Origin of the sequence: Marinobacter sp. (genome assembly GCF_048259445.1) — a bacterium.
GTDB lineage: Bacteria > Pseudomonadota > Gammaproteobacteria > Pseudomonadales > Oleiphilaceae > Marinobacter.
This window is the reverse complement of record NZ_JBLXHQ010000033.1, coordinates 1-45,778: the sequence shown is the minus strand read 5'-3', so window position 1 is coordinate 45,778 and position 45,778 is coordinate 1. Positions and strand designations below refer to the sequence as shown.

Below are 45,778 nucleotides of genomic sequence, written 5' to 3'. Positions count from 1 at the left end.
GATGGACTACTACAACCGGCAGCGCCCTCATACATTCAATGACGGCATGCCACCTGTGGTCGCGGAAGAAAAACTTAAAATACTGTCCGGGATTAGTTGACCACTACAAGGCGTTACTGAGATCGGTTTGTTGACGATGGGTTAGGCAGCTTCGGATGACGCTTCAGATTCAATGAAGGGCTCATCGCTACTCTCTCCAGTACAGGAAGCCAGCCAATACTCGACTTCGGCCTGCAGCCAGCCTACCGAGGCACCTACCAGTGATACCGGAAGCGGAAATGCTCTCTCGTGAATGTATTTGTACACCGTGGCCCGAGCCAGGCCTGTTAGCTCAATAACTTGCTTTATTCGGAGGACCCGAAGGCCCGTTTGGCCTTTGCCTTCCTTTCCAATAGTGACGGCCCATGGCGTAGTGTGCTCTGCATTTCCGGCGACGGAATCACGCTCGCGAATTCGTTCAACAATCCATCGCTCTATTCGATCTGCTGTCCAGCCAACTGACATGCCACCAAGCTTTATGGGGCAGGGGAATAAGCCTTGGCCTGAAAACTTATAAATTGATGAGCGGCCAAGGCCTGTCTTTTGAATAACGTCTCTGAGCCTGAGGATTTGCATGATTGACCTCCCGATCTCTTGGTTCAAAAGATCGGAAGGGCATGTAGAAAATAATCAGATTGTCCGCTACCGAGGTTCGCTGGGCTTGGTTATCTGCAGTGAAAGACACCGCGTTCAAGGCGTGCTCACCAGTGGCATAAACGGTGGTCCGTCTGGTCCGGAATCATTTCTGCGCTCTCGGTATCGTGGAGAGCAAAGGGCAGGTCAGTGGTGGAGTGGCTATGCCCGTCGTTGCCAGTGCGCTGTGTTCTAGCTCATAGATATCGGTAATGCTGTTAGCCGTTACCTTTTCCTTCTTCGGATTGAAACCTAGAGCCAACGCAAACGTATTTGTTTGGGCCAACTGGTTTTGATCCGGCGTCGTAATCTCCAGTGCGAATTGACTGTGTTTGCCTTTGTGAGGGCTTGGGAGGATCTGGAAGTGGTAGTTGTGGATTTGCTCAGGTAGAACTTCCGAGTCCTTAAGAGCTTTTTTTATCCCAATAGCGATGCTACGCACGGTAGTCCTCAAGTTCACTTCGATCAAGTGAAGCAAAGGCAGGTTGGGTTGTTTGCTTAGTACGGCCTTTTTTTGTCCGGGATGCTCGTCGTCATCCACTTCGATGATTGCGCGATAGGCCGACAGCCACTCTCCTCGGATTTTCTTGCTGATGATGGCATCAAGGTCGACGACTGCCAGTTCTGATAGCTCCTTCCAGAGTTCCGATAATGTCCGTGAGGCTAGATCATGGCAAAGCCAGTTCAGGAAAATCCAAGGGGCGGAAGCGTTAAGATTGCCTGCCCGGTTTGCGAGCTTGACAAGCTCGTCACTTTCGCCAATCTGTCCTCTTGAAGCACGCATTAGCTTCGAAAGGTGATTGAGCAATTTCAGGCGTTGGTAGTGAAAAAAGTTAAGGTCTTCTTCTGTAAGCGGCGGAACTGATCGCTGAAAAAAAATCACTATGCCCCTACGTGCACACTGCTGACCGAAGCCAGGATGCCTTAGATTTAGTGCGTGGACGCTGTTATACCGTCCAGTTAGGCCTGTTGCGTTTCCGCCCGGGAGTGAAACCCGAACATAGTGAAACTCCCGGAGCTTCGTCATTTGGTTCTTAACCTGTCGGGTAGCCAACCCAGTCCTTTGAGCAAAATCAGAAAAACCGACATTTCTGATTATTCCCCCCGCGTCGGCCTCCTCAAGTAAGGCAATCATCAGCACCCGCTGCGGTATCGTTAACTGATGAGGCCGTGCACTAATCGAACGTGAACTCCATATCAGTAACTGGTCGATTTTGCGTTTGTGTAGGTGCGGTTGTTTGCTGAGGGTAAGCGAGCATATTTTCGGTTCTTCAATCTTGATCCGATACCGGACCTGAGGGACCTCCGTTGGTTCGGTCTTTAGGACTTCCAGAATGCCTAATGAACGCAGCTCTGTGACGACCGTGTAGAACCTCGACTTCGGTAACTCGATTGCGCGAATGATTTCCATCACCTGGTCTAGCCAAGGCGACTGATCGCCATAACGTGCCGTGAATTTCAGTAGAAAGAACTTCGAAAATGGTGAGCAATCGATGTGTGAAAGGCGTAGCAGCATGACAATTTTAGTATATTGAGTAGGTACGATATAGCATACTCATGCAACATAACGTTTGTACAACGTTTTGATCATGATATGGTCTTATGAGTGACGTTAAATGATAACGAGAGTCATTATCAAATTTTGGGGGTAGCCGCCAAGTGAGGTCAAGAATTGAGAAATGGGCTGATCGAGTTCAGAGAGATGGGCTTGAAGAATTCGCGGTCGGGTACCTTCAGGAACGCAAAGTGGACCTCCCAGTCAATAACCGTTGGAGGTCTGTGGCCGATATGACGCCACGAGCAAAGTTAGCCGAAATGGTTGCAGAAGTCCTGCGTTCGGAGGATGGAGAATTTCGGTTTAGATTGCTGCAGGATGCTGTAAGGCAAAAAAGAGCAGCTTTGGTCCGTGAAAAGGAGAAGCGATCGATCAAACGCCTGGATCTCAGAGACTCTGTGTGCGCCAAATTGGAGTCGCTGTCCAAGGTTAGCAGGCTGCGTCAATCGACACTGGTTGAGAATCTGATAAACGATGAAGCTGAGATCAGAAGGAGTGAGAGTGTTACCCTGAAGCATCAGCGCCAGATAATGAAAGAGCGTTCTCAAATACTGAAGGCGAAAGGTGATGAGCTCGAATTTCGTGAAAAACGGTTATCTCACCAGGAAGGGAGCCTCTCCAAGAGGCTGTCTCGGTTGGAGGCTTATGAAAGACTGGTAAACGCGATATTGGCTTGTGAGGCGAATGACCTCGATGGGGTGATGAATGTCTCCGAGAAAGGCATTGAATATGTGCATGCCTTCACAGCCTCGCGTGACTTGGCTTGTGAGATTCGGGACGTAAAAAATGCTTGGGAAGAGGTTTGTAACAAGCATGGCTCGGGCATCAAAGATGATTGATGCAAGCAGCAATCAGAGTATTAACTGGGTTTTTTAGTTCGATCTAGGTAATCAGCCCATTCCTGCATCATCACCTTCCGATCTTCAAGGCGCGCAGAGCGGTTGTAAGCAGCTGCAACCTGATTGCGTTGCTTGTGGGCCAATTGAAGCTCAATTATTTCCGGTAGCCAGCCCAGTTCATGCAAGAGGGTCGATGCGGTCGCTCGAAACCCATGTCCGACCATTGTGGAACCGTCGTAGCCCATCGACTTGAGTGCTACGTTAATAGTGTTCTCTGACAGTGGGCGGCCCCGTTTGACGGATTCGAACACCAGACTTTGATGGCCGGTAATGGCCTTGAGCTCTTTCAGGATTTCGACGGACTGTGTCGACAGGGGCACAATATGATCCGGCACTTGGCCTGCTCTCTTGGCCTTCTGAGTGCCTTTCATGCGCTTGCCTGGAACGACCCAGATGGCAGTGTCCAGATCGATCTCGCTCCATTCCGCGTTTCGCAGTTCGCCCGGTCTAAGGAACAGCATAGGCGCGAGTTTTAAGGCAGCTCTGGAGGATGCGTGCCCTCCGTAGGCGTCGATTGCTTTGAGCAGCTTGCCTAACTCATCCGGGTTGGTAATCGCGGATCTATGTCTTGTTGGCGTGGTTTTGAGTTGGCCTTTCAGCGTGGCTGTGGGGTCTACCTCAGCACGATCAGCTGCTACTGCAAAGCGAAAGATCTCGCCAATGCGTTGCCGGATTCGATGAGCGGTCTCGAATTTGCCCTGTTCTTCAATGGGTCTCAGAGCTTCCATGACAGTCGCTGGCTTGATTTCCCTGATCGGCACGTGACCTAGTTTAGGGAAGGCCCAGGTTTCAAGCCTTCGCTTCGAGACTTCCAGCGTGCTGTCGGCAAGTTCTCCTTTCTTGAGCTCGAGCCAGTCCTCCGCAACGGCCTTGAACGTGTCCGCTTGCTCCTTTTTGGCAGCTTTCTGCTCTTTTCTCACCTCGTTTGGATCAATGCCGTCGGCAATCTGCTCCCGGGCCTCCTTTCGACGCTCCCGAGCCAGTTTCAGCGAGACATCTGGGTAGACGCCAAGTGCAAGTGTTTTCTCCTTGCCGTCGAATCGGTATTTCATCCTCCAATACTTCCCAGATGGCTGGATGTCCAAGTAAAGTCCGGCGCCATCGGCGAGCTTGGTTCGTTTGCCGAGCTTCTCGAACTTGGCGGATTGGACCTTTTTGTCGGTCAGGAGGTTTATAGGCCTGGACATGGCGGGGCTTGAACTCTTTTTGGGGGTACAAAATCTACTATAGCGGGGTGTATTTCAGTTTGCACCCCAAATGTACCCCCAGAATGCGTAGATTGGGGCGGAATATTGTGGATCGATAAGGATGCGGGTTGTCGGTAAAGTACTTTAAAAACAGTTAGTTGATGCTTGCGATGGATCGGTACGGAAGGGTAAATGGTGCCCTCGGCAGGACTCGAACCTGCTACCTTCCCCTTAGGAGGGGGACGCTCTATCCAGATGAGCTACGAAGGCGCTTCTTTCAGAAGATCGGTATGATAACGGCCTGAAGCTTACGGCTCAAGGTGTTACCGTGTTTTCTGTATGTATGGGAGTGCGTTTTGTCTGACCTTTTTTCGCTAAGCATCGTTGTGCCGGTCTGGATGGAGGCTTCGGCTGTTGAGAAAACGCTCGGCGCTCTGCAACCGTTGCGCGCCGCGGGCCACGAGGTGATTGTTGTGGATGCGGGTAGCACGGACGGCACCGCCAGGCTGGCAGCCCCGCTTGCGGATCGGATGGTTCAGTCACCAAAAGGCAGAGGCGCGCAGATGAATGCGGGTGCTTCTGTTGCCAGAGGCGGGGTGTTGTTATTTCTGCATGCGGATACTCGCCTTCCTTCAAATGCACAGGATTACTTGAGAGCATTTGTTTCAAGCGACAAAGCCTGGGGCCGCTTCGATGTGCGCCTGAGCGGTCAGGGCGCGATGTTCCGGGTGATTGCCTGGTTCATGAATCAACGCTCCCGGTTAACGGGCATGTGCACCGGCGATCAGGCGCTGTTTGTGCGCAGGGAGATTTTCGAAGCTTTGCGCGGGTTTGATACCCTGCCGATCATGGAGGATATAGAGTTCTCTAAACGCTTCCGTCTGGTTTCACGCCCCTTCTGTATTCACAATCCGGTGATCACGGATAGCCGGCGCTGGGAGCAGGGCGGTGTCTGGCGTACGATTTTACTTATGTGGCGTTTACGCTGGCGCTATTGGCGCGGTGAATCACCAGACACGCTTGCTCACTCCTACCGTTCGGACGTTCGTAATGCAAAAAACTGAAGTCTCCCGTGCGCTGTTAATGCAATTTGCCAAGTGGCCGGAAGCCGGACGAGTGAAAACCCGCCTTATTCCGGCGCTGGGGGTCTCCGGGGCGCTGGATGCGCACTTAGCTCTTACGCTTGCGGTGTTGGATAACCTGTGTGGCTCTGGTCTTCCTGTACAGTTCTGGTGGGACAGGGCAGTGGAGGCTGTGCCAGGGGATGCGCAGGAGGTTGTTCGCGCCATCGAGCACCGAGGTCTGGAGCACCGAATACAGCAGGGCGGTAATCTTGGCGATCGTATGCTGGATGCGCTTGGTACTGGTCTGGAGTCGCACCCGTTAGCGATGATTGTCGGTAGCGATTGCCCTTCGGTTGAACCAGGGTACGTGCATCAGGCAGTGGCCAGTCTGCAGGATTATGATGTGGTTCTGGGGCCGTCCGATGACGGTGGCTATGTGCTGATTGGCGTTCGCCGGGTGGTTCCACATATGCTGGATGATATTGAGTGGGGCACTGAAGCTGTTCTTGAGCAAACCTGTGAACGGCTGAAGAAGTTGGGGCTCAGCGTTGTTTTGCTGGAGCCCCGTTGGGATGTGGATGAGCCGGAAGACTGGGCGCGTTTTCAGCGTCTGGCCGTCGATAAGTAGCTTCTGTATTTACTCGGCTGTAACCGGTGGTTGCTGAAGAATAAGATCGCGAGCTTTATTCGCACTCAACCCGTCGCCCCCAGTCACCACGCGCAGCGCCCTGTCCCGGTTTACTACTGAATCCCTGAATGCGGCCTTCAGCTCTTCAAGGCTGACTGCTTTAACGGCTTTCGCGAGCTTCTCTCGAGAATCAAAGCTATTTACGCCGCGATCAATCTCGCGCCAGTAGCGCCCTGAAATATCGCCCAGCTGGCGGTCCCGCTCCAGAAGGCTGCTGATAACTGCCTGCTTTTCACGCTTAAGACGCTCGGCACTCAGATTACTGAGGGTTGTTTCAAAGCCTTCAGTGAATTCCCGAATCGCCTGGTCGATGGCTTCCTGGCTGGAAGTGGGGGATTGAACGACAAAGCCCAGGGCCGGCGTTTCGAGCATTTCGAATGGTGTTGCATACACGATGTATCCGAGCTGGCGGGTGGTACGGATTTCTTCATAAAACGGGCTGCTTATAATCTGCGCCAGCAGGCGGAAGCGGGCGCGCTCTTCAAAGCTGGTATTCTTGCCCTGCATATAGAGTGTGTACCCGGTATCCGGGTGTTCTACGTTCAGAGATACCAGCATTTCCTTTTCGGGTAGCTTACGAACGCGGCTGCGCTCAACCGCTACTACGTCGCTTTTACCCAGAACAATGGCATCAATCTGCTGCGCCAGGTTGAGGGCGTAAGCTTCTGTAATGTTGCCATGAGCGAGCAGAACCGGGTCGACTTCCGAGAGCAGTGCATCAGCGAAAGACATGAGTTCGTCGAGGGTCACTTCTCTGGCGGCCTGCAGTTTATCTTCAGTGCTCCAGGTGTCCTCTAACAGCGCCGCCTGAATGAATTCTGATGTCTGCTCCACCGGCCGGTCCTTGGCTTTGTTCTGCAGGCTGTCGATCATATTTTGGCGGGCGATATCGAATCGTTGCCGGGTGATCTCTGGCTCAGCAACCTGCATGAGAATGCGGTTCATCAGTGTGTGCAGTTTGTCGTTATAGCCGCCAACCCGAACCGTGATACCACGCAAGTGCGGATAAATGCTGTAGTCCAGCCCCGCAAGGCGCGCAGAATACGCCCAGGCGTTCAGGTTGTTGTTGATGCTGTCTACGAGCAGCCTTGTAAGCACGTGGCTGCGCGCCGAAACACGGGCCGCCGGGGTACGCAAGCTGAAGAACACGTTGGCTTTTGGCGTATTGAAGCGGGTGTCCCGTGCAAACCAGATTGCCATGCCATCCTGACTGCCAAGCAGTTCAGGTTTGCTCATGGTTTTGCCAGACACCATGGCCAGATTTTCCGGTACAAACGGGTTGGGCAACGGAAGCCGAAGTGCTTTGGCCAGGTCGTCTGGTGCGTTGGACTGAAGGGTCTCCACATCCAGAGGTTCGATTTGCCAGGGTGTTTCATACCACTGGGTGAAGTTCGGGTCCTTCAATTCGGGCTGCGGGGCCAATAGATAAGCCATTACGTTGCCCGGTGTCAGTCTGGAAAGAATAGCCAGATACTGATCTGGTGCATAACGCTCCATCAGCCAGGGTGCGCTGAGAATGTCTTCTGCCGGGTAGTGCTGGAGTTGGCTCGACAGGCGCATGGCTTCATGTATGGGCTCGCCCTGTTCGCGAAAGCGAAAGTCGATTTGTGTCAGCCGCTGCATTTCTTCAAAACGCTGCTGCTTGATACCTTGCTCGCGAACTATGTCGATGTACCGGAAGACCAGCGGCAGAATTTCTTCATGCCGTATCAGGCCCTCGGGCGTGAGCGCAATACTGATGTCCAAAGTGGCGTTTTCACCTGTGTCCATGCCAATGCCTGCTGACAGGCTGTCTGCCAAGCCGTTCTTTTTGAGCACATCAAAAAGGCTTCCTGGCCCTTCATGGCCCAACAGATTGGCAATGTAGCTCGCCGGCTTTGTGCGGTAGTTTTTTTTCTGAGATGAAATCGGGAACGACAGTGTCAGGCTGCGAACATCCTTGATGGCTTCTGCCCTTACTTTTGCGGGTAAGGTTTCAGGCTCCAAAAGGGCTGCGCTGTGAACCTTCGGTGTCAGGTTGCGATTTTCAATGGCGTCAAAGCGAGACCGCACCATGGCTTCAAGCTTGTCCAGCGGCTGCGGGCCATAAACGGCGAGAGTCATCAGGTTAGAGGAATAATGGGTTTTCCAGAACTCAATCAGATCGGGCCGAAGGGGATTGGTGTCGGTATTTTCCAGCGTGGTCAGGTTGCCGACCGCGAACTGATGGAAAGCGTGCTCAGGGTTACTGGAGGCTTTCTTGACGGAATAGAAGCGGCGGCCGTCTTCTTTTTGTTTCGCACTAAACTCTGAATGAACGGCATTGCGCTCGCGATCAACAAGCTCGGCTGTAAAAAGGGGTGCTGCAAACTGCTGGGCAAAGCGATCCAGCGCCGGCTCCAGATAGTCAGCCTGGATGTCAAAGAAATAGTTGGTATTGCTGAATGCGGTAAAGGCGTTATGGCTGCCGCCGTGGCTTTTGATGAACTGTTGATACTCGCCGGGCTCAGGATATTTTTCCGTACCCAGAAACAGCATGTGCTCCAGGAAATGAGAGATACCTTCCCGCTCTTTCGGATCGTCCCCGCTGCCAACAGCCACGTTCATGGAGGCGGCAGATTTGTCTGCATCCTTGTCGAACACCAGAATGGCCCGCAAGCCGTTATCCAGCTCAATAAAACGATACTCATTGTTATCGTTGGGGCTCTTTTCCGGCGCTTGTGCAGCAGTGGTAAAGGAGCTGACGAACATAAGCAAAAGGAGCGCAAATGCATTTGCCCCCAGCACCTGTATTTTCGCGTTCAAGTGGATACCAATTCGCATAGGGCCTCTGTTATCCGTTAAGGAGCTTCTGAAACGTTCATCTGGATGTACGCTCTGGCGCCGAAATGGAGCGTTCCATTTCAGTGCATCATTGCCTTGCGGGTATTCTCGGGCTGTTGATCCAGAGTTTTGCGAGCCAGTTCTGTGGCTTTTTCACCGTCAAGCTGGCCGGAAGCGATTTTTTCCAGCACGGTTGCCATGATAGCGACGGACTTACGGTAATCGGCAAACTCTGCCTGGAACGCTGTGTCGATTGCCTGGTAAACCGCCTGGATTTTTTGTTCCCGGTCTCCGGAATTTTCTGCCGTGTCGTTGATGGCTTTGAGGCAGGCTCGGGCAATGGCGATGTAGCGTTCAGTGTTCGGATTATCATTCTGCATTGTCTGGCTTCCGGATATTACTTGGTCTGTGGAAAGAGTTGACGCCTGAAAAGGCAACAAGTTCCGGATTATGGCATTGCTGGCAGGCTGTTTCATTGCTTTGCGGTAATTCATCGCCGGGGAGGGCGGGCGCCGATTACTGTGCTAGTCTAAAATTTGTTATGTAGGTAAAAAATACAGGCGTATCCATCGGCTTTTAGAGTAATGGCTCTATTTAAAACAAGGGGTTGCAGAGTAAAAGCTCTAAAATAGTCCGATACATGAATATTGCATTTAAGTACAATGCCGACCGCGCAGAGCTTGTATCAGACTTTAGTCGAACAGATGTGGCGTGGGCAGACAACAACAGAGCAACAGGCAGGGTGGATTATCAATGAATTATTTCCTGACCGGTGGTACCGGGTTTATCGGCCGTTTCCTAGTGGAAAAACTTCTGGCGCGTGGCGGCACAGTGCATTTGCTTGTACGAGAGCAGTCCCGGGGAAAGCTTGACGCACTCAGAGAGCGGTGGGGCGTAGACGAATCCCGTGTTAAAGCCGTAGTTGGCGATCTGACCAGCAAGAACCTGGGCATTGATGCCAAAACCCTTAAGGCTTTGTCAGGAAAGGTTGACCACTTTTTCCACCTGGCGGCGGTCTACGATATGGGCGCTGATGAAGAAGCCCAGCAAGCAACGAATATCGATGGCACCAGGGCCGCCGTAAATGCCGCTGAAGCGATGAAGGCCAAACACTTTCACCACGTTTCATCCATTGCGGCAGCCGGCTTGTTCAAGGGTATTTTCCGTGAGGACATGTTTGAGGAAGCGGAGAAACTGGACCATCCGTATCTGAAGACCAAGCATGAATCTGAAAGGGTCGTCCGTGAAGAGTGCAAGGTACCCTTCCGTATTTATCGCCCGGGTATGGTAATTGGCCACTCGGTTACTGGCGAAATGGACAAGGTCGACGGCCCTTACTATTTCTTCAAAATGATTCAGAAAATTCGTCGCACACTGCCTCAGTGGGTTCCCACCGTTGGTATTGAGGGTGGCCGTCTGAACGTTGTGCCCGTGGACTTTGTTGTGGGTGCGCTTGATCACATCGCACACCTTGAAGGCGAAGATGGCAAGTGTTTCCATCTCGTGGATTCTGATCCCTATAAAGTCGGTGAGATTCTCAATATTTTCTGTGAGGCCGGCCACGCGCCGAAAATGGGCATGCGTATCGATTCTCGCATGTTCGGTTTTGTGCCACCGTTTATTCGCCAGAGCCTGAAAAACCTGCCGCCCGTAAAACGAATCACCAGCGCTGTGCTGGACGATATGGGTATTCCACGTTCAGTGCTGTCTTTTATAAATTATCCCACCCGGTTTGATGCTCGTGAAACCGAGCGGGCGCTCAAAGGTTCGGGAATCGAGGTTCCTCGCCTCGAGAGTTACGCTCCGGTGATATGGGATTTCTGGGAGCGTCACCTCGACCCGGACCTGTTCAGGGACCATACGCTGAAAGGCACTGTCGAAGGCAAGGTGTGTGTGATCACCGGTGCAACGTCCGGTATTGGTTTGGCAACAGCGGAAAAGCTGGCGGAGGCCGGTGCTATTCTGGTGATTGGTGCCCGTACCAAGGAAAAACTGGACGAGGTTACCGAGTCCCTGGAGGCCAAGGGGGGCAATGTGCATGCCTACCAGTGTGACTTCTCCGATATGGAAGATTGCGACCGGTTTGTGAAAACTGTTTTGGATAACCACGGTCACGTCGATGTCCTGGTGAACAATGCCGGGCGTTCCATCCGTCGTTCTCTGTCGTTGTCGTTCGATCGTTTCCACGATTTTGAGCGCACCATGCAGCTGAATTACTTTGGCTCTGTTCGCCTGATCATGGGGTTTGCTCCCTCCATGCTGGAGCGTCATCGCGGGCACGTTGTCAACATTTCTTCCATCGGGGTTCTTACCAACGCACCACGTTTCTCGGCTTATGTTGCGTCCAAGTCGGCGCTGGATGCTTTCAGTCGATGCGCGGCGTCTGAATGGTCCGACCGCAATGTAACCTTTACCACGATCAACATGCCGTTGGTTAAAACGCCAATGATTGCGCCCACCAAGATCTACGACTCGGTTCCGACGCTCTCGCCGGAAGAGGCAGCGGATCTGGTGACGAACGCAATTATTGAGCGCCCCAAGCGTGTTGCTACGCGTCTTGGTATTTTTGCCCAGGTGCTGCATGCACTGGCGCCGAAGATGGGCGAAATAGTAATGAACACAGGGTATCGCATGTTCCCGGATTCATCTCCGGGCGTAGGCGGGAAGTCTGTTGAAAAGGCCAAGGTGTCCACGGAACAGGTTGCATTCGCAGCCGTTATGCGGGGCATTCACTGGTAAGCAGTATTTGTTGCAGTCAGGAATCAAAAAAACCCGCAATTGAAAATGCGGGTTTTTTTGTGGCTGCCATCTGATGCAATCAAGGCTCTGTTATTCGGCTTCATCCGAAATCATTGGCGGCGGGAACCCGCCCAGCTCGAGCCAACGATTGACGATCCCGCAGAACAGGTCGGCAGTCTTTTCCGCATCATAGGCTGCGGAGTGAGCTTCTTTGTTATTGAAAGGGATGCCCGCCAATTTGCAGGCTTGCGCCAGAACCGTGTGGCCATAGGCAAGGCCCGCAAGAGTAGCCGTATCAAATGTAGAGAAAGGGTGGAACGGATTTCGATTGATTTCCGCCCGTTGTGCTGCCGCAAATACGAAGTTGTGGTCGAAGGTTGCGTTGTGACCAACCAGCACTGCGCGCTTGCAATCGTGTGCCTTGACCGCCCGGCGGATGGGGCTGAAAATTTCACTCAGGCCCTCGCGTTCCGGAACGGCCTCCCGCTCCGGGTTCCAGGGGTCGATCCCTGTGAAGTCCAGCGCCGACTGCTCCAGATTGGCGCCTTCAAACGGATCAATCTGTTGAACATGAGTTTCGGCACGGCGTAAACGGCCGTCTTCATCCATTGTCAGCATTACCGCAGCTATTTCCAGCAGAGCATCACGTTCCGGATTGAACCCGCCGGTCTCCACATCAACAACAACGGGTAAAAAACCGCGGAATCTGCGGGACATGGGGTGCGATTGTGTGTTTTCGTCAGTCACTAAAGCTCCGGTCGTGGCCGTTTATCAGGAAGTCGTGGGACATTTACGCAAGGCGCCAGTTAATGGTTTCGCCAGCTTTCAGAGGAACGATGGTTCCATCCGCCAGGGGTAGTTCATTCGGCATTGTCCAGGGTTTTTTCACCAGGGTAATAGTATCGGTATTTCGCGGCAGGCCATAGAAGTCTGCCCCGTTCAGGCTGGCAAAGGCTTCCAGCTGATCAAGAATGCCAAGCTCGTCAAAAATGTCTGCATACAGCCCAATGGCGCCATAGGCAGAGTAGCAGCCCGCGCAACCGCAGGCGGCTTCTTTTTTATCCTTTGAGTGCGGGGCCGAGTCGGTTCCCAGAAAGAACCGTTTGTCGCCGCTGGCAATGGCATCTCTCAAGGCTTGTTGGTGCCGATTGCGCTTCAGTATCGGGAGACAGTACAAGTGAGGGCGAACCCCGCCCACCAGCATGTGATTGCGATTGTACATGAGGTGCTGAGGCGTAAGCGTTGCACCCAGGTTGTCGCCCTGGTGATGCCGGACAAACTCCGCAGAATCAGCGGTAGTGATGTGCTCAAGCACAACCTTGAGGTTAGGGAAGGATTTCAATGTGGGGGCCAGAACACGCTCAAGGAACACCTTCTCCCGATCAAAAATATCAATGTCCGCGTCGGTGACTTCGCCATGAACAAGCAGCAGCATGCCGCACTCTGACATGGCTTCCAGTACCGGGTAGATATTGCGGATATCCTGCACGCCGGAGGCGGAGTTTGTGGTGGCTCCGGCAGGATAAAGTTTGGCGGCGACAACGCCTTCGGCCTTCGCTTCCAGGATATCTTCGCGAGTAGTTGATTCAGTAAGATAAAGCGTCATCAAGGGCCGGAAATCGGTGCCTTTGGCCGCTGCCAGTATGCGATCCCGATACGCTGACGCCGTAGTGGCATCTGTAACCGGGGGGACAAGGTTAGGCATGATGATAGCCCGCCCGAAACAAGCTGCAGTTGCCGGCACGACGTCCTTCAGAACATCGCCGTCGCGAACGTGGAGGTGCCAGTCGTCGGGGCGCAAAAGGGTGAGCTGTTCGGTCATGAGCTGGTTTCCGCGATACCTTCAAAGAGCTGAATAAAAGGCGTGAAAGGCGCGTTTGCTTTGAACGGCGCTTCAGCCCGGAAAAGTTGGGCGATTATAGCAGAACGCGCCGGTGATTGTTTTTCCTCTCGTCGATTAAAGAACACCGCGCCGGTGCCGTTAACCATGGAAACCACGAAACATCCGTGAAACAACGGTATGACTGTTATGGCAATCGCTTTCTCCAGAACATTGCGAAAACTGCCGGGAGTTCTGGCATTGGGTTTCTTTTTGCCCGGCTCAGGCCTGGCAGGAAGCTACGGCGCAGGAATTTCGAACAGTCAGTGGTATCTTGCCGAATCCGTTTTCGAATGCTCTCTGGTACATGAGGTTCCCGGCTATGGTCGTGCCGTTTTCCGGCACAGGGCTGGTGAAAACCTGTCGTTCTTCCTGGAATCTGAGTCGCCTCTTATGCGGCCCGGGCGTGGCTCGCTGGTTGTTGAGGCACCCACCTGGCGGCCGGGGGTGGCTCCCAGACCTGTAGGCGCGGTGGATATATCCGAGGGAAGGCGCCCGGTTTCCCTGGAAACGCGTCAGGCGGTCGTTCTTGCGCAAGGCCTTCTGGATGGCATGCGCCCAACCGTTACCCGTGCGTCCTGGTATGACGGGAGCCCGGTCCGGGTGCAGGTGTCGAACATAAACTTTAACGGACAGTATCAGCTTTACCGGTCTTGTGCGGCCAATCTGCTACCGGTGAATATTGATCAGATAGGACGCTCGAGAGTGGCATTTGCCAGCGGAAGCAAGAATCTGTCCAAGGCTGATATGAATATGCTGGACGACATCGTTGCCTATCTTATGGCTGACACCACGGTCGAGCGTGTATTTGTTGATGGCCACAGTGATAGTGTCGGGAGTCGTATTGACAACCGGGCATTGTCTGAGGAGCGCGCCAATGTGGTGGCGGACTACCTGAAAAATCGTGGCGTAGATCCGGATCTGATCACAGTGAGAGCCCACGGGGACCAATACCCCGTTTCCCGTCGGGCTGCAGAAAATCGCCGCACGACGATTCGGTTGCAGCGTGAGGGCGATCGCCCCGGGTTGCAGCAAGCCAACGGCTACGGTGGCGCTTCCGCGGGCTAATGCTGTTGGCCTGACAAGTTCGCTGCTTTCAGTAAATCAGTAGATCGAACTCAGCACGTCCAGGTGGGCATTTACACTTTCCGCGAGTGCCTTCAGGTGATAACCACCTTCGAGTGTTGAAATGATTCGATCGTTACTATGCTCTGCCGCTACGCCTGCCAGAATTTCGGTTAACCAGCGATAGTCCTCGGTTTCCAGATTGAGTTCTCCCATCGGGTCAAGGCGGTGAGCGTCAAACCCTGCAGATATAAGCACAACCTGAGGTTTGAAGGCATTCAGGCGCTTGATCCACCCGGATTCTACCCGTTTGCGGAAGTCCGCAGCGGAGCAGCCCGCCTCGATGGGGATGTTCACGATGTTATCGGCTTGCCGGTGCACGTGTGAGTGCGGGTAGAAGGGGTGCTGGAAGCTGGAGCACATCAGTATGCGTTCGTCTCCGCTCACAATGTCTACCGTGCCATTTCCCTGATGCACATCAAAATCAATGATGGCTACCCGCTCAAGGTGATGGAAGTTGAGCGCGCGCATCGCAGCCAGTGCGACGTTGTTGTAAAAACAGAAGCCCATGGACTTGCTGCGCTCGGCGTGATGGCCGGGAGGCCGTGCACAGATGAACGCGTTAGTTACCTGGCTGCTCATCACCATATCCACCGCCTGGATGTTGGCACCGGCCGCCAGTTTCGCGGCGCGCAGGGTGTCTGGCATCATGGCGGTATCCGGATCGGTGAAAACCCGCCCTCTGGTGGGTTGCATCATGTCGAGCTGTTGTAAGTAACGCTCGGGATGCACACTCAGGAGCTGATCACGGGTGATTTCTTCGGGCCGCACCCAGTCAAGCTTTTCAGCAACTCCGGTGTCGGCTATGTAACTGATGATTGCTGCAAGGCGGCCGGGGCTCTCCGGGTGCTCCGGTCCCATGTCGTGTTTCATGCAGTCATCGTGGGAAAAAAATGCGGTGGTCATAAATCTCGAAGTGCCCCGAATCTACTTATATTTTCTTTCATCCTATCAGGGATAATCTGACAACGCCGCGTTTCTTTGGTCTTATAAGGTTGATAGGCATTCCACATCGGCTCGTCAATGCCTAAGATAAGGCAACTACACTTTAAAGGAGAGTCAGCTTGAGCACACGGTACCTGGAAAGTCTGTTCAATCCTGCATCCATAGCGGTGATAGGCGCGTCGGAGAGGTCAGACAACCTTGGCGGTATGGTGTTGCGCAACCTGATGGGTGGCGGCTATCCGGGCAAGCTTCTGGTGGTTAACCAGAATGATTACGATAACGTACACGGCGTAACCTGCGTCAAAAAAGTATCAAAAATGACGTTTACCCCGGATCTTGCCATTCTCTGTACGCCACCGGATACGGTGGCCAAAACCATAAGGCGTCTGGGCGAGGCCGGTGTGCGCACGGCGATTGTTATGACCGGCGGTATGTCTCGTACCCACAGTAAAACCGATCAGCCTCTGATGTATTCCGTTCGGGAGGCGGCCAAGGAAACCGGTATCAGAGTTTTGGGGCCCAATACCATCGGCCTTATAGTGCCGGCCAGAAGCCTGAACGCCACATACGCGCACATGGGCGTCCTGCCTGGCCGTGTGGCGTTTGTAGGGCAGTCAGGTACCATTGCCAGTACAGTGATTGACTGGGCGTTTGCCCGCGGAGTTGGCTTTTCTTACTTCCTCACGCTCGGCGATGGAATGGATATAGATCACGATGACTTGATTGACTATCTTGCCCAGGATACCCAGACCCGCGCCATTCTGTTGCACATCGAACACATTCCAAATGCACGGCGCTTTATGTCGGCTGTTCGGGTGGCATCCAGAACCAAGCCTGTTATTGCCGTAAAATCCGGAAGGGTGCCGGAATCCGAGTGGTTGACCCACGAATTGCCTGACGGCATCAGGTTTAGTGATCCCATATACGATGCCATGCTTCAGCGTGCGGGTGTTTTAAGGGTCGATGGGCTAGGGCAGATGTTTGATGCCCTGGAAACGCTCACTCGAATGCGCCCCCTGCGCAGGGAATCCCTTGCGATTATGGCCAATGGTGTGGGTCCCGGCGTACTGGCTGTTGACCGGTTGGCGGATCTGGGCGGCGAGCTCGCAAGCTTATCGGAGCCCAGTATCAAGGCTCTGGCGGAGTTACTGCCACGTTACTGGACGCGCAAGAACCCCATCGACCTTAACTATAATGCGTCTCCGGAGTTGTACGGAAAAGCAATCAAGATTCTGGCCAAAGACCCCGAGGTGGCTAACGTACTCGTAATGTATGCGCCCAGTCTGACAGAAGACAGCCTGCAGATTGCCGATGCTGTTGTGCAGGCTGCAAAGGGCACGCGGCTCAATATCTTTACCTGCTGGCTTGGGCAAAGCACTGTAATGGAAGCCCGTGAGGAGTTTTATCGTGCCGGGCTACCCTCGTTCTTTAATCCCGAGAAGGCTGTAGTGGCTTTCATGCAGCATGTAAGGCACCAGCGAGTCCAGCGCCTGCTGACGGAAACGCCAGAATCCTTTACCGACCATTTTTCAGACCACACAAAAACCCGACGGGTGGTCATGAATGCGCTTCGCGCGGGTCGCCAGCACTTGTCGAGCCGGGAAGCCCGGGATTTGGTTCGTGATTACGGCATTAAAGCCATCGAGACGATTTATTGTGACGACGTAGAAGAGGTTCTTGAGGCTTTTTCCATAGAGCGCCGATCGGTGGACGTGACCATTGTTCATGAACGGGCCTGCCATCCGTTCATGACCCTGAGTGTTGCCCAGCGCCGTTATAAGGGAAGGGTGCAGAAGCTGAATACTGAGGCGGAAATTATTGATGCCTGTCGTTTCCTTATGGAGGAATATCAGAAGTACTTCCCGGACAGTGGATTTCTTGGATTTGCCATGCAGCACTCCTATCAACATGTAGGGGGCATTGAGTTCAGCGTTGGCATTACCAGAGATGCACAGTTCGGCCCCCTGGTAGTCTGTGGCGCTTCAGGTGCTCATATCAATGTGATTACAGACCGGCAGATTGCGTTGCCGCCGCTGAATATGGTTCTTGCCCGGGAGTTGCTGCGCCGTACCTATATGTACAAACTGCTCCGGGAACATAGCCTTAAGCCGGAAGTGGATATACGGGCAGTCTCGGAAACACTGGTTACGCTTTCTCAGATTGTGATCGATATTCCTGAGATTCGCGGCCTGGAAATCTCTCCGCTGTTGTTCAATGATCAGGGTGCGGTAGCCGTTAGTGTGGCCATCAATCTTTCTGAAACGCCAGGCCGGCCGATTATTCAGCCATATCCGAGAGAGCTTGAGGAGTGGCTGGTGCTGCCCAAGTCCGGTCGTCGGGTGGTTATCCGCCCGGCTCTTGCAGAGGATGAGCCATCACACCGTGTTTTCCATGAGCTGCAATCGCCGGAATCTATACGCTACCGCTTCTTTCAGTACCGAAAGCATTTCTCCCGGGAAGACGTCGCGCAGATGGTGCAGATCGACTACGACCGGGAAATGGTCTTCATCGCCAATGCGCCGAGAGAGGACGGTGAAGGTGATGAAACTCTGGGCACCGTAAGAACCTGGACAGATGCAGACAACTTGCAGTGCGAGTTTGCGGTGATGGTTCACGATAAAATGAAAGGCGAAGGGCTCGGTGTTGCCTTGATGCAGAAAATGATCGATTACTGTCGCGCTCGCGGCACGGTGGAAATGGTGGGCAATGTTCTGGCAGATAACCGCCCGATGCTGCAGCTTGCCGAGCATATGGGCTTTGAGGTCAAGTATAACGTTGAGGAAGAGGTGATGGATTTGCGGCTGGTACTGAACGAGCCGGAAAAAGACTGGCAGAAGGAGCGGTTGGGTAAGAGCGCCCACTGAGGCCTTTCGGTGAAAGGCGCCAGCGGCGCTCATGTGCCTGCGAGATTACTCTTCTAAGATTGCTGAACGGTCTTCACCGCCCATGGCTTCCAGCAATCCCGGAATCAGTTTCGACAATTCCAGAGTCATCAGGGTGAAGGCCGCATCAAATTTTGCGGCAGCATCATCCACATCTACGTCATCAAGCTGATCCTGAAGCGTGTCTCCAAACTTCAACCGGCGAATGCCCAGTTCTTCATCCAGGATAAAGGACACGTTTTCGTCCCAGGTTACGGCGAGCTTCGTGACCTGCATGCCCGCTTCCAGGTGATTGCGGATTTCATCTGCTTTCAGATCCAGCCCTTTGCAACGAACGACGCCGCCGTCTTCGGATGGATCTTTCAGTTCACATTCGTTACCAAGCACCACGGCGCTTGGGAGATCGATCGTTTCGTTCAGCCAGCCAGTAAAAGTGAACGCCGGAGCCTGTTCTACCACGGGCGGCCGAACAGGCAGGGAGCCAAGGCTTTTGCGCAGGGTTGAAGCCAGGTCTTCCGCCTGTTTTGCAGAGCCCGCGTCCACCACCAGAACACCGTCCTGCGGCGCCAGATAAGCAAAGCAGCGGCGATTCCGCGAAAATGCCTGGGGCAGCATTTCCAGCATGACCTGCTCTTTGATCTCGTCTTTTTCTTTGCGACGAACCTTACGGCCTTGCTCTATTTCGATGGCTTCAGCCTTGTCTTCCACTGCGTCTTTGATCACTGGCCCCGGCAGAATTTTCTCTTCCTTGCGCAAAGCGATCAGGTGATAGCCGTTGGCGCTGTGAACAAGCTGTTCACCGTGCTTGCCAAGAGGCGGAACCCAACCCTGGCGAGTAGTTTCTTGTGGGCCGCAGGGCTTGAATGCATCGCCGCTGAGCTTTTCTTCCAGCTCTTCAGCAGAGATATCAAACGGTTTGGTAAAACGGAAAACTCGGGCATTGCGAAACCACATCAGGCTTGATCCTTGTCTTTCATATTTGGATGACTTCTACGAGCACTGTTTTGACGATAAATCCGAACACGCCTGCCCCCAGCACTGTGAACAGGGCGATGGTACCAAACATTCCGGCCTGTGATTTTTTGGCCAGGTCCCAAACAATGAAACCCATCCAGCCAATAAGGCCTGTCAGAAACACCAGCATGGCGATCTGGGAAAAAACTGCTTCGTTCATGATTTGCTCCGAATTTAAACTGGGTTAGTGTTCATCTCGCAGGAAAACCCAGTTATTTTTATCGGATTGGTCTTCGCTGAAATAGTAACCATCAAGGTCAAAACCTTTGAGGTCGTTTGCGTCGGTAATGCGATTAAGGATGGCGTGGCGGCACATAAGGCCCCGGGCCTTTTTGGCGTAGAAGCTGATCATCTTGTACTGACCGTTCTTCCAATCCTTGAATTGGGGAGTAATCAGCCGTCCTTCAAGGTCTTTCTTCTTTAAGCTTTTGAAGTATTCGTTCGAAGCCAGGTTTACCAGCACTTCGTCATCGCTCTTGAGCAGGCGATTTATTTCCCCGGTGAGCCGGTCGCCCCAAAACGCGTAGAGATCTTTGCCGCGTGTGTTCTCGAACTTCGTGCCCATTTCCAGCCGGTAAGCCTGCATCAAGTCGAGGGGTTTGAGAATGCCATAGAGGCCGGACAGCATGCGCAGATGCTTCTGCGCAAAATTGAAATCCTGCTCGCTGAAGCTTTCTGCATCCAGCCCTGTATAGACATCACCCTTGAATGCCAGAACCGCCTGTCGGGCATTCTTTGGAGAAAAGGGCGTGTGCCAGCTTTGAAAACGTTCGGCGTTCAATTGGCCCAGCTTGTCGCTGATGCTCATCAGGTTGCTGACCTGGTGGGGCTCCAGCTCTTTAAGCTGATCAATCAGCTCGCAGGCATCGTCCAGAAAGTCCGGCTGGGTATAGGTTTCCGTTGCCAGTGGGCTCTCGTAGTCGAGGGTTTTGGCGGGTGAGATAACCATCAACATGTCAGATAATTCCTCATTGCAGAAACGTGAGTAACTGTTCCCGGGTAAATGGCCAGTCAAGTTCATGCCCGCTATCGTTGCGCCGGAGCACAGGAATGCGCGTGCCGTAACGCTGCACCAGCTCTTCCGATTGGGCGATATCCACGACATCAACCGGTATCGGAACCGGCATGGGCGTGCTCACCAGCAGGGCCTCGGCGAGCTCACAGAGATGGCACTGGGACGTCGTATAAAAAAGCAGTTCCATTATTTCGGTTGGGCGTCCAGTTTCTGGCCGTTTACGCCGGCGCTGTCACTGCCCATCAAGTAGAGATAGATGGGCATCAGCTCTTCCGGTGCCGGATTCTGCTGCGGGTTTTCTGCCGGGTAGGCGTGGGCTCGCATATTCGTTCTGGTCGCGCCGGGATTCAGGCTGTTTACACGTACGTTGTGATGTTTGTCGTCGAGCTCATCGGCCAGTAGTTCGCTCAGGCCTTCCACGGCGAACTTGGATACTGCATAGGCACCCCAGTAAGCCTTTGCCTTACGGCCAACACCGGAAGACGTGAAGATAACCGAGGCTGCGTCAGATTTGCGCAGCAGGGGTATCATTGCCCGGCTCAGCAGGAACGGCGCCGTTGCGTTCACATGCATGACCTTGTTCCAGATTTCCGGGTCATACATTTCTATCGGGCTGCGATCGCCCAGAATACCGGCGTTGTGCAGCAAGCCATCGAGCTTGCCGAAGTTGTCTTCCAGCGTCATGGCCAGTTCTTCGTAGTCTTTTACTGCGGCACCTTCGAAGTTCATCGGCACTATAGCCGGCTTGGGGTGTCCATCAGCTTCGATTTCATCGTAGACCGACTCCAGCTTGCTCACGGTGCGCCCCACAAGAATAACAGTGGCCCCGTGGGCGGCGTAGGTTTTTGCTGCGGTGCGGCCGATTCCGCTGCCCGCACCGGTCACCAGTATGATGCGGTCTTTCAAAAGATCAGCGGGTGCCTGGTAATCTTGCATAACCTGTCTCCGTGCCCGGCATGGGTTTATCAGAGTGTGTCAAAGTTGGTCCGTTTCGGAAGCGCGTTATTGTAGCAGCTTTGCGAGATCGTTGACGGTGTCGGCGATGATGTCTGCTTGCCATAGATCAACCGTCTCAGGCTCTTCGATATAGCCATAGCGCACGGCAATGGTTTTCATGTGCGCATTGCGGCCGGCCTCGATATCCCGTTCATGATCGCCTACATATACCGCTTGGGCCGGATCTGCGCCGATTTGCCTGCAGGCGAGAAACAGGGCCTCCGGGTGTGGTTTTCGATCGGTAACATGATCCGGGCAGACCAGCGACGCGCAGCGCTCTGCCAAGCCAAGCGCCTGAACCAGCGGGGCAGCAAAGCGTACCGGTTTGTTGGTCACGATGCCCCAGGGTATCCCGCGGAGCTCCAGCGACCGGAGCAGGGTATCCATGCCGTCAAACAGACGGGTTTCAACCGCAACGCCTGCCTCGTACAGATTCAGAAAGGCGGTGTGTTTTTCAAGATAATCCGGGTGCTCGGGCTCGAGACCAAAACCCACACGCACCATGGCTCTGGCACCGTTGGAGACGGATCGGCGTATGTGATCGGCCGGAAGCGCCGGGAGCCCGTGTTGCTGGCGCAGGTCATTAAGGCAGCGTATAAAATCCGGCGCTGTGTCGATCAATGTGCCATCCAGATCGAACAGAACGGTTGAGGGCTGTTCAGCTTTCACGAATATCCCGTGCGTGCATGAGGTAGTTTACATCCACGTCCCGGCCCAGTTTATAGGAGCGGGTAATGGGGTTATATGTCATGCCAGTCAGTTCGCGTACGTCCAGATCGGCGTGGCGCAGATAGTCGGACATTTCCGATGGCCGGATAAATTTCTTCCATTCATGCGTACCCTTGGGAAGCATGTTCAGAACGTATTCTGCACCAATAATCGCAAACAGGAAGGATTTGGGGTTGCGATTGATGGTAGAAACAAACAGGTGCCCGCCGGGTTTGAGCAGTGCCGAACAAGCGTTGATAACAGAAGCCGGGTCAGGCACATGTTCCAGCATTTCGAGGCAGGTAACGGCATCATACTGGCCCACATGCTCGGGGTCGCGGGCCAGTTCTTCAACGGTGATTTGCCGGTAGTCCACCTTGATCCCGCTTTCCATTCCATGCAACCGTGCTACGGCCAGAGGTGCTTCACCCATATCTATGCCGGTTACATGAGCACCACGCAGTGCCATGCCCTCGGAAAGCAATCCGCCGCCACAGCCTATGTCCGCCACCCGCTTACCGGCGAGGGGCACACGCTCGTCAATATAATTCAGGCGCAACGGGTTAATATCGTGCAGCGGCTTGAACTCGCTGGTGGGGTCCCACCAACGGCTGGCCAGGGCTTCAAATTTGGCGATTTCGTTACGGTCAACGTTCTGGTTTGTCATGTTGCGTTCTGCCTGATCAATCGGTCGGAATTCGGTTAGTCAGCCTGCTGCTGGCGGATTTGCCTTGCCCAGTCCTCAACGCGAAGCATAAGGTCCGGAACATCTATGCGTGTCAGTTTCCCTTCCTGTACCTGAGGTACGCCGTTAATCCAGCTATGGGTTACTGCGCGGCCATGATTGCTGTAAACAAGATGAGAGGCCGGATCGTAAACCGGCTGAATAAAAGGATCGCTAAGATCGACAGCGATAATGTCGGCCAGCTTGCCGGCAACCAGTGAGCCGAGTTCATCTTCCCGGCCCAGAGCCCTGGCGCCATTGAGCGTCGCCACCTGAAGTGCCTTGTGTGCTGAGAGCGCTGCGGCATCATTGGCAACGACTTTGGCAACCATTGCTGCGGTGCGAATTTCGCCGAACAGATCCAGGTCGTTGTTGCTCGCTGCACCGTCGGTTCCTATTGCGAGATTAATACCGTGCTCCATAAGCTTGTGGGCAGGGCAAAGACCGCTGGCGAGCTTGAGGTTGGATTCTGGGCAATGGATAACGTGTGCGCCAGTGTCCGTAAGCAGGGCAATGTCTGAGTCACTGATCTGGGTCATGTGAACGCATTGGGTTCTGGTGCCAAGAACGCCAAGCTTCGCAAGCCGTTCTGCAGGACGTTTCCCCTGCTTTTCCAGGGCCTCTGCTACTTCAAATTCTGTTTCATGCAGATGGATCTGGATACGGGCGCCTGTTCTTTCTGAAAGCGCGACAGCTTCAGCCAGGGGGCCGTCAGATACTGTGTAGGGTGCATGTGGGCCAATTGCGGGCATTATATAGTCGTCGCCTTTCCAGGCCTCGATCAGCGACTCGCCCTTACTAAGATATTCGTCTGGCCCGGAGCCCCATACCGTCGGAAAATCCAGCAGGGGAAAGCAGATCTGCGCGCGCATGCCGGTATCGTAAGCGCTTTGGGCCACGATCTCCGGGAAAAAATACATATCCGAGAAAGTCGTTGTGCCGGTTCTCAGCATTTCTGCCATGGCCAGTTGGGTGCCGTCGGCAATAAACTGCTCGCTGATAAAGCGACCTTCTGCCGGCCAGATATGATCGTTCAACCAGGTCATCAAGGGCAGGTCATCCGCCATGCCGCGGAACAGTGCCATAGCCGCGTGCCCATGCATGTTGATCAGCCCGGGCATAACCACATGGTGGGGCAGGTCAATTGTTTCCCGGGTGCGGAACTTGCGGTCCGCGTCTGCCACGGGTAAAACCGCCGCAATTCGGGTGCCCTGGATGATAACGGCCTGATGCTCAAGCACAACTCCGCACGGTTCAATCGGAATCAGCCAGCGGGCGTTGATGCGAATATCGGCTGCAGTGATGGTATCTGCCGTCATTAACTCTGCCTTGCAGTGCCGGCGAAGAGGCGATTTAGCACAAAAAAAGTGCGCAGACCCGCCGGGCAATGGAATGTAGCACCGAAGTATAACCGTTATACTGCCCGTTTTCAGCGTTATGAAAGCGGAGCCCTGCGATGAATAATTCCAAAGAATCCCGTTCTTTACATACCCCTTCATCTGGTCCCCGCGCTTCAGGTACGGTTGCTATCCGGTGGCACGGTACCAGTCTCGAATTGCTGGACCAGCGTCTGTTGCCCGCTCAGGAGCACTGGATAACCCTGGAGGGCGCATCCAGCGTTGCACAATGCATTCAGGATATGGTGGTACGCGGTGCCCCGGCCATCGGTATCAGCGCCGCCTACGGTGTTGCCCTTGCTGCCCGGCATGCGGGAGGCGGAGACTGGCAAACTGAAATCAAACAGGCCATCCGTGAGTTGTCCGTCTCAAGACCAACGGCAGTGAACCTGTTCTGGGCCTTGCAGCGAATGGAGCGAGTGTTCGATGACTGTGGCGCTCTCAGTGACGCGCAGATACGGCTGGAAGATGAGGCTGTTACCATTCATCAGGAGGATCTTGCGGCCAACCTGGCAATGGCAGATCACGCCCTTGAGGCAATGGGGCTCTCAGCAGAATCCGGGTGTGACACTCCGATCTCCGTTCTGACGCATTGCAACACAGGCGCGCTCGCGACAGGTGGCTACGGCACAGCGCTGGGTGTGATTCGCCGTCTGCATGAGAGAAAGCTGCTGAAGCAGGTTTATGCGGATGAAACCCGGCCCTGGCTCCAGGGCAGCCGTCTTACCGCCTGGGAACTGGTGCGGGACGGTATTCCGGTGACTCTGAATGCCGATGGCGCGGCGGCGGCTATTCTTGCAGCAGGTGAGGTTCGGTGGGTTATCGTGGGTGCCGACCGGATTACCGCCAATGGCGATGTGGCCAACAAGATTGGCACCTACAGCCTTGCCGTTCTGGCCCGTTATCACAAAGTCGGGTTTATGGTTGTTGCCCCCTCCAGCACCGTGGATATGTCACTGCAGTCAGGTGCGGATATTCCCATTGAGGAGCGTGAAGGCACAGAAGTTCGGGAGATACGCGGTATTCCATTGGCGCCGGAAGGTGTAACGGTATTCAATCCGGTTTTCGACGTAACACCTGCAAGCCTGATCGATCTGATTGTTACTGAGAAGGGGGTGGTGCAGAACCCGGGTATTACCGGGATGCACGCATTATTTGGGTGATGGTTTTTTGTCGGTGGAAGCTTTGTTGTCCGGCAGCGCTTTTTGTTGCTCTTCAAAGCTGGCACGCAGTTCCGTTACCTGCTTTTCCTGGTCTTCCACGAAGTGCAGTGACATTTCAAAACTCTGTCGGGTGAACTCCAGCACTTTGCGGAAGCCTTCATCTGAAAGCGTTCTCGCAGAATCGTGGCGGCGGAAAATGTTGATGAATTCCCGTTCCCGCTCGAACTGCAAGGGTACCCTGGCTATGCCCCAGTCATTCAGGATTTGCCAGACTTCGGGGTTGTAATTCCGGGTGGTGCGCATGATGAACGGAATGGGATCGTTCCGCGCGATCAGGGCAGTCAGGCGGAGAATCAGCTCAAAAGAAAGGGTAGTAGTGCCGTTTTCGATGGCTTCCAGTACAGACTTGTCGCGGAGATCGAGGGCGTCACTCATTTCCGACAGCGTTAACCCTGCAACCTCCCGAATGTCCTTCAGGGATTGGCCCGCCGCCAGCATGGCCCGGAGCTGATCCTGTGAGTTGATCAGCGCCTTGCCTACACGCAAGGACGTGTCTGTGGCACGCGCTCCCAGCCGGAATGCCGAACCGGTCAGGCTTGCCAGCCGGTCAATGATGCCTTCTGGTGCTTTTTCCGACGCTGTCGGTTTGCGTAGACCGTCAACTTCTTCCAGCGAACGCATGGCATGAAGCGCATCCAGCAGCATGTCTTGCAGGGCACGTGCCTTGTTCTGGCTTTCCTGGTCTTTGTTGACCTGCTTGACGTTTTTCTCGCCCATTACCGCGCTTCAGCCTGAGCCGCAAACTGCTGTGGCGAAAGAATGGACGCCATGCGGTTATCCAGTTCCAGCATATCAGCCATGATGTGGCCACCTTCGCGAATCACAAAATCCAGCTCTTCATCCGTAGTATCCAGATCAGCCGCCTGAAGATCCTGCCAGTCCTCAAGCTCATCCAGAGTCTTGAAAAGCTCCTCGCCGCGCAGTTCCCGACGTGCATTGGCAATGGTCAGGCGGGTGCGTTCGATCTGTTCCTGCTCGGCAGTGCGCTCGCTCAGGTTGAGGCTCACGGTATCTCTCTGCCGCTGCTCTTTGAGGAAATTGATTTCCTGCTGAAGGAGGCTGAACTCCGGGCTGCTGGCAAACCGATCATCGTGACGTTTACGGAGTTCGTCGATAATGCCGCTGTAATCAAAATACCGGGTGTGAGGTACGGCGTCGATCTGATCCCAGGGCAGGGCATGATCCAGCGCATCCTCTCCGATACGGGTTTTATCGATACGCGAAGGAATCTCGATATCCGGAATCACACCTTTGTGCTGGGTTGAGCCCCCGGACACCCGGTAGAACTTCGACTGGGTGATTTTGAGCTGGCCGTGGTTGAGCGGCCGAACGGCCTGAACTGTACCTTTACCAAACGTCTGCGAACCTACCACCAGACCGCGGCCATAGTCCTGGATGGCGCCGGCAAAAATCTCTGACGCCGAAGCACTCATGCGATTTGTGAGCACGACCAAAGGGCCGTCATAGGCGACCGATGCGTCGTCGTCATTTAGAACCTGGACCTCGTTGCTCGAATTGCGAATCTGCACGGTGGGGCCCGTATCGATAAACAGGCCGACCAGATCGTTGGCTTCATGCAGCGCGCCGCCGCCGTTATTGCGCAGATCCATAACCAGACCATCCACGCCGTCTTCCTGAAGCTCCGCAATCAGTTTCCGGACATCGCGGGTAGTGCTCTTGTAATTGGGGTCTCCGGCCTGCATGGCGCGAAAATCCGCGTAGAAGGTGGGTATGGTAATCACGCCAACGGTGTATTTCTCGCCATTGCGCTCAAGCTCGATGCTGTCTTTGCTGGCGCTTTGCTCTTCCAGTTTGACCTCGTCGCGGCTGATGGCAATGGATTTGGTAAGGGTTTCATCCGTCGAACTGGCCGGAACCACTTCCAGCGTAACCACAGAGTTCCGTGGGCCGCGAATAAGGTCAACCACCTCATCAAGGCGCCAGCCGATCACGTTGACCGGTTTTTCGTCTTCCTGCATAACCGACACGATTCTGTCTGCGGGCTGAAGTTGGCCTTGCTTGGATGCAGGACCGCCGGGCACCAGTCGGACGACTTTGGTGTACTCGTTATCTGCCTGCAGAACTGCACCAATGCCTTCAAGTGAAAGGCTCATGTTGATATTGAAATTCTCAGAGGTGCGCGGCGAAAAGTAGGAAGTATGTGGGTCCCACATGCCGGTAAAGGCGTTCATGTAAGCTTGGAAAGCATCTTCGCTCCGAGCCTGATAGGCGCGTTTGAGCTGACCTTCATATCGACGCTTCAGGCTATCGGTGATGGCCTCATCGTCGGTGCCATTGAGCCGTTGCGCAAGCACCGCATTTTTGATGCGCTTTACCCAGAGTTCATCAAGCGCCCTCTGGTCTGGCTCCCATTCGGCTTCAGAACGGTCAAGCAGAATACTTTCATTGGTGTTGAAATCCAGGTTCCCGATGCCATCGTCGATCGTTTCCAGCGCAAACTGAAGCCGCTCGATAACACGTTGCTGGACGAGGTTATAGATATCGAATCCGGGCTGTAGCTGGCCGGTTTTAAGGGCAGATCCCAGCCGGCTGCGGACTCGGTCGAGTGCCTGAATGTCGCTGCCAGTCAGGTAAACCCGCTGACCATCAAGATAATTCAGGTAGGCATCGAATACATCGCCGGAAAGTTTGTCGCTGATGCCCAGGTCGCGGAAGTGGGTAAACTGCAGTTGCCTGGCGATAAGAATATTTGCGCGGGCCTGGTCAATCGTAGGCGCAACCGGTGTATACGCCTCTGGCTCGACCACTTTCGCCTGTAATCCGAACGGGGCTGCAAGAAGCAGGGCAGCGGTAAGCGCTTTGCATACGCCTATCCGGCCAGCTTTAAGTGGCGGGCGACGGACAGATGTTTTTTCCGCGATGGTCATATTGGCATACCTGATGATGCTGGGTTCCTGCAGATATATCTTTAGCTGGTTAACCCGTGGACTGTTGGATTTATTGTAGGCAAGGGCTACACCCGTTGCTATAGGCATGACGTATCGGTTCGTGACAATCTGTCCATGAGCCCGGTAGGTTTTTACTGCAGATATGTTCAGTATCAGCTGTTTAGGGTTGGTTTGGCGGAGGGCATGCCCCCCGCCTTTCAGACGACTCAGCTGAACGGTTTTTCCGTTTCCGCGTGCTCCAGCAGCAGAGCCGGTGGCGCGAAACGCTCGCCGTAGGCTGCAGCCAGCTCTGTTGCACGCTCAGCAAATGCTTTCACACCATACTGGTTAACAAATTGTACGGCTCCACCCGTCCAGGGTGCGTAGCCAATCCCGAAGATGCTGCCAATATTGGCATCTTCGACGGTCCGCAACACGCCTTCCTCGAGGCAGCGAATGGTCTCAATAGCCTGAATAAACAATATCCGGTCTTTCAGCTCCTGCAGTTTTACAGTGGGGGCTTTTTCGGCGTCTACATAGAGTGTTTCAAGCTCTGGCCACAGGTATTTTTTGCCTTTCGCCGGGTACTCGTAGAAACCGGCACCGGCAGCCTTACCCTTGCGCCCGTGATCGTTAACCATCTGGTCGATGATCGCTTCTGCCGGGTGTGGTTGCCAGGTGCCACCGGCTGCTTCCAGATCCTTTTTGCTCTGGCTGCGGATGTGCTGCATCAGAGTCAGGCTGACTTCATCGGAGATAGTCAGCGGCCCTACGGGCATACCTGCCAGCAAACCGGCATTGTCGATGCTGGAAGGGTGGATTCCCTCGGCCAACATGCTGATACCTTCATTTACAAAGGTGCCGAAAACCCGGGATGTGAAGAAACCGCGGCTGTCGTTCACAACCACCGGAATCTTGCCGATTTGCTGAACGTAATCGAACGCTCGCGCGAGTGTCTCGTCTGAAGTTTTTTCGCCCACGATGATCTCTACAAGCATCATTTTGTCGACGGGTGAGAAAAAATGCAGCCCGATGAAGTTTTCCGGCTTGGCGGAAGCCTCTGCCAGTTGGGTAATTGGAATGGTCGATGTATTGGAGGCAAAAATACCATTGTTGACCAGCTTAGGCTCAGCTTCGGCTGTAACCGTGGCTTTCAGATCGCTGTCTTCGAATACAGCTTCGATCACCAGGTCGCAACCTTCCAGGTCTGCAGCAGAATCAGTGGCCTTGATGCGGCCCAGAATTTCCGCTTTCTTCTCTTCGGTCATGCGGCCGCGGCTGACTTGTTTCGCCAGCAGGTTTTCCGAGTAACTTTTTCCTTTATCTGCGCTTTCCTGAGAAACGTCTTTTAGAACAACCTCTACGCCACGGTTAGCGGTGGAGTAGGCGATGCCGGCTCCCATCATGCCGGCACCCAGTACACCCACTTTTTTGAAGGTTTCTTTCTCTACACCTTTCGGGCGGCTTCCACCTGCGTTGATATCGTTCAGCTGGAACCAGAAGGTGCCAGTCATGTTCTTGGCGACCTGGCCGATTACCAGTTCTGCAAAATAACGGGTCTCAATCAGGCTGCCGTTATCAAAATCCACTTGGGCGCCTTCAACTGCTGCAGCCATAATGCGCTCAGGTGCGGGGTAACAGCCTTTGGTTTTCTGCTTGAGCATCGCGGGCGCAATGGCCAGCTTTTGCGCCATTGCCGGATGATGAGGTGCACCACCTGGCAACTTGAAGCCCTTTTTGTCCCAGGGCTGCTGGCACTTGGGGTTTGCATCAATAAACGCCCGTGCCTTTGCCATCATGTCTTCTGGTGATTCGGCCAGTTCGTCAATAATGCCGGCTTTCAGGGCGGCAGAAGGACGGAGTTTTTTGCCTTCCATCAGAAGCGGGAACGCCGCTTCAAGGCCAATCATGCGAGGCAGGCGCTGAGTACCACCACCGCCGGGCAGCAGACCAAGGGTTACTTCCGGGAGCCCTAGCTGAATACTGTTGTTATTCAGCACTACGCGATGGTGACAGGCGAGGGCGATTTCGAAACCACCACCAAGCGCTGCGCCGTTGATGGCTGCGACGACTGGTTTGCCGCAGGTTTCAAGCGCACGCATCTGGGCCTTCATGCCGTTGACCATATCCTCAAAGAACTGGGCATCGTCACGGGTGACTTTGTGTATCTCGTTCAGGTCGCCGCCGGCAAAAAAGGTCTTTTTGGCCGAGGTAACGATAATGCCGCGAATGTTTTCCAGGTCGCCCTTAACCTTGCTGACGGTCTCCTCAAGGGCTTCACGGAAGGCATTATTCATCGTATTTGCGGACTGGCCCGGCATATCGATGGTAAGGGTCAGAATCTGATCTGAACCCAGTTCGTAACGGATGGCACTCATAATCGGTTCTCCTGATAAAAAGTGTGGGGTTCAGACCCGCTCAATGATGGTAGCAATGCCCATGCCGCCGCCGACGCAAAGCGTCGCCAGACCAAAGCGCAACTCACGACGCTCCAGTTCGTCCAGCAGGGTGCCCAGAATCATTGCGCCGGTGGCGCCGAGCGGGTGGCCCATGGCGATTGCACCGCCGTTTACGTTCACTTTTTCATCGGGAACCGAGAGTTCCTTCTGGAAGCGCATTACCACGGAGGCAAAGGCTTCATTTACTTCGAACAGATCAATCTGATCAACGGTCATGCCGGCTTTTTCCAGTGCTTTCAGAGTAGCTGGAGCAGGGCCGGTGAGCATGATGGTTGGATCGGTGCTGGTAACCGCAGCGGCAACAATGCGGGCGCGAGGCTTCAGGCCCAGTGCCTTACCTTTTGCTTCACTGCCAATCAGCATGCCGGTTGCGCCGTCTACCATGCCGGAGGAGTTGCCTGCGTGGTGTACATGAGTGATCTTTTCAACGTAGTGGTATTTTTCACGAGCTACGCTGTTAAAGCCCATCTCTCCCATCATTTGGAAGGAGGGTTTCAGGCCGGAAAGGGAATCAACGGTGGTGTCGCCGCGCACGTGTTCATCACGATCGAGAATGACAACGCCGTTCTGGTCGGTTACCGGGACGATAGATTTGGCAAAGTAACCATTTTTCCAGGCATTCGCGGCTTTTTGCTGGGATTTTACGGCAAATCCGTCAACGGCTTCCCGGCTGAACCCTTCCATGGTGGCGATAAGATCGGCACCAATCCCCTGGGGCATGAATCCGGTATGCATGTTGGTATGCGGATCCATTGCCCAGGCACCGCCATCGGAGCCCATAGGTACGCGTGACATGGACTCCACGCCACCAGCAACAACCATTTCTTCCCAGCCCGAACGGACTTTCATAGCCGCGAGGTTTACAGCCTCAAGGCCTGAAGCGCAGAAGCGGTTGAGGGTAACGCCGGCTACTTTCTCGTCCCAGTCAGCAGCAAGCGCTGCTGTTTTGGCAATATCTGCGCCCTGGTCGCCAACGGCGGAGACGCAACCGAGAACAATATCGTCTACCTGGGAGGTATCCAGGTTATTTCTCTGTTGCAGCGCATTGAGAACAGTGGTCAGTAACGTAACGGGTTTGACACTGTAAAGTGAGCCGTCTTTTTTCCCACGCCCTCTGGGAGTGCGGACCGCGTCGAAGATATACGCCTCGGTGGTCATTGCTTTTCCTCTGATGATTGGTGCTTTGTGATTTACCTGATATGGGCATCACCATAGCCCTTTGACAGCACTCTGTGTAATGACGCGGCCTGCCAATCGGATTGGCGAAATTGCTCAGGGGCAATGACAGGTGAGATCAGGAGTTATATGTTTAGGAGGTAGCGGGGACTTTTCAACCGTTCCCATGCTGATGGAGGAGGCACAGAATCATGTCTTTCAAAGATGCTATCGATAACTTTTACGAACGCTTGGTGATGGACGCTATCGACGCGACGAGAGAACCGGGTGATACCGCCGATTACCTGACAGATGTTATGTGCGTTGCTTTGAGTCGGTTACCGCCCCGATATTACAGGCACACCATTGATATGATGTTTTATCTGGCGGATGAAGAGCTCAGAGGTATGAAAGACAAATCCCTGGTCGCCGTTCAGGGCGCCAGGGAGTTTGTCAGAGAGCATCAGCGGGAGTAGTGCTCTTGATGCTCAGTTTGTGATCAGTTTGTCCAGAGCGTTATTCAAACGGCTTGCCAGAGACGGATCAGCTGGCTGGCCTGCCGGCTGAATACACCAACTCGCGACCAGAGCTTCAGCGCTCTGGAGAGCGTTGTCTGCTTTCTCACCCGCGCCCATTCCCTGTGCCAGGCGCTGAACTTGTATTTCCATACGTTTTTGCTGGTCAGCTTCGGGGGAAGGCACGCCTGCAAGGATCTCTGCGCGAATGACCAGTTCGTGATCATTCAGTTCGCCTACGCTTTCTGCGAGCCGGGTCCATTTGCCCGGTAAAGTGCTTTCTGCGGGCGTGGAGCCATCCGTCCGTGCAAGCACAAGCGCTTGCCATTCAGATATGCCTGCTTTGATTTTTTGTGCCGAAACAGCCTGGTCAAGCCTCTGTTTCTCTCTTTGTATCTGTTCTTTTACTGTTGCAGATACCTGAGCCCCATCAAGGCCGCGAAGCGCAGTAGCAGCCTGCTCCAGAGTCGTTGTGTCCTGATCGGAATCCACACTGACAACTTGCTTTAACACTTCCTCTGCTGCTGCGTCAGCATCTTTTGTGGCCTGCTGCTGTTCTGAACGCTCGGAGTCCCGGCGCGCAAAAATCTCATCACAGGCTTTGCGGAATGCCTGCCAAAGCTTGCGGTCTTCCCGGTGGCGGGTAATTCCAACGGCTTTCCAGTCTGATTGCAGTGCCTTGGCCTTGTTCATGGCCTCTTGCAGGGGCTGGTGTTCAGTCAAAGCCTGGGCCTGTTCTACAATAGCTTGTTTAAGCGCCTCATTTTTTCGATGCTCCTCCTCAATTGGCGCTTCAAGCTTTTTGAGTAGTTCGTCAAACTGTTTTTGTACCTGCCGGTTGTCCCGGAACTCTATAGGCCAGGCAGATTTCCATTCCTGACGGGCGGTCTGCAGAATGTGATCGACGGCTTTCCAGTCAATCGTGTTCCAGTCTGCACCATTAACAAAGTGCTCCAGCTCGGCACAAATTGCTTTGCGCTTTTCGAGATTCGCCTGCTTCAGGCCAGACTTGGCCTTGAAGTAGGCTTTACAGGGTTCGTAGGCTTTGTCTGATGCCTGTTTGAAGCGAGACCAAAGGGTGCGGTCCGAAGACCCGCCCAGGTCTCGCCACTCCTGCTGTAATTCTTTTATGCGTTCGGATTTTGCCTCAGGCTCAATGGGTTGCTCTGCAAGATGTTCCATCTGCTCGCAGAGAGCTACCTGTTTCGGCTCGGTCGCAAACCCCTGCCAGTCAGTCAGCTCTCGGAGTTGTGCGGTAAGCAGTTGCATGCGTGCCTGAAAGGCCTTGTTCCGGCGATGGTCGAGGGCTTTGAAATGCTGCTGTGCGGTTTTCAGAAGTTGCCTGGAGTCTTTGAGCTGTTTGGCCTCAAGAGCATCTTCCAGTTGGTCCAGCGTTTTCTGCAGGTTATCGGCCAACGTCTGTTGCTGCTTCAGGTCATCACTGGCTTCAACCGGCGCCTTGGGTTTTCCTGCCAGCTTGCGCGCAGGTTCCAGCAAACCCGGAACAGGGAAGCCCTCAGGCCAGTGTATTTCTTTTAGCAAGGTCACGGCACTCTCCCGGTCTTCCGGGCTGGCCTTTTCCTGGTCAACAGCTGCAGAAAGTGCCAGCAGTGACTCTTTTGCCTGGTTGATATGGCGGATTGCAGCAATGTAGTTGCGTAGAGCCATCATGGATGTTTCGTAAGCTTTCTGCTGCTGTTTTTCTACCTGAGTGTCGCGGGTTGCTTCCAACCATCGGTTTTCCTGGGTTTTCTGTAGGGCATCCAATGAGGCCAGGGACGCTAGCTCTTCAACAGGCTGATGGCGGAGATCTTCAAGAGTCCGGGTTATAAGAGCCAGAGTCTCATCCCGCTGAAGCTGTTGTTCTCGCAGTCGTTTCTCCTCGAGCTTGGCAGACTCAATGTCGGCAATCCTCTCCCGACAGCGGTGTACCGATTGCAGAAACTCGCTGTGCTGATCCGGCGTTGCGCTGGACTCCACCACTGCCCATTGGCTGAGAAGCGTGTCCAGCCGGGCGGAATAGAGTTTCGTGTCGTCGCTTTTCGCTTGATCGCGGGCATTGCTGATCAGCGCAGCGATGGTTTCGGACACAGCCTCCTGGCGAGCGTGTTCCTCCCGAATGGCTTGTAGCTTCTGCCGCGCCACCTGGTATACAGCTTTGTCACGGCCTTTCGCCTGTTTTTGCACACGTTGGAGAAGTTTCGCATCCTGAAGCTGGTCAGCTGCACTGCGCCGGATATCCGCGGTCAAGCCTTCGGTCGCCAGAACAGCCGCAACTTCCTGAGTGGGTGTCGCCTGCAGTGTCTGCAGCTGCTCCTCCCTCAGGTTTGCACGCTTGTCTTCCGCTGGCACAGCAACCGGATGCGCCCGGCTTTCTGTTTTGCGGTCTGACTCCTTGGGTTTGCGGGATTTAAACAGTTTCTGGAGGAATGCAGCCATGAAGATATCCTTTGGGATTGAAACCAGTCTGCGGTGTCGGGCAAAGTAAACCGACACCGGCCATCGGCGTTCTGTATCCGATCGGTGCACTTGTGTCATCGGTAGCAGAAAGCCGGATACTGTCGCCGGGGGACTCAGGAATCGCTCCGACGGGATTAAATCGGGGCTAGTCTAGCGTTTTGTGAACGTTTGCGGGAAGGGTTGAATGGCAAAACAGGAAAATAGTGACGACCAGGAGTATAAAGCACGCTCGGTAGCCTTAAGATTACTTGCCCGCCGCGAGCACAGTCGTCAGGAGCTGACGCTGAAATTAAGACAGCGCAAGCTTGACGGCTCGGTTATCTCGATGGTTCTGGATGATTATGAGAATGAGGGCTGGCTGGATGATGCCCGTTTCGCGGATATCTATTCGCGTCAGCGTATTGACCTGGGTTATGGGCCACTGAGAGTTCTGGCCGAGCTGCAACAGCGCGGCGTTCATAAGGCCCCGGACTGTCTCGATGAGATTTCTGACGCAGACTGGGTTCGCAATGCAGTTTTATTGAGGGAAAAACGTTTCGGTCTCTCTGATCTGACCGATGACTGGGACGAAAAAGCACGCCAGGCTCGCTTTTTTACTCGCCGCGGATTTACTGCAGCCCATGTGGAGCGAGTTCTTGAAGTCAGCGAACCGGACTATCCGGGCGCCTGAGCGTCAAAGCGTTGGCGGTATCATTCCGAGTTCCGGGGGCAGGCTCGCTCGCATGTCGGATCCTTCCTCAGATAACCCGCTCGAGCGGCTTCCTTCAGCGCCTTGTTCCATGCCGACAAACGGTGAGTCTGTGGTGGTTGCTATATCTTCGGTAGGCTCCATCATCCGTGCGAGCACATCGTAGTAACGTCGAATATTCTGTACATACAGGACGGGCTCGTGGCCCCGGGCGTAACCGAAACGGGTTTTTTTGTACCATTCTTTCTGCGCGAGCAATGGCAGAAATTCCTTAACATCCATCCAGCGGTCCGGGTTTTTGCCAGCCCCTTCAGTGAGCCTGCGGGCATCTTCCAGGTGTCCGAAACCCACATTATAAGAGGCCAAAGCAAACCAGGTTCGATCCGGTTCAGCGATGCGCTCCGGTATTTTCTCGTGAACCATACGGAAATACTTGGCCCCACCCTGAATGCTTTCTTCCGCGTCCAGCCGGTTATTAATGCCGATGTAATTTGCCGTATTGCGCGTCAGCATCATCAGCCCACGGACTCCGGTAGGCGAGGTCGCATTGGGGCGCCAATGTGACTCCTGATAGCCAATGGCGGCGAGCAGGCGCCAGTCCATATTGAATATGGAAGCGTGATCCATGAACAGCGCTTTGTAGTCGGGCAGCCGGTTTTCCACGTGATGCATGAAGGTGCGCGCGCCGACGTAGTTCAGGTGATCCAGATGGCCATAAAAGCGCTCGGAAAGTTGCGCGACGGTGCCGTCTGCTTTCATTTTTTCGAAGAATGCTGTTGCAGCGCCAATCAGTGAGTCGTCCTGGCCCGCCGGGAATAACCATGCCAGCTCCATGGCGTCGCCAAGAGCAAACGCTTGCTTAACCTGAGGGAAAAATACGTGGTTGAGTTCGAGTTCATTGGAGGAGACTACTGCGTAAGAAAGTTCGCCGGTTTCAACGCGAGCAAGAATGCCGGCGGCGTCCAGACCGGGATGAACCTGCCAAAGAATATCGGGCGCTGTGCCTGCGAGAGCCTGGAGTTGGTACTCATGATTACTGTCAGAAACCAGATGGAGGGTCTGGCCGGCCAGATCCGTAAGAGCCTCGGGGCGTTCTACATCGCGATTGTAAACAACGACGGACTGGGCTTCGATACCGGTAGGAAGTGTTTTGTACTGGTTTTCGAACAGCGGCTGAGCAGAAAGGCCAGCCAGTCCGATGTGCGCGAAGTCTCTTGAAAGCACGGAAAGCACATTCGTGTTGTCATCGGCCACCCGAAGCCGGAGTTCAACACCAAGCTCTTCCGCGAAGAGTTTGACCAGCTCGTAGTCATAACCGGTTGGTCCGTTGCGCCCCTCATAATAAATCGATGGCGCAACCCGGGTAATTACGTGCAGTACTCCTTCGTTACGGATTTCCTGCAACGTACTTGGCTGGCTGCACCCGGTCAGGGTCAGCAGGGCCAGGGTCAGTGTGCAGGCGACCATCGACGTGTATGCCGTCGCTGCAGTGTACGCAGTCAGAATTCTGGGCAAGTCCCTGTTCTCCGTTACCGCTGGATCAGCGGGATGCACGTAAAATGGCTGGCGGCATCCAGTGTCTTTTCGGGCGTGGTCTCCATGTCCACTTTCCAATAATCCCTGCTGCAGGAAGGAGGGTCAATAAAGTTGATCAATAATTATGCAAAACAATGTCAATTGTGGACTTGGTGAATAACGTTTCCGCGCTGTATCCCGGCATCGCTTTCGAGTATGATATGCGCCTTCTCAGAATGCACCCGGACTTCCCCGTTTCGCGCGATACAGGTTGATATCATGCTTGAACTTCGCGGCGCACCCGCGCTTTCGCCATTCCGCTCTCATAAACTGTACGCCAGAATTCAGGCCATTGCGCCCGAGATTGAGCATGTTTATGCCGAGTTCATGCACTTTGTGGATCTTGAGGGTTCACTTTCTGACTCCGAGCTGGCCATCCTTGACCGACTCCTGACATACGGCCCCAGTGTACCGAGTGAGGAGCCGGATGGCGTATTGTTCCTCGTTGTACCTCGCCCGGGAACTCTGTCTCCCTGGTCCAGCAAGGCAACCGACATTGCCCGTAATTGCGGGTTGCGCCAGATTCAGCGCATCGAGCGTGGTACAGCTTTTTATATCAAGGCCAGCAAGAAGCTTGGCCTGGATCAGCGCGAAAAGGTTGCTACCCTGCTGCACGATCGCATGACTCAGAAAGTCTTCCACGAAATGGGTGGCGCGCAGTTGCTGTTCAGTCATGAAGAGCCGCGCCCTCTTGAGCGGGTTTCTGTATTGGCTGGTGGCCGCAAGGCGCTGGTAGATGCAAACAGGCGCCTGGGCCTTGCGCTGGCAGATGACGAAATTGATTACCTGGTAAAATCGTTTGTCGGCCTTGAGCGCGATCCGACTGACGTTGAGCTAATGATGTTTGCCCAGGCAAACTCCGAGCACTGCCGCCATAAAATATTCAATGCGTCCTGGGACATCGATGGCGAAGGGCAGGACAAGTCTCTGTTTGCCATGATCCGTAACACCTTCGAAATGAACAGCGAGGGCGTTCTGTCTGCCTATAAAGATAACGCATCAGTTATCCGGGGCAGCCGTGGCGGCCGTTTCTTCCCGGACCCTATAACCGGTATTTATGGTTATAACCAGGAAGACATTCACATTCTTATGAAGGTGGAGACTCACAACCATCCGACAGCCATTGCACCAGCTGCAGGCGCGGCAACCGGCTCTGGCGGTGAAATCCGTGATGAAGGAGCAACAGGTCGCGGCTCGAAACCGAAAGCGGGGCTTACAGGCTTTACGGTCTCCAACCTCAACTTGCCAGATGATCCCCAGCCCTGGGAAATAAACTACGGTAAGCCTGACCGGATCGCTTCCGCTCTGGATATCATGATTGAGGGCCCGATCGGAGGGGCTGCATTCAACAATGAGTTTGGCCGCCCAAATATAGCCGGCTACTTCCGGACATTCGAAGAGAAAGTTGCCGGTTCGGCGGGTAACGAAGTCCGTGGCTATCACAAGCCCATCATGATTGCCGGTGGTCTTGGTAACATCCGCGCGGAACACGTAGAAAAAGGCGAGATACCAGTAGGTGCCAAACTCATCGTACTGGGTGGGCCCTCCATGCTTATCGGCCTTGGGGGTAGCGCTGCTTCTTCTATGGATTCCGGGTCCAGTAACGAGAATCTGGATTTTGCCTCTGTTCAGCGGGATAACCCTGAGATGGAGCGCCGGTGTCAGGAAGTGATTGATCGTTGCTGGCAGATGGGGGAGAAAAACCCCCTATGTTTTATTCACGACGTTGGCGCTGGCGGACTCTCGAATGCGATGCCTGAACTGGTCAAGGATGGCGGTCGTGGCGGAAAGTTCGAGTTGCGGGATATTCCCAGTGACGAGCCCGGCATGTCACCACTGGAAATCTGGTGTAATGAATCCCAGGAACGCTACGTGATGGCAGTGGCTCCTGAAAATCTGGAACTTTTCGATGCGCTGTGTCGCCGGGAGCGTTGCCCCTATGCGGTCATTGGCGAGGCAACCGAAGCCCATCATCTCGAGCTGAGCGATTCCTATTTTAACGACAAGCCTGTTGATCTGCCGATGGATGTGCTCTTTGGCAAGCCGCCTCGCATGCACAGAAGTGTTAACCGGTCATCATTTACCAAGCCGGTATTTGATTCTACGAAAGTTGACCTGAACGACGCGATCCGCAGAGTGTTGCGGCTTCCTTCAGTAGGTTCGAAGAGTTTTCTGATAACCATTGGTGATCGCACGATTACCGGGCTTGTTGCCCGTGACCAGATGGTGGGCCCCTGGCAGGTGCCGGTAAGTGATGTTGCAGTCACGGCAGCTTCTTTTGACGTGCTGGCCGGTGAAGCTATGGCCATGGGCGAGCGCACGCCGATTGCAACTATTGATGCGCCCGCATCTGGCCGGATGGCGGTGGGTGAGGCGATTACCAACATGGCCGCTGCGTCTATTGGGAAGCTTTCTGATATTCGTCTTTCGGCTAACTGGATGTCTGCTGCCGGCCACCCGGGTGAGGACGAAAACCTTTACGAAACAGTGCGCGCCGTTGGCATGGAGCTGTGCCCGGAGCTCGGAATTACGATTCCCGTGGGTAAGGACTCCATGTCCATGAAAACCATGTGGGAAGAGGACAGCGGCGAACAGAAGAGCGTTACGGCGCCGCTGTCGTTGATTGTCAGTGGCTTTGCGCCGGTTATCGACGTTTCGCGTACTTTGACTCCGCAGCTTATAAAGGATGCAGGTGAAACCGACCTGATTCTTATCGACCTGGCCGCAGGGCAGAACCGTCTGGGCGGGTCAGCTCTGGCTCAGGTGTATAGCCAGGTTGGCGCCGTGGCCCCGGATCTTGACGATCCTGAGGACATCAAAGCATTTTTTGCTGTCATCCAGGGCCTGAATACCGACGATAAGATTCTCGCCTATCACGACCGTTCCGATGGCGGCTTGTATGTGACTCTCGCGGAGATGTGTTTTGCCGGTCGAACTGGTGTGGATATCAAACTGGATGGTCTTGCCGACGATCGCAGCCAGTTTGCCCGCGAGTTGTTCAATGAGGAGTTGGGCGCTGTTATTCAGGTGCGCCGAGAGGATACTGATTTTGTGCTGCAGCAGTTTTCGGGCGCCGGTCTGGGTGACCATATCAGCGTTATCGGAACACTGAATGATCAGGATCGCCTGCGCTTGATTTTTGAGGGGGCGACAGTCGTAGATGATTCCCGGACTGAACTTCAGCGCCTTTGGTCCGAGACCAGTTACCGTATCCAGGCTATCAGGGACAACGCTGACTGCGCCCTTGAGGAATTTGATAATCTGCTGGATGCAGACGATCCCGGGCTTCATGCAGAGCTTTCTTACGATGTAAATGAAGACATTGCCGCGCCCTACATCAATAAAGGTGTCCGGCCCAAGATTGCTGTTCTGCGTGAGCAGGGTGTCAATGGTCAGGTTGAGATGGCTGCGGCATTCGATCGGGCCGGTTTTGAATCTGTTGACGTGCACATGAGTGATCTGCTTTCCGGGCGGGTTAGCCTGGAAGCCTTCAATAGCCTTGTAGCTTGCGGCGGGTTCTCTTACGGAGATGTATTGGGAGCCGGTGAGGGTTGGGCAAAGTCCATACTGTTCAATGATCGTGTTCGTGATCAGTTCGCAGCGTTCTTTAATCGCCAGGATACGCTCGCACTTGGCGTGTGCAATGGCTGCCAGATGCTATCCAACTTGCACGAACTGATTCCTGGCAGTGAGGGGTGGCCACGTTTTGTCCGTAACCAGTCCGAACAGTTTGAAGCGCGATTGGCAATGGTTGAAGTGATGCCATCGCCGTCAGCTTTCCTGGAAGGCATGGCTGGTTCGCGTATGCCCATAGCCGTTGCTCATGGCGAGGGCAGGGTCGAGTTTTCGGGAAGCGCGTCTGCGGCGGATCTGGCGGAGGGTGAACGAGTAGCGCTTCGCTTTGTGGATAACCGGGGCCAGGCGACGGTTCGTTATCCATATAACCCTAATGGCTCGCAAAACGGCATTGCCGGGGCGACCACTCGTGATGGGCGCATCACGATTATGATGCCGCACCCTGAACGGGTATTCCGTGCAGTCCAGCATTCGTGGCGTCCGAAGGACTGGCAGGAAGATGGCTCCTGGATTCGCATGTTCAGGAATGCAAGGCGTTGGTTCGGCTAGCCGAACCGTGACTGAAAAAGCCGACTTTGGGAAAGCCTGAAAGGGTGATTTTCCTGAGTCGGTTTTTTTATGACTGCGGAACGGAATTTCCGGTGTTTTTCAAGTGAAAAAATTGGTTATATTGCAGAAATAGCCCTTGACTCAATTTGTTTATGCACATTGCAGGGGGTTCTTTGTGTGTTCGGTGAACAATGAGTGCGACATAGGTTCATTTTTTGATCGTCTTGCATAACCTAATGAAAACGTTAACAAAAAGATATCGGGTGATTTTGTCGCCAATTTAACGTGAGGGCAGTAAATACGGGGTTTGGCGAGGGGTTCACTAAAACTTTCCCCAGAGTTATCCACAGATTCTGTGGGTAAGTGCCTAACCTATTAATCTGTACAAAAAATATCCTGTGTTGAGAGCGGCCTTATGTACAAAATATGCTATTTCGTACCTGAAACGCATCTGGAAAAAACCAAGCGGGCACTATTCGACGTTGGTGCAGGAAGCATCGGGGATTACGATTCGTGTGCGTGGCAAAGCCGCGGACAAGGACAGTTCCGGCCCCTTGATGGAAGCAACCCTTTTCTGGGAGTCAAGGGGGCACTGGAAGTGGTGGATGAGTTCAAGGTTGAGCTCGTCTGCAGTGATGATCTGATAAGGCGGGCAGTTGATGCTCTCAAGCAGGCCCATCCTTATGAGGAGCCCGCCTATGAGATCTACCGTATGGAGTTGTTATAGGTCGTCTTTGCTTCGTGTGGCGGCCATAGGATGTCGGATGTCACTTACGTGAACGCCGAATGAATCGTTTTCGATATCTTTTATAAAAAATTCCAGAGTCTTGCGTACTGTCGGGAAAGAAATGTCTTCCCATGGGATGTCGTCCAGAGCAAACAGACGGCTTTCAAGGGATTCTTCGCCGGCACCAAACTGCCCGTTTTTAAGGGTCGCCCGGTAGAACATGTGCACCTGGTTTATATGGGGAACATCAATAATGGAGTAGAGCCCCTCAATATGTACTTCGGCCAGTGCCTCCTCAAGAGTTTCACGCTCTGCGGCTTCCACGGTGGTTTCCGAATTCTCCATATATCCAGCAGGAAGAGTCCAATACCCATAGCGGGGCTCAATTGCTCTTCGGCAAAGTAGAATCTGCCCTTCCCAAACGGGCACTGTACCCGCAACGATGCGCGGGTTCTGGTAGTGAATCGTGCTGCAGTTTACGCACACATAACGGTGACGGTTGTCGCCCTCGGGGATTCGTTGTTTAACCGGATGGCCGCATGTGCTGCAGTACTTCATGTTTTTCCCCGTATACTTGGATTGGTGAAGCTTTCAGTTTAATGATCCTAGCTGTTTCTGTCTCATTCAACACCGGATTTGCTCAGGAGTTCCGAATTGCGTGATTTACTTGTTCAGCGTTTAACGGGCTACGCACCGCGGAAGCTCGATCTGGACTATCCCGAGGCAGGCATTCTTGTGCCTGTCACGGATGATCCTGGCAACCCCGAAATGATATTTACGTTGCGCTCGGCAAATCTGAGCACCCATCGCGGGCAGGTAGCTTACCCGGGCGGGAAGCGGGACCCCGGAGATGCGTCGCTCGCTGCAACCGCGCTGCGTGAGACCCACGAAGAAATTGGCCTGCCACCTGATCAGGTAGAACTCATCGCACCGCTTGGTCAAGTGATGTCCCGTTACGGCATTCTTGTGTCTCCCTATGTTGGTGTTGTGCCGGAGGGGCATCCGCTGGACCCGAACCCGGATGAGATTGAAAGCGTGTTTCGTGTGCCACTCTCCTTCTTTCTCGAAGACCGTCGCGAGCGCACTGATGCCTTGCACTTTCAGAACCATACCTTTCATGTTCCTTGTTATCGGTGGGAGCGTTATCAAATATGGGGTTTGTCTGCCGTGGTTCTGGTCGATTTTTTGAATGCTGTGTACGATACCGGCATAGATTTGCTTGAACCTCGAACATAATAAGGAAAACGCAATGCTTTATGAGCTTGAAGGTCGTGCCCCCGAGTTATTCGGAGATCGCCAGTTTGTTGCTGACAACGCAACCGTGATCGGTAATGTCGCCCTCCATGAGAAAAGCAGCATCTGGTTCAACGTTGTGATTCGCGGAGACAACGAGCTTATTACAATTGGCCCTGAGACAAATGTGCAGGACGGTTCGGTTTTACATACAGATCCGGGCATACCGTTAACCCTAGGCAGAGGTGTCACGGTCGGACATAAAGCCATGCTTCATGGCTGTGACGTGGGAGATTACTCACTGATCGGCATTAATGCTGTTGTTCTCAATGGTGCGAAGATAGGGAAATATTGCCTGATAGGTGCGAACACCCTGATTCCGGAAGGGATGGTTATCCCCGATGGGTCATTGGTAGTGGGTGCGCCAGGCAAAATCAAGCGAGAGCTCACAGAGCAGCAACAGAAAATGCTTGAGCTGAGTGCTGCACATTATGTAAATAACGCAAGCCGCTATATGAAAAGCCTGAAACCCGTAAAAAGCTGAGACAGACTCGATATGATTGTTGATGAAAAGGTTCGCTCACCCTGCGTAAGCATATGTGCTCTGGATGAGCGCGATGTGTGTATCGGTTGCCAGCGCACCAGTGATGAGATTTTGCGTTGGACCTCAATGTCTAACTGTGAGCGCAAAGCCGTGCTTGTAAAAGTTGCTGAGCGGGAACAGGAGATTGCACTTTAAATCAGGCGTGAAGATCTCTGACGTGGATCGGCTCCTGCTGGAGGATATAGTTTGAATAATGATGCCAGTGTAACGTTAGGCACACCGCTGAAAGCGAATGCCTATAAGGTGCTTCTATGTGGTTCGGGTGAGCTCGGCAAAGAAGTGGCTATCGAATTACAGAGATTCGGGGTTGAGGTCATTGCCGCAGACCGCTATCCCAATGCGCCAGCAATGCAGGTTGCCCATCGCAGTCATGTTATCGATATGCTGGATGCAAAGGCACTACGCACTATTATTGAGCTCGAAAAACCTGATCTTATTGTCCCGGAAATCGAAGCAATCGCGACGGCCGAGCTGGTCAGGCTCGAACAGGAAGGTTACAAGGTTGTCCCTTCAGCCAGAGCAGTTGATCTCACGATGAATAGAGAGGGAATTCGGCGCCTGGCTGCAGAGGAGCTTGGGCTTAGCACCTCACCTTATCGGTTTGTTGACACAAAAGAGTTGTTTATTGATGCGGTCAATGAGATTGGATTGCCTGTTGTTGTAAAACCGGTGATGAGCTCGTCCGGTAAAGGTCAATCTACTGTTAATGACAAGAGTCAGATTGATGCAGCCTGGGAATACGCTCAGACGGGTGGTCGTGCCGGCAAGGGCAGGGTCATTGTTGAAGGCTTTGTGAAGTTCGATTATGAAATAACTCTGCTGACTGTACGGCATTCTGGTGGAGTAAGTTTTTGCGAGCCTATTGGCCATAGACAGGAAGACGGTGATTATCGTGAGTCATGGCAACCACAGCCTATGAGTCCCAAAGCCCTCGAAAGATCTCGTAACCTTGCTTTAAAGATTACGGAAAACCTTGGGGGGTATGGGGTATATGGAGTAGAGCTCTTTATCAATGGTGATGATGTCTATTTTTCGGAAGTCTCCCCGAGGCCCCACGATACCGGCCTTGTTACGCTGGTCTCTCAGGATTTGTCTGAGTTTGCGTTGCACGCAAGAGCAATACTTGGATTGCCGATTCCGCTAATTCGCCAGCAGGGTCCGTCGGCCTCTGCAGTGATTCTTCCGGAAGGTGACTCCACCGAGGTTGCGTTTTCCGGGTTAGACAGAGCTCTTTCCGAACAGGACGTGCAGTTAAGGCTATTTGGTAAGCCGGAACTTTCGGGACGCCGCCGGATGGGGGTTGCTCTTGCCAGGGGTGGCAGTATTGATGAGGCAAGAAACAAGGCGGTGGTTGCTGCCAAGGCAATTGAAGTTCATCTGTGAACATGTGGCTGAACGCCCGGGTTGGTGCGGGGTTCGTTAGATAGGTAGGGCGCTTGCTACGGGTAAGCTGGGGCAGTCTTAAAATAGTTTCGTGATTCCGTTGACACCTTCGTTCAGCTCTGTAGAATGCGCATCTCTTTCGAGGGGAGCGTCACTTAGGCGACTCAGGACCGAGAAGGTAACCGTTTGAATAGATTGAGAATTTTTGAATTCTTTTTCACTGCAGCGGTTGACAGGATGGTTTGGAGGTGTATACTCCTCATCCTGATTTAAGAAGTGACGGTTTAGTTCGATTGAGTGGGTTTGAATTTCGATCGAAAATAAACGGTTGACAAGGCGGCGAGACGATGTAAAATACGCCACCTTGATTGAGCAACGGCTCAAACGCTCTTTAACAAATTAACCAAGTAATTCGTGTGGGCGCTGGCTGGAGTATTTCGACAAGAAATACC

Annotated in this window: 39 protein-coding genes and 1 tRNA gene; 15 read left to right on the top strand and 25 right to left on the bottom strand. The window is 53.8% G+C overall.

Annotated features, from left to right (window positions below):
• Nucleotides 1-141: 141 nt before the first annotated feature.
• Both ACN0RL_RS17970 and ACN0RL_RS17965 read right to left on the bottom strand, forming a co-directional pair.
• Complete coding sequence (locus tag ACN0RL_RS17970) at nucleotides 142-615, bottom strand: AlpA family phage regulatory protein (RefSeq protein WP_417519293.1); 474 nt, start codon at nucleotides 613-615, stop codon at nucleotides 142-144.
• Between the two features lie 163 nt (nucleotides 616-778).
• Nucleotides 779-2,083: a hypothetical protein gene (locus ACN0RL_RS17965; RefSeq protein WP_417519291.1), complete on the bottom strand. Its 1,305-nt coding sequence runs from the start codon at nucleotides 2,081-2,083 to the stop codon at nucleotides 779-781.
• A gap of 368 nt (nucleotides 2,084-2,451) precedes the next feature.
• Here ACN0RL_RS17965 and ACN0RL_RS17960 point away from each other — a divergent pair, with 368 nt between their 5' ends.
• Nucleotides 2,452-3,066 (top strand): hypothetical protein, encoded by a 615-nt coding sequence (locus tag ACN0RL_RS17960; protein ID WP_417519289.1) that lies wholly within the window; start codon nucleotides 2,452-2,454, stop codon nucleotides 3,064-3,066.
• A 20-nt stretch (nucleotides 3,067-3,086) separates the two neighbouring features.
• Here the strand turns inward: ACN0RL_RS17960 and ACN0RL_RS17955 are convergent, their stop codons facing one another.
• Together ACN0RL_RS17955 and ACN0RL_RS17950 are read right to left on the bottom strand one after the other, a co-directional pair.
• A complete protein-coding gene (locus ACN0RL_RS17955) occupies nucleotides 3,087-4,313 on the bottom strand; it encodes a tyrosine-type recombinase/integrase (protein WP_417519287.1) in 1,227 nt (408 codons plus the stop codon).
• 193 nt (nucleotides 4,314-4,506) lie between these two features.
• A tRNA-Arg gene (locus tag ACN0RL_RS17950) sits at nucleotides 4,507-4,583 on the bottom strand.
• A gap of 86 nt (nucleotides 4,584-4,669) precedes the next feature.
• Between ACN0RL_RS17950 and ACN0RL_RS17945 the strand changes: the two genes are divergently transcribed.
• Nucleotides 4,670-5,377: a TIGR04283 family arsenosugar biosynthesis glycosyltransferase gene (locus ACN0RL_RS17945; RefSeq protein ID WP_417519285.1), complete on the top strand. Its 708-nt coding sequence runs from the start codon at nucleotides 4,670-4,672 to the stop codon at nucleotides 5,375-5,377.
• Nucleotides 5,364-6,005 (top strand): TIGR04282 family arsenosugar biosynthesis glycosyltransferase, encoded by a 642-nt coding sequence (locus tag ACN0RL_RS17940; protein ID WP_417519283.1) that lies wholly within the window; start codon nucleotides 5,364-5,366, stop codon nucleotides 6,003-6,005. The genes ACN0RL_RS17945 and ACN0RL_RS17940 overlap by 14 nt, the downstream gene beginning before the upstream one ends.
• Before the next feature lie 9 nt (nucleotides 6,006-6,014).
• Here ACN0RL_RS17940 and ACN0RL_RS17935 read toward each other — a convergent pair whose 3' ends face one another.
• Together ACN0RL_RS17935 and ACN0RL_RS17930 are read right to left on the bottom strand one after the other, a co-directional pair.
• Nucleotides 6,015-8,867 (bottom strand): insulinase family protein, encoded by a 2,853-nt coding sequence (locus ACN0RL_RS17935; RefSeq protein ID WP_417519281.1) that lies wholly within the window; start codon nucleotides 8,865-8,867, stop codon nucleotides 6,015-6,017.
• An 80-nt stretch (nucleotides 8,868-8,947) separates the two neighbouring features.
• Nucleotides 8,948-9,247, bottom strand: coding sequence for a hypothetical protein (locus ACN0RL_RS17930; RefSeq protein WP_417519279.1), 300 nt, complete (start codon nucleotides 9,245-9,247; stop codon nucleotides 8,948-8,950).
• A gap of 373 nt (nucleotides 9,248-9,620) precedes the next feature.
• Between ACN0RL_RS17930 and ACN0RL_RS17925 the strand changes: the two genes are divergently transcribed.
• Complete coding sequence (locus ACN0RL_RS17925; RefSeq protein ID WP_417519277.1) at nucleotides 9,621-11,606, top strand: SDR family oxidoreductase; 1,986 nt, start codon at nucleotides 9,621-9,623, stop codon at nucleotides 11,604-11,606.
• A 90-nt stretch (nucleotides 11,607-11,696) separates the two neighbouring features.
• Here the strand turns inward: ACN0RL_RS17925 and rnt are convergent, their stop codons facing one another.
• From rnt to ACN0RL_RS17910, 3 genes are read right to left on the bottom strand one after another with little or no spacing between them, the layout of a single operon-like run.
• Nucleotides 11,697-12,353, bottom strand: coding sequence for a ribonuclease T (gene rnt / locus ACN0RL_RS17920; RefSeq protein WP_417519275.1), 657 nt, complete (start codon nucleotides 12,351-12,353; stop codon nucleotides 11,697-11,699).
• Nucleotides 12,354-12,396: 43 nt separating this feature from the next.
• The gene (pyrC, locus tag ACN0RL_RS17915; protein ID WP_417519273.1) at nucleotides 12,397-13,428 is read right to left on the bottom strand and encodes a dihydroorotase; all 1,032 of its coding nucleotides are present in this window, start codon (nucleotides 13,426-13,428) and stop codon (nucleotides 12,397-12,399) included.
• Entirely contained in the window at nucleotides 13,425-13,595 is a 171-nt protein-coding gene (locus ACN0RL_RS17910; RefSeq protein ID WP_417519271.1) for a hypothetical protein, read from the bottom strand. The genes pyrC and ACN0RL_RS17910 overlap by 4 nt, the downstream gene beginning before the upstream one ends.
• A gap of 40 nt (nucleotides 13,596-13,635) precedes the next feature.
• On the opposite strand from ACN0RL_RS17910, the gene ACN0RL_RS17905 reads away from it, so the two are divergent.
• A complete protein-coding gene (locus ACN0RL_RS17905; protein ID WP_417519269.1) occupies nucleotides 13,636-14,553 on the top strand; it encodes a flagellar protein MotY in 918 nt (305 codons plus the stop codon).
• A gap of 36 nt (nucleotides 14,554-14,589) precedes the next feature.
• Here the strand turns inward: ACN0RL_RS17905 and ACN0RL_RS17900 are convergent, their stop codons facing one another.
• A complete protein-coding gene (locus ACN0RL_RS17900; RefSeq protein WP_417519267.1) occupies nucleotides 14,590-15,516 on the bottom strand; it encodes a histone deacetylase family protein in 927 nt (308 codons plus the stop codon).
• A gap of 158 nt (nucleotides 15,517-15,674) precedes the next feature.
• Between ACN0RL_RS17900 and ACN0RL_RS17895 the strand changes: the two genes are divergently transcribed.
• Entirely contained in the window at nucleotides 15,675-18,419 is a 2,745-nt protein-coding gene (locus ACN0RL_RS17895; RefSeq protein WP_417519265.1) for a GNAT family N-acetyltransferase, read from the top strand.
• A gap of 45 nt (nucleotides 18,420-18,464) precedes the next feature.
• On the opposite strand, the gene rdgC is transcribed toward ACN0RL_RS17895, so the two are convergent.
• The 8 genes from rdgC to ACN0RL_RS17855 form a co-directional block, all read right to left on the bottom strand.
• Nucleotides 18,465-19,391, bottom strand: a complete 927-nt coding sequence (rdgC, locus tag ACN0RL_RS17890; protein ID WP_417519263.1) for a recombination-associated protein RdgC — start codon at nucleotides 19,389-19,391, stop codon at nucleotides 18,465-18,467.
• Between the two features lie 19 nt (nucleotides 19,392-19,410).
• Nucleotides 19,411-19,611 carry a DUF2788 domain-containing protein gene (locus ACN0RL_RS17885; RefSeq protein ID WP_417519261.1) on the bottom strand — a complete coding sequence of 67 codons (201 nt, stop codon included), beginning with the start codon at nucleotides 19,609-19,611 and terminating at the stop codon, nucleotides 19,411-19,413.
• 24 nt (nucleotides 19,612-19,635) lie between these two features.
• Nucleotides 19,636-20,406, bottom strand: a complete 771-nt coding sequence (gene yaaA / locus ACN0RL_RS17880) for a peroxide stress protein YaaA (protein WP_417519259.1) — start codon at nucleotides 20,404-20,406, stop codon at nucleotides 19,636-19,638.
• A 13-nt stretch (nucleotides 20,407-20,419) separates the two neighbouring features.
• On the bottom strand, nucleotides 20,420-20,653 hold the full coding sequence (locus tag ACN0RL_RS17875; RefSeq protein ID WP_417519257.1) for a glutaredoxin family protein: 234 nt from the start codon (nucleotides 20,651-20,653) through the stop codon (nucleotides 20,420-20,422).
• Nucleotides 20,653-21,402: a YciK family oxidoreductase gene (locus ACN0RL_RS17870; protein ID WP_417519255.1), complete on the bottom strand. Its 750-nt coding sequence runs from the start codon at nucleotides 21,400-21,402 to the stop codon at nucleotides 20,653-20,655. The genes ACN0RL_RS17875 and ACN0RL_RS17870 overlap by 1 nt, the downstream gene beginning before the upstream one ends.
• A 66-nt stretch (nucleotides 21,403-21,468) precedes the next feature.
• Entirely contained in the window at nucleotides 21,469-22,131 is a 663-nt protein-coding gene (locus ACN0RL_RS17865; protein ID WP_417519253.1) for an HAD family hydrolase, read from the bottom strand.
• Nucleotides 22,121-22,837 carry a bifunctional 2-polyprenyl-6-hydroxyphenol methylase/3-demethylubiquinol 3-O-methyltransferase UbiG gene (ubiG, locus tag ACN0RL_RS17860; protein WP_417519251.1) on the bottom strand — a complete coding sequence of 239 codons (717 nt, stop codon included), beginning with the start codon at nucleotides 22,835-22,837 and terminating at the stop codon, nucleotides 22,121-22,123. Before ubiG ends, ACN0RL_RS17865 begins: the two co-directional genes overlap by 11 nt.
• A gap of 35 nt (nucleotides 22,838-22,872) precedes the next feature.
• Nucleotides 22,873-24,213 carry a TRZ/ATZ family hydrolase gene (locus ACN0RL_RS17855; protein ID WP_417519249.1) on the bottom strand — a complete coding sequence of 447 codons (1,341 nt, stop codon included), beginning with the start codon at nucleotides 24,211-24,213 and terminating at the stop codon, nucleotides 22,873-22,875.
• Between the two features lie 137 nt (nucleotides 24,214-24,350).
• On the opposite strand from ACN0RL_RS17855, the gene mtnA reads away from it, so the two are divergent.
• Nucleotides 24,351-25,454, top strand: coding sequence for an S-methyl-5-thioribose-1-phosphate isomerase (gene mtnA, locus ACN0RL_RS17850; RefSeq protein WP_417519247.1), 1,104 nt, complete (start codon nucleotides 24,351-24,353; stop codon nucleotides 25,452-25,454).
• Here the strand turns inward: mtnA and ACN0RL_RS17845 are convergent.
• The 4 genes from ACN0RL_RS17845 to ACN0RL_RS17830 form a co-directional block, all read right to left on the bottom strand.
• Nucleotides 25,443-26,231 carry a helix-turn-helix domain-containing protein gene (locus tag ACN0RL_RS17845; protein WP_417519245.1) on the bottom strand — a complete coding sequence of 263 codons (789 nt, stop codon included), beginning with the start codon at nucleotides 26,229-26,231 and terminating at the stop codon, nucleotides 25,443-25,445. The two genes, mtnA and ACN0RL_RS17845, sit on opposite strands and share 12 nt — an antisense overlap.
• The gene (locus tag ACN0RL_RS17840; RefSeq protein ID WP_417519243.1) at nucleotides 26,231-28,402 is read right to left on the bottom strand and encodes a carboxy terminal-processing peptidase; all 2,172 of its coding nucleotides are present in this window, start codon (nucleotides 28,400-28,402) and stop codon (nucleotides 26,231-26,233) included. The genes ACN0RL_RS17845 and ACN0RL_RS17840 overlap by 1 nt, the downstream gene beginning before the upstream one ends.
• Nucleotides 28,403-28,629: 227 nt before the next feature.
• Entirely contained in the window at nucleotides 28,630-30,780 is a 2,151-nt protein-coding gene (locus ACN0RL_RS17835) for a 3-hydroxyacyl-CoA dehydrogenase NAD-binding domain-containing protein (protein ID WP_417519241.1), read from the bottom strand.
• A 30-nt stretch (nucleotides 30,781-30,810) separates the two neighbouring features.
• Complete coding sequence (locus tag ACN0RL_RS17830; protein ID WP_417519239.1) at nucleotides 30,811-32,019, bottom strand: acetyl-CoA C-acetyltransferase; 1,209 nt, start codon at nucleotides 32,017-32,019, stop codon at nucleotides 30,811-30,813.
• Between the two features lie 209 nt (nucleotides 32,020-32,228).
• Here ACN0RL_RS17830 and ACN0RL_RS17825 point away from each other — a divergent pair, with 209 nt between their 5' ends.
• Entirely contained in the window at nucleotides 32,229-32,492 is a 264-nt protein-coding gene (locus tag ACN0RL_RS17825) for a late competence development ComFB family protein (RefSeq protein ID WP_417519237.1), read from the top strand.
• 12 nt (nucleotides 32,493-32,504) lie between these two features.
• Here the strand turns inward: ACN0RL_RS17825 and ACN0RL_RS17820 are convergent, their stop codons facing one another.
• Nucleotides 32,505-34,970: a DUF349 domain-containing protein gene (locus ACN0RL_RS17820; RefSeq protein WP_417519235.1), complete on the bottom strand. Its 2,466-nt coding sequence runs from the start codon at nucleotides 34,968-34,970 to the stop codon at nucleotides 32,505-32,507.
• A gap of 205 nt (nucleotides 34,971-35,175) precedes the next feature.
• On the opposite strand from ACN0RL_RS17820, the gene ACN0RL_RS17815 reads away from it, so the two are divergent.
• Entirely contained in the window at nucleotides 35,176-35,661 is a 486-nt protein-coding gene (locus ACN0RL_RS17815; protein ID WP_417519234.1) for a regulatory protein RecX, read from the top strand.
• Nucleotides 35,662-35,664: 3 nt separating this feature from the next.
• On the opposite strand, the gene mltF is transcribed toward ACN0RL_RS17815, so the two are convergent.
• Nucleotides 35,665-37,146, bottom strand: a complete 1,482-nt coding sequence (mltF, locus tag ACN0RL_RS17810; RefSeq protein ID WP_417519295.1) for a membrane-bound lytic murein transglycosylase MltF — start codon at nucleotides 37,144-37,146, stop codon at nucleotides 35,665-35,667.
• A 327-nt stretch (nucleotides 37,147-37,473) separates the two neighbouring features.
• Between mltF and purL the strand changes: the two genes are divergently transcribed.
• Nucleotides 37,474-41,379, top strand: a complete 3,906-nt coding sequence (gene purL / locus ACN0RL_RS17805; RefSeq protein WP_417519232.1) for a phosphoribosylformylglycinamidine synthase — start codon at nucleotides 37,474-37,476, stop codon at nucleotides 41,377-41,379.
• A 415-nt stretch (nucleotides 41,380-41,794) separates the two neighbouring features.
• Nucleotides 41,795-42,106, top strand: coding sequence for an NGG1p interacting factor NIF3 (locus ACN0RL_RS17800; RefSeq protein ID WP_417519230.1), 312 nt, complete (start codon nucleotides 41,795-41,797; stop codon nucleotides 42,104-42,106).
• Here the strand turns inward: ACN0RL_RS17800 and ACN0RL_RS17795 are convergent.
• The gene (locus ACN0RL_RS17795; protein ID WP_417519228.1) at nucleotides 42,101-42,664 is read right to left on the bottom strand and encodes an NUDIX hydrolase; all 564 of its coding nucleotides are present in this window, start codon (nucleotides 42,662-42,664) and stop codon (nucleotides 42,101-42,103) included. The two genes, ACN0RL_RS17800 and ACN0RL_RS17795, sit on opposite strands and share 6 nt — an antisense overlap.
• Before the next feature lie 96 nt (nucleotides 42,665-42,760).
• On the opposite strand from ACN0RL_RS17795, the gene ACN0RL_RS17790 reads away from it, so the two are divergent.
• The 4 genes from ACN0RL_RS17790 to purT are packed head-to-tail and all read left to right on the top strand — an operon-like array spanning nucleotide 42,761 to nucleotide 45,326.
• Nucleotides 42,761-43,342 (top strand): NUDIX hydrolase, encoded by a 582-nt coding sequence (locus ACN0RL_RS17790; RefSeq protein WP_417519226.1) that lies wholly within the window; start codon nucleotides 42,761-42,763, stop codon nucleotides 43,340-43,342.
• A 13-nt stretch (nucleotides 43,343-43,355) separates the two neighbouring features.
• Nucleotides 43,356-43,883 carry a gamma carbonic anhydrase family protein gene (locus ACN0RL_RS17785; RefSeq protein WP_417519224.1) on the top strand — a complete coding sequence of 176 codons (528 nt, stop codon included), beginning with the start codon at nucleotides 43,356-43,358 and terminating at the stop codon, nucleotides 43,881-43,883.
• 12 nt (nucleotides 43,884-43,895) lie between these two features.
• Nucleotides 43,896-44,078, top strand: coding sequence for a DUF1289 domain-containing protein (locus tag ACN0RL_RS17780; protein ID WP_417519222.1), 183 nt, complete (start codon nucleotides 43,896-43,898; stop codon nucleotides 44,076-44,078).
• Between the two features lie 51 nt (nucleotides 44,079-44,129).
• Nucleotides 44,130-45,326: a formate-dependent phosphoribosylglycinamide formyltransferase gene (purT, locus tag ACN0RL_RS17775; protein ID WP_417519220.1), complete on the top strand. Its 1,197-nt coding sequence runs from the start codon at nucleotides 44,130-44,132 to the stop codon at nucleotides 45,324-45,326.
• Nucleotides 45,327-45,778 lie beyond the last annotated feature (452 nt).

What these genes read in the sequence shown, in the direction of transcription:
- ACN0RL_RS17885 (WP_417519261.1), bottom strand. Translation starts at nt 19,611, where the DNA reads ATGAACGAAGCAGTTTTTTCCCAGATCGCCATGCTGGTGTTTCTGACA.
- ubiG (WP_417519251.1), bottom strand. Translation starts at nt 22,837, where the DNA reads ATGACAAACCAGAACGTTGACCGTAACGAAATCGCCAAATTTGAAGCC.
- ACN0RL_RS17840 (WP_417519243.1), bottom strand. Translation starts at nt 28,402, where the DNA reads ATGACCATCGCGGAAAAAACATCTGTCCGTCGCCCGCCACTTAAAGCT.
- ACN0RL_RS17910 (WP_417519271.1), bottom strand. Translation starts at nt 13,595, where the DNA reads ATGGTTAACGGCACCGGCGCGGTGTTCTTTAATCGACGAGAGGAAAAA.
- mtnA (WP_417519247.1), top strand. Translation starts at nt 24,351, where the DNA reads ATGAATAATTCCAAAGAATCCCGTTCTTTACATACCCCTTCATCTGGT.
- ACN0RL_RS17930 (WP_417519279.1), bottom strand. Translation starts at nt 9,247, where the DNA reads ATGCAGAATGATAATCCGAACACTGAACGCTACATCGCCATTGCCCGA.
- ACN0RL_RS17780 (WP_417519222.1), top strand. Translation starts at nt 43,896, where the DNA reads ATGATTGTTGATGAAAAGGTTCGCTCACCCTGCGTAAGCATATGTGCT.
- ACN0RL_RS17965 (WP_417519291.1), bottom strand. Translation starts at nt 2,083, where the DNA reads ATGGAAATCATTCGCGCAATCGAGTTACCGAAGTCGAGGTTCTACACG.
- purL (WP_417519232.1), top strand. Translation starts at nt 37,474, where the DNA reads ATGCTTGAACTTCGCGGCGCACCCGCGCTTTCGCCATTCCGCTCTCAT.
- ACN0RL_RS17795 (WP_417519228.1), bottom strand. Translation starts at nt 42,664, where the DNA reads ATGAAGTACTGCAGCACATGCGGCCATCCGGTTAAACAACGAATCCCC.
- ACN0RL_RS17905 (WP_417519269.1), top strand. Translation starts at nt 13,636, where the DNA reads ATGGCAATCGCTTTCTCCAGAACATTGCGAAAACTGCCGGGAGTTCTG.
- ACN0RL_RS17830 (WP_417519239.1), bottom strand. Translation starts at nt 32,019, where the DNA reads ATGACCACCGAGGCGTATATCTTCGACGCGGTCCGCACTCCCAGAGGG.
- ACN0RL_RS17875 (WP_417519257.1), bottom strand. Translation starts at nt 20,653, where the DNA reads ATGGAACTGCTTTTTTATACGACGTCCCAGTGCCATCTCTGTGAGCTC.
- ACN0RL_RS17825 (WP_417519237.1), top strand. Translation starts at nt 32,229, where the DNA reads ATGTCTTTCAAAGATGCTATCGATAACTTTTACGAACGCTTGGTGATG.
- yaaA (WP_417519259.1), bottom strand. Translation starts at nt 20,406, where the DNA reads ATGTTGATGGTTATCTCACCCGCCAAAACCCTCGACTACGAGAGCCCA.
- ACN0RL_RS17900 (WP_417519267.1), bottom strand. Translation starts at nt 15,516, where the DNA reads ATGACCACCGCATTTTTTTCCCACGATGACTGCATGAAACACGACATG.
- mltF (WP_417519295.1), bottom strand. Translation starts at nt 37,146, where the DNA reads ATGGTCGCCTGCACACTGACCCTGGCCCTGCTGACCCTGACCGGGTGC.
- rdgC (WP_417519263.1), bottom strand. Translation starts at nt 19,391, where the DNA reads ATGTGGTTTCGCAATGCCCGAGTTTTCCGTTTTACCAAACCGTTTGAT.
- ACN0RL_RS17935 (WP_417519281.1), bottom strand. Translation starts at nt 8,867, where the DNA reads ATGCGAATTGGTATCCACTTGAACGCGAAAATACAGGTGCTGGGGGCA.
- ACN0RL_RS17815 (WP_417519234.1), top strand. Translation starts at nt 35,176, where the DNA reads ATGGCAAAACAGGAAAATAGTGACGACCAGGAGTATAAAGCACGCTCG.
- ACN0RL_RS17845 (WP_417519245.1), bottom strand. Translation starts at nt 26,231, where the DNA reads ATGGGCGAGAAAAACGTCAAGCAGGTCAACAAAGACCAGGAAAGCCAG.
- pyrC (WP_417519273.1), bottom strand. Translation starts at nt 13,428, where the DNA reads ATGACCGAACAGCTCACCCTTTTGCGCCCCGACGACTGGCACCTCCAC.
- ACN0RL_RS17855 (WP_417519249.1), bottom strand. Translation starts at nt 24,213, where the DNA reads ATGACGGCAGATACCATCACTGCAGCCGATATTCGCATCAACGCCCGC.
- ACN0RL_RS17940 (WP_417519283.1), top strand. Translation starts at nt 5,364, where the DNA reads ATGCAAAAAACTGAAGTCTCCCGTGCGCTGTTAATGCAATTTGCCAAG.
- ACN0RL_RS17870 (WP_417519255.1), bottom strand. Translation starts at nt 21,402, where the DNA reads ATGCAAGATTACCAGGCACCCGCTGATCTTTTGAAAGACCGCATCATA.
- ACN0RL_RS17835 (WP_417519241.1), bottom strand. Translation starts at nt 30,780, where the DNA reads ATGAGTGCCATCCGTTACGAACTGGGTTCAGATCAGATTCTGACCCTT.
- ACN0RL_RS17785 (WP_417519224.1), top strand. Translation starts at nt 43,356, where the DNA reads ATGCTTTATGAGCTTGAAGGTCGTGCCCCCGAGTTATTCGGAGATCGC.
- ACN0RL_RS17925 (WP_417519277.1), top strand. Translation starts at nt 9,621, where the DNA reads ATGAATTATTTCCTGACCGGTGGTACCGGGTTTATCGGCCGTTTCCTA.
- ACN0RL_RS17970 (WP_417519293.1), bottom strand. Translation starts at nt 615, where the DNA reads ATGCAAATCCTCAGGCTCAGAGACGTTATTCAAAAGACAGGCCTTGGC.
- ACN0RL_RS17800 (WP_417519230.1), top strand. Translation starts at nt 41,795, where the DNA reads ATGTACAAAATATGCTATTTCGTACCTGAAACGCATCTGGAAAAAACC.
- ACN0RL_RS17955 (WP_417519287.1), bottom strand. Translation starts at nt 4,313, where the DNA reads ATGTCCAGGCCTATAAACCTCCTGACCGACAAAAAGGTCCAATCCGCC.
- ACN0RL_RS17820 (WP_417519235.1), bottom strand. Translation starts at nt 34,970, where the DNA reads ATGGCTGCATTCCTCCAGAAACTGTTTAAATCCCGCAAACCCAAGGAG.